This window comes from Paenibacillus planticolens (genome assembly GCF_013141725.1).
Classification (GTDB): Bacteria; Bacillota; Bacilli; order Paenibacillales; family NBRC-103111; genus Paenibacillus_E; species Paenibacillus_E planticolens.
The window spans coordinates 173014-221983 of sequence record NZ_WHNZ01000026.1 but is presented as its reverse complement, the minus strand read 5'-3'; the positions used below and the strand labels follow the sequence as shown (position 1 = coordinate 221983).

The 48970-nt window shown below is 49.2% G+C and carries 39 protein-coding genes (1 of these 39 cut by a window edge); 3 read left to right on the top strand and 36 right to left on the bottom strand.

The window, feature by feature from the left end; translation table 11 throughout:
• Nucleotides 1-276: 276 nt before the first annotated feature.
• The 13 genes from GC097_RS14230 to GC097_RS14170 all read right to left on the bottom strand — a co-directional run bounded on the left by GC097_RS14230 (nucleotide 277) and on the right by GC097_RS14170 (nucleotide 14275).
• Nucleotides 277-420, bottom strand: coding sequence for a hypothetical protein (locus GC097_RS14230; RefSeq protein ID WP_171683953.1), 144 nt, complete (start codon nucleotides 418-420; stop codon nucleotides 277-279).
• A gap of 81 nt (nucleotides 421-501) precedes the next feature.
• Nucleotides 502-1398 (bottom strand): formylglycine-generating enzyme family protein, encoded by an 897-nt coding sequence (locus GC097_RS14225; protein ID WP_246294243.1) that lies wholly within the window; start codon nucleotides 1396-1398, stop codon nucleotides 502-504.
• Nucleotides 1399-1603: 205 nt separating this feature from the next.
• A complete protein-coding gene (locus tag GC097_RS14220) occupies nucleotides 1604-2614 on the bottom strand; it encodes a LacI family DNA-binding transcriptional regulator (RefSeq protein WP_171683952.1) in 1011 nt (336 codons plus the stop codon).
• A gap of 92 nt (nucleotides 2615-2706) precedes the next feature.
• Entirely contained in the window at nucleotides 2707-3525 is an 819-nt protein-coding gene (gene iolB / locus GC097_RS14215; protein WP_171683951.1) for a 5-deoxy-glucuronate isomerase, read from the bottom strand.
• Nucleotides 3526-3546: 21 nt separating this feature from the next.
• Nucleotides 3547-4593, bottom strand: a complete 1047-nt coding sequence (gene iolG, locus GC097_RS14210; protein WP_171683950.1) for an inositol 2-dehydrogenase — start codon at nucleotides 4591-4593, stop codon at nucleotides 3547-3549.
• On the bottom strand, nucleotides 4593-5468 hold the full coding sequence (gene fba, locus GC097_RS14205; RefSeq protein WP_171683949.1) for a class II fructose-1,6-bisphosphate aldolase: 876 nt from the start codon (nucleotides 5466-5468) through the stop codon (nucleotides 4593-4595). Before fba ends, iolG begins: the two co-directional genes overlap by 1 nt.
• 43 nt (nucleotides 5469-5511) lie before the next feature.
• Nucleotides 5512-6957: a CoA-acylating methylmalonate-semialdehyde dehydrogenase gene (locus GC097_RS14200; protein ID WP_171683948.1), complete on the bottom strand. Its 1446-nt coding sequence runs from the start codon at nucleotides 6955-6957 to the stop codon at nucleotides 5512-5514.
• Nucleotides 6958-7000: 43 nt separating this feature from the next.
• Entirely contained in the window at nucleotides 7001-8011 is a 1011-nt protein-coding gene (iolC, locus tag GC097_RS14195) for a 5-dehydro-2-deoxygluconokinase (RefSeq protein ID WP_171683947.1), read from the bottom strand.
• 5 nt (nucleotides 8012-8016) lie between these two features.
• Nucleotides 8017-8925, bottom strand: coding sequence for a myo-inosose-2 dehydratase (iolE, locus tag GC097_RS14190; RefSeq protein ID WP_171683946.1), 909 nt, complete (start codon nucleotides 8923-8925; stop codon nucleotides 8017-8019).
• An 18-nt stretch (nucleotides 8926-8943) separates the two neighbouring features.
• Entirely contained in the window at nucleotides 8944-10809 is a 1866-nt protein-coding gene (gene iolD, locus GC097_RS14185) for a 3D-(3,5/4)-trihydroxycyclohexane-1,2-dione acylhydrolase (decyclizing) (RefSeq protein WP_171683945.1), read from the bottom strand.
• A gap of 286 nt (nucleotides 10810-11095) precedes the next feature.
• Nucleotides 11096-11242, bottom strand: a complete 147-nt coding sequence (locus GC097_RS14180) for an aspartyl-phosphate phosphatase Spo0E family protein (RefSeq protein WP_171683944.1) — start codon at nucleotides 11240-11242, stop codon at nucleotides 11096-11098.
• A 147-nt stretch (nucleotides 11243-11389) separates the two neighbouring features.
• Nucleotides 11390-13189: a PAS domain S-box protein gene (locus GC097_RS14175; RefSeq protein ID WP_171683943.1), complete on the bottom strand. Its 1800-nt coding sequence runs from the start codon at nucleotides 13187-13189 to the stop codon at nucleotides 11390-11392.
• 219 nt (nucleotides 13190-13408) lie between these two features.
• The gene (locus GC097_RS14170; RefSeq protein WP_171683942.1) at nucleotides 13409-14275 is read right to left on the bottom strand and encodes a phytanoyl-CoA dioxygenase family protein; all 867 of its coding nucleotides are present in this window, start codon (nucleotides 14273-14275) and stop codon (nucleotides 13409-13411) included.
• Nucleotides 14276-14446: 171 nt separating this feature from the next.
• On the opposite strand from GC097_RS14170, the gene GC097_RS14165 reads away from it, so the two are divergent.
• Nucleotides 14447-15307 (top strand): AraC family transcriptional regulator, encoded by an 861-nt coding sequence (locus tag GC097_RS14165; protein WP_171683941.1) that lies wholly within the window; start codon nucleotides 14447-14449, stop codon nucleotides 15305-15307.
• 84 nt (nucleotides 15308-15391) lie between these two features.
• Here the strand turns inward: GC097_RS14165 and GC097_RS14160 are convergent, their stop codons facing one another.
• On the bottom strand, nucleotides 15392-16654 hold the full coding sequence (locus GC097_RS14160; RefSeq protein ID WP_171683940.1) for an ATP-binding protein: 1263 nt from the start codon (nucleotides 16652-16654) through the stop codon (nucleotides 15392-15394).
• A 179-nt stretch (nucleotides 16655-16833) separates the two neighbouring features.
• Here GC097_RS14160 and GC097_RS14155 point away from each other — a divergent pair, with 179 nt between their 5' ends.
• Nucleotides 16834-17991 carry a glycosyltransferase family 4 protein gene (locus GC097_RS14155; protein ID WP_171683939.1) on the top strand — a complete coding sequence of 386 codons (1158 nt, stop codon included), beginning with the start codon at nucleotides 16834-16836 and terminating at the stop codon, nucleotides 17989-17991.
• A 13-nt stretch (nucleotides 17992-18004) separates the two neighbouring features.
• Nucleotides 18005-19324 carry a UDP-glucose dehydrogenase family protein gene (locus GC097_RS14150; RefSeq protein WP_171683938.1) on the top strand — a complete coding sequence of 440 codons (1320 nt, stop codon included), beginning with the start codon at nucleotides 18005-18007 and terminating at the stop codon, nucleotides 19322-19324.
• A gap of 366 nt (nucleotides 19325-19690) precedes the next feature.
• On the opposite strand, the gene GC097_RS14145 is transcribed toward GC097_RS14150, so the two are convergent.
• The 22 genes from GC097_RS14145 to GC097_RS14040 form a co-directional block, all read right to left on the bottom strand.
• A complete protein-coding gene (locus GC097_RS14145; protein WP_171683966.1) occupies nucleotides 19691-20368 on the bottom strand; it encodes an MgtC/SapB family protein in 678 nt (225 codons plus the stop codon).
• Between the two features lie 48 nt (nucleotides 20369-20416).
• Entirely contained in the window at nucleotides 20417-21550 is a 1134-nt protein-coding gene (ald, locus tag GC097_RS14140) for an alanine dehydrogenase (protein ID WP_171683937.1), read from the bottom strand.
• A 19-nt stretch (nucleotides 21551-21569) separates the two neighbouring features.
• The gene (gene phnW, locus GC097_RS14135) at nucleotides 21570-22670 is read right to left on the bottom strand and encodes a 2-aminoethylphosphonate--pyruvate transaminase (RefSeq protein ID WP_171683965.1); all 1101 of its coding nucleotides are present in this window, start codon (nucleotides 22668-22670) and stop codon (nucleotides 21570-21572) included.
• A 38-nt stretch (nucleotides 22671-22708) separates the two neighbouring features.
• Nucleotides 22709-23530, bottom strand: coding sequence for a phosphonoacetaldehyde hydrolase (gene phnX / locus GC097_RS14130; RefSeq protein ID WP_171683936.1), 822 nt, complete (start codon nucleotides 23528-23530; stop codon nucleotides 22709-22711).
• Between the two features lie 32 nt (nucleotides 23531-23562).
• On the bottom strand, nucleotides 23563-24348 hold the full coding sequence (locus GC097_RS14125) for a DeoR/GlpR family DNA-binding transcription regulator (protein WP_171683935.1): 786 nt from the start codon (nucleotides 24346-24348) through the stop codon (nucleotides 23563-23565).
• 47 nt (nucleotides 24349-24395) lie between these two features.
• A complete protein-coding gene (locus tag GC097_RS14120) occupies nucleotides 24396-26117 on the bottom strand; it encodes a putative 2-aminoethylphosphonate ABC transporter permease subunit (RefSeq protein ID WP_171683934.1) in 1722 nt (573 codons plus the stop codon).
• The gene (locus tag GC097_RS14115) at nucleotides 26117-27154 is read right to left on the bottom strand and encodes a putative 2-aminoethylphosphonate ABC transporter ATP-binding protein (protein WP_171683933.1); all 1038 of its coding nucleotides are present in this window, start codon (nucleotides 27152-27154) and stop codon (nucleotides 26117-26119) included. Before GC097_RS14115 ends, GC097_RS14120 begins: the two co-directional genes overlap by 1 nt.
• 82 nt (nucleotides 27155-27236) lie before the next feature.
• Nucleotides 27237-28325 carry a putative 2-aminoethylphosphonate ABC transporter substrate-binding protein gene (locus tag GC097_RS14110; protein ID WP_171683932.1) on the bottom strand — a complete coding sequence of 363 codons (1089 nt, stop codon included), beginning with the start codon at nucleotides 28323-28325 and terminating at the stop codon, nucleotides 27237-27239.
• 433 nt (nucleotides 28326-28758) lie between these two features.
• A complete protein-coding gene (locus GC097_RS14105; protein WP_246294242.1) occupies nucleotides 28759-31467 on the bottom strand; it encodes a glycosyl hydrolase 53 family protein in 2709 nt (902 codons plus the stop codon).
• Between the two features lie 314 nt (nucleotides 31468-31781).
• On the bottom strand, nucleotides 31782-32930 hold the full coding sequence (gene dgoD, locus GC097_RS14100) for a galactonate dehydratase (protein ID WP_171683930.1): 1149 nt from the start codon (nucleotides 32928-32930) through the stop codon (nucleotides 31782-31784).
• Nucleotides 32931-32933: 3 nt separating this feature from the next.
• Nucleotides 32934-33572 carry a bifunctional 4-hydroxy-2-oxoglutarate aldolase/2-dehydro-3-deoxy-phosphogluconate aldolase gene (locus GC097_RS14095; protein ID WP_171683929.1) on the bottom strand — a complete coding sequence of 213 codons (639 nt, stop codon included), beginning with the start codon at nucleotides 33570-33572 and terminating at the stop codon, nucleotides 32934-32936.
• Nucleotides 33573-33598: 26 nt separating this feature from the next.
• Nucleotides 33599-34501 (bottom strand): carbohydrate ABC transporter permease, encoded by a 903-nt coding sequence (locus tag GC097_RS14090; protein WP_171683928.1) that lies wholly within the window; start codon nucleotides 34499-34501, stop codon nucleotides 33599-33601.
• A complete protein-coding gene (locus GC097_RS14085; RefSeq protein WP_171683927.1) occupies nucleotides 34491-35372 on the bottom strand; it encodes a carbohydrate ABC transporter permease in 882 nt (293 codons plus the stop codon). Before GC097_RS14085 ends, GC097_RS14090 begins: the two co-directional genes overlap by 11 nt.
• A gap of 99 nt (nucleotides 35373-35471) precedes the next feature.
• Nucleotides 35472-36809, bottom strand: coding sequence for an ABC transporter substrate-binding protein (locus tag GC097_RS14080; protein WP_171683926.1), 1338 nt, complete (start codon nucleotides 36807-36809; stop codon nucleotides 35472-35474).
• 154 nt (nucleotides 36810-36963) lie between these two features.
• Nucleotides 36964-38154, bottom strand: coding sequence for a response regulator transcription factor (locus GC097_RS14075; protein WP_171683925.1), 1191 nt, complete (start codon nucleotides 38152-38154; stop codon nucleotides 36964-36966).
• Nucleotides 38136-39806, bottom strand: a complete 1671-nt coding sequence (locus tag GC097_RS14070; RefSeq protein WP_171683924.1) for a sensor histidine kinase — start codon at nucleotides 39804-39806, stop codon at nucleotides 38136-38138. The genes GC097_RS14075 and GC097_RS14070 overlap by 19 nt, the downstream gene beginning before the upstream one ends.
• A gap of 152 nt (nucleotides 39807-39958) precedes the next feature.
• Nucleotides 39959-42967: a glycoside hydrolase family 2 TIM barrel-domain containing protein gene (locus tag GC097_RS14065; protein WP_171683923.1), complete on the bottom strand. Its 3009-nt coding sequence runs from the start codon at nucleotides 42965-42967 to the stop codon at nucleotides 39959-39961.
• Nucleotides 42968-43176: 209 nt separating this feature from the next.
• Nucleotides 43177-44151, bottom strand: coding sequence for a substrate-binding domain-containing protein (locus GC097_RS14060; RefSeq protein ID WP_171683922.1), 975 nt, complete (start codon nucleotides 44149-44151; stop codon nucleotides 43177-43179).
• Nucleotides 44148-45911, bottom strand: coding sequence for a sensor histidine kinase (locus GC097_RS14055; protein ID WP_171683921.1), 1764 nt, complete (start codon nucleotides 45909-45911; stop codon nucleotides 44148-44150). The genes GC097_RS14060 and GC097_RS14055 overlap by 4 nt, the downstream gene beginning before the upstream one ends.
• The gene (locus GC097_RS14050; RefSeq protein WP_171683920.1) at nucleotides 45904-47517 is read right to left on the bottom strand and encodes a response regulator; all 1614 of its coding nucleotides are present in this window, start codon (nucleotides 47515-47517) and stop codon (nucleotides 45904-45906) included. Before GC097_RS14050 ends, GC097_RS14055 begins: the two co-directional genes overlap by 8 nt.
• A 153-nt stretch (nucleotides 47518-47670) precedes the next feature.
• Nucleotides 47671-48663, bottom strand: a complete 993-nt coding sequence (locus GC097_RS14045) for an ABC transporter substrate-binding protein (protein WP_171683964.1) — start codon at nucleotides 48661-48663, stop codon at nucleotides 47671-47673.
• Nucleotides 48664-48741: 78 nt separating this feature from the next.
• On the bottom strand, nucleotides 48742-48970 hold the end of the coding sequence (locus GC097_RS14040; protein WP_171683919.1) for an ABC transporter permease. The gene runs 770 nt beyond the window's last position; the window shows 229 of its 999 coding nt (coding positions 771-999); the start codon falls outside the window, past its right edge; the stop codon is at nucleotides 48742-48744.

The window sequence follows — 48970 nt, the reverse complement described above, 5'->3', positions numbered from 1 at the left end:
TTTTTCCAGCTAATAGGGGCGGATGCGGCAATAGTGGTGGTGGGGCGGCATCTGGTTAACGACCGTCATGCGACGCCACACTACTCGCTGGGAGCTGCGCGCGGTAGCATAGCAGCGGTGCTGGGAGCTGCACGCGGTAGCATAGCTGTGGTGCGGGGATCAACGGGGGGCAGCATATAGAAATCCCCTTGTCCGGCAATCCTGCGCGGCAAAGGGGACTAATTTCTTATTAGGATCTTGTCTATTAATGGATTAATGGATTAATGAATCCATGGCTTAATGCTTCATTTTTCGTCTGGCTTCCAATTCCTTCTTCAGGGCATGCTCAACAGATTCCGCGAGAATATCGAATTTTTCTGCAACCGAATAACCCAGCACTACTCCGCAGTGCGTACACTTATGCAGTTGCAGATCAGTCATGTTGGAACAATTTCTACACTTGATCACCGTAAACCAAACCTCCTAAAGAGAACCCATTGTAGACTGCACAGAAAATTCACGTTACTCGGCATCCGCCGCACAGCGAAATCCGATATTTCCAGTTGAGCTGTCCGGTGTGTTCTTGCTCCGAGCGGCCACCCGGTACCGGTTGCAGTACGATTTGTGGCACAAGTAGGACCCTCCGCGCATCACGCGAGCTTGGCCGGTCGGAGGTCCTGACGGATTCACTCGTTTGGCTTTGACATGATAATCCGGGCTGAACCAGTCCGAGCACCACTCCCAAACGTTGCCCGAAACGTTATACAAACCGTAGCCGTTAGGCTCGAACGCTCTAACCGGCGCGGTGCCCGCATATCCGTCGCTGGCGTTGTTTTTGACCGGGAATTTCCCCTGCCAAATATTACACTTATGCTGGCCGCCCGGCTTCAGCTCGTCCCCCCATGGGTAGCGCTTTTGCACCAAGCCGCCGCGAGCTGCGTACTCCCATTCGGCTTCTGTCGGAAGACGCTTACCAGACCATTTGCAGTAAGCCAGCGCATCCTGATAGGACACATGAATAACCGGGTGATCCCAGCGGTCTTCCACATTGGAATCCGGCCCTTCCGGATGCTGCCAATCCGCTCCTTCGACAACCCACCACCACGGGGTTTGCTGAACAGCGGATTTCACTTTCTGAGCTGTGGCTTCGGACACAAACAAGTGAAAAACAAAAGACCAGCCGAACGCTTCCGCTTCCGTCCGATACCCCGTTTGATCAACGAATTGCTTGAATTCCTCATTGGTTACCGTACACGGATCTATGTAAAACGGCTTGACCGTTACCTCTCGAACCGGCCCTTCGCCATCGGCAGGGAAACCTTCTTGGTCGTCCGTTCCCATAAGGAACGCGCCGCCGCTTAAATAGATCATGCCCGACTTGTCCAAGATTTGGCTGACGACAGGGCTATTCGCAGGCAGCGGAACCTGGGTCGCAGCCGGAGTACCCGACTGAACTTGTGCTGCCGAATCCCGACTTGCTGAACAACAGGATTTATTGGATTCCAAATAAAGCTCCCCCTCTTCATTTAGCAAAGAAATGACATCCTTTTCTATATAACAAGGATATCACCTTCCATGTCAACAAGAAAGGACCAGTCGACAACCATCGACTGATCCTTTCTTATCATCCGCTAATCGCAGCGGTGGACTTGCGTATCACAAGCTCCGGTTTAAGCACTTGCGCAAGCTTAGCCTCCGACGGATTCGCCAGCTGCGCGATCAAAAGATCAACAGCCAGCTTCCCCATCGCCTCAATCGGCTGAGCAATCGTTGTCAAAGGCGGATCTGTAACGGAGGCCAATATGGTATCGTCGAAGCCGACGATCGACACATCCTCCGGAACGCTCAGACCTAAAGCTTTGGCTGCCTGGAGTGCGCCGATGGCGAGCAGGTCGTTACAGCAAAAGAGCGCCGTAGGACGCTCTTCCTGCTGCAGCAGCTCCAGCGCTTGGCGCTTGCCGTCGCGAAGCAGATCGAAGCCGCCGGACTTTACCCAGGCTTCCGGAAGTTCAAGACCGGCGCCCGTTAACGCTTCGCGGAACCCGCGAATCCGTTCCCGGGAGGAACTGACTTTCAAATGCTCGGCAAGCACGGCAAGGCGGGTATGGCCGAGCTCCAGCAAATGCTGCGCTGCTAATTTGCCGCCTTCGAAGTCCCCGACATGCACGGTCTGCACATAGGGACTCGCCATCTCCCGGGCGATGGAAACGATCGGGATCGACTTGTTCGCCAGCGGAGTCAGCAGCTCTATATTGTCCATGCCGGTCCCGATGATCATGCCGTCCACGCTTTTTTGCTGCAGCAGCGTCAAGTACCGCTCAACCCGCTCATCCTCATTATGCGTAGAGCAGATGACGATGCTGTAGCCGAGCTTGTGTCCTTGATCTTCAACCGCATGCGCAATTTCCGCGAAAAAAGGATTGGAAATATCAGGGACGAGCAGCCCCAGCGTGTACGTTTTTTTGCCGGTCAAGGCTGCAGCAATAACGCTTGGCCGATAATTTAACCGTTCCATAACGTGGAAAATTTCATTGCGCCGCTCTTCGCTGATTTTCCCCTTTCCGTTAATGACCTGCGAAACAGCGGCTATCGAGACACCCGCTTCACGGGCTACATCATATATGGTTGCCTTCATGCGCTTCTCCTATCGTTGATTCTTCCACATTAGATCATTAGATTCTATTATGATCAGAAGGCGCCTAAGTTGCAACCCGCGGAGTGCAGCCCTTATTCGCGAGGCTTCGTCATCAGCCAGGCGTGATCGGGATCATTATGGAACTTCCACGTCCTCACAGGGCCGGCCATGACATTCAAATAGTAAACTTCGTACCCTGGCGGCGCGCACACGGGATGATAGCCTCTAGGCACCAATACGGTTTGACCGTCGCGCACAACAAGCGTCTCGTCCAGCGAACGGTCGTCCGTGTACACACGTTGAATGGCAAAGCCCTGCTCGGGTTGAACGTGGAAATAATACGTTTCCTCCAGCAGCGATTCATCGGGAAGCGAATCCCGGTCATGCTTATGCGGCGGGTAGCTGGACCAGTGCCCATTCGGTGTAAACACCTCCACGACCAGCAAGCTGTCAGCCGACTCCTGTTCAGGGAGTATATTATGAATTCTACGCTCGATATTCCCATACCCCCGAGACTCGACGCCGACCTGCGCAGGCGCGATCAATCTGGCCGGATAACGGCCAAAGCCGGGAGCAGCGCACACCGCCAGCTCTACCTCCGTCAGCGCTAGAACCTCGTAGAGATCGTCGTTCGGCACATAAACGGAATAGGGCGGAATCTGCTCAAAGACGCTCATCCGCTCGCCGATAGCTTGCCAGGATTGGAGCTTGGTGGCAACATCCGCTTTCCCGCTCAAAAGAACGAGGCAGATTTCATTGCTGCCCGTTTCACGGCGCAGAACTTGGCCTTGAGCAAGCTTGACAACCTGGAACCCTACATGCTCCCATCCGGCAGACTCTGGTGTGACGGTTAGGACGACACCTTCCTTATCCGCCTCATGCGCTTTTACGATCAGATTTGAATCCGCCATGTTATCCCTTGCCTCCCTGTCTTATGATTGAGCTACAGGCTGCTGCGACCGCAGCTCGCTGAGTTCACTGATTTTCACTGGACGCTTCAGTAGGCTGGAGAATTTAGCAGCCAGCGCGATGCGTTCGGCTTGCAATCCATCGTACCCTTCGACAGGCAGCGCGTGACCGTTCACTAAGCTGTCGATGAACATTTGAGTTTCGAGGGTATAAGCCGCATTATAACGCTCCAGGAAGAAATGCAGCGGTTTATCCCGCATGATGCCCTCGGCGGTGGAAATCTCCGCTGTATTCGGATGATCGTTGGTCACGGCAACACTGCCTTTGGAGCCGAATACTTCGACCCGCTGATCATAGCCGTACACAGCCTGACGGCTGTTATCGATGACGCCGAGCGCACCGTTTGCAAAGCGAAGCGTCACAATGGCCGTATCGACGTCGCCATGCTCCGCGAAGACCGGATTGATCAGCACATTCCCCTGTGCATACACTTCCTCCACTTCGCTGCCGGTAACGTACCTTGCCATATCAAAGTCGTGAATCATCATATCCATGAAAATACCGCCGGACACTTTAATATAATCCGGATGCGGAGGATTCGGGTCGCGCGATGTGATTTTCACAATATGCGGCTGTCCGATAGTACCGCTCTGCACATGTTCGCTCACCCGTATAAAGTTATGATCGAACCGGCGATTGAACCCGATTTGCAGCTGAACGCCTGCTTGACGCACAGCATCCAGCGCCTCTTCGGTCTGCGCAATGTCCATCGAAACCGGCTTTTCACAGAAAATGTGCTTGCCCGCCTTCGCCGCTTGCTTAATCAGCGGGACATGCGTATCTGTTGACGAACAAATAAACACAGCATCAATATCGGGATTGGCGATTAACGCCTGGCTGTCCTGAACGACCTGCTCGATGCCTCTTTCCGCTGCCCAGGCTTCCAATTCCGCTCCGGCAAATAAATCACTGACAGCAACAACTTCAACCTGCGGCAATCTCAATAAATTATCGGTATGAATTTTTCCGATGCGTCCCGCACCGATGATGCCAACTCTGATCTTCTTCATCATACATTCCCTCCCGCTTTGCCAGCACTGCCAAACAAACGTATTTTCGCTTTAACGGAAGCCTTAATCGCTTCCCGCGCGGGGATCATATAATTGCGCGGATCGTAAGCTTCCGGGTGTTCTTGTAAAAAGCTGCGAATAGCCGCTGTGCAAGCTGCTTGGTTATCTGTGTTGACATTGATTTTACAAGTCCCCAAAGCAATCGCCTGCCGAATTTCGCTCTCCGGCAATCCGCTGCCGCCATGCAGAACGAGCGGCAGACCGGTTAACCGCTGTATTTCTCCCATCCGGTCGAAGCCCAGCTTAGGCTGACCTCGATAAGGTCCGTGGACGGAACCTAGCGCAGGCGCTAAGCAGTCAATCCCCGTCTCATACACCAATTTCACGCAATCCTCCGTCACCGCGTACATTCCTTCGGCTTCATCCACGACCAAGTCGTCCTCTCGTCCGGTAATTCTGCCAAGCTCCGCTTCAACGCTTGCCCCAAGGACATGGGCCATTTGCGTGACCCGTTTGGTCACGTCGATGTTCTCATCCAGTGAAGCGTGCGAGGCGTCGATCATCACCGAAGTGAACCCTGCGTGAAGCGCCTTTACGCACACTTCATAGGTTGAGCCGTGATCCAAGTGCAGGGCGACGGGCACGGTAATGCCGTAATGCTCGATGAGCGTATTGACCATCCCCACAATGCAGGGGAGACCGCCCATATAGGGGATGTAGGGCTCGCTGACACCGAGAATGACAGGCGCCATTTCTTCCTGAGCCGCCTGCAGGATAGCCTGTGTGAACTCTAAGTTGTTCAAATTAAACTGCCCGACGGCATACTGCTCTTCAAGCGCCTCTTGCAGCATATCCTTCATCGAAACCAGCGCCATGCCTTCCACTCCTTCTAGATCTCTATCATGTCTTCAGCTTCAACTACCAGCGGGCTGTGACCATTTTCTTGCGTGTATAGAATTCGACGCCATCCGTGCCGTTCGCATGAAGATCGCCATAGAACGATTTCTTCCAGCCTGAGAACGGGAAGAACGCCATCGGAGCCGGTACGCCAAGGTTGACGCCAAGCATCCCGGCATCAATCGTATCCCGGAATTGTCTTACTGCGCTTCCGCTATCCGTGAAAATGCAAGCGCCATTCGCAAAATCCGAACGATTGGCCAAGTCAATCGCTTCTTCCAAGGAATCTACCCGTACGATGGACAGCACAGGCGCAAAAATTTCATCTTGCCAAATTTTCATATCACACTGCACTTGGTCAAAGATCGTTGGCCCCACGAAATAGCCTTCTCCGCTTGCAGCCGTATCCTTGCGTCCGTCGCGCAGCAGCAGCGCGCCTTCTTGCTCGCCGGTCTGAATGTATTGGAGCGTACGCTCTTTATGCGGTCCGCGAATGACAGGTCCTAGGAAGATGCCCTCTTCATTGCCGTTGCCGATCGTAATATGGTCCGCTGCTTCGACCAGCTTCTGAACGAGCTTATCGCCCACATCGCCAACGGCGACGACGACCGAGCACGCCATGCAGCGTTCGCCTGCGGAGCCGAAGGAAGCATTAATAATTTCTTTGACCGCCAGTTCCAGATTCGCATCCGGCAGGACGATGGAATGGTTTTTCGCGCCAGCCAGCGCCTGCACGCGTTTCCCGTGCGCAGAAGCGGTTTTGTACACATATTCAGCGACAGGCTGCGATCCTACGAAAGAAACCGCCTTAATGCCTGGATGTTCCAAAATGCCGTTCACCACATCATGTGCGCCATGAACGATATTCAGGACGCCATCCGGCAAGCCGGCTTCCATAAACAGCTCAGCCAATCGGTTGGCCAGCAGCGGCGTCCGCTCGGACGGCTTCAAAACAAACGTATTTCCGCAGGCAATCGCCAGCGGGAACATCCAACACGGCACCATCATCGGGAAGTTGAATGGCGTAATGCCGCCTACAACGCCGACGGGATAGCGATACATCCCGGACTCCAAGCCCGTTGCGATATCGGGAAGCTGCTTGCCCATCATCAGATTGGGCGCGCCCGCAGCGAATTCGACGCATTCAATTCCGCGAAGCACTTCACCATAAGCTTCCGTGTAGCTTTTGCCGTTTTCTTTGGTCACGAGGCGTGCCAGCTCTTCCCAATGCTCGACCAGCAGCTGCTGATACTTGAACAAAATGCGGGCTCTGCGCGGAACAGGTGTAGTGCTCCAAGTCTTAAAAGCGGCGCTTGCCGCTTGAACAGCATGATCCACGTCCGCTTTTGTCGAAAAAGGCACATACGCAATTATTTCTTCGGTTGCCGGATTCATTACGCCTTCGGTTTGGGTTGCGGTTGACTCTACCCATGCTCCGCCAATCAAGTTTTTCAATACTTGTGTCATCGTCGGTTTCCCCTTTCGTTGTTGCCCTGTTTTGGATGATCGTTTATGAAGCTGTGATTTCATTGCGGTTGCAGCGTTCAATATAGTCCTCTACCTGATGTACGGTTGGCATGGCGTCCGAGCAGCTGTGGCTGGAAATGACGATGCAGGCCGCTGCGCTTCCAAATTCCATGCTCTTCTCAAGCGTCCAGCCTTGCATCACGCCATATAGGAAGCCTGCGGCATAGGAGTCTCCCGCTCCGAACGTTTTGACAACTTTAGCCGGGAAGCTCTTCGCCCGGTGGCCTTGATCATCCTGCGTATAAGCAATGGAGCCTTCTTTCCCGTGCTTGATGATGACAATTTTAGCTGCATGGTCAAACCATTTGGAAGCCGTCGCTTTGTCATTGGAAGACGCGTTATTTTCGAAGCATTCCATCATATCGAATTCTTCGCGCGTTCCGAGGATGATATCGCATTTTTCAGCGGCAAGATTGTAATAAACGGCCGTCTCTTCCGGCGATGTCCATGTATAAGGGCGGTAATCCAGATCGAAGACGATGACGGCGCCATGCTTTTTGGCATAATTCAGCGCCTGGAAGACAGCTTCCCGTGATGGGCTTTTGGCAAGAGCCGTCCCCGAAATGAGCAATACCTTAGCTTGAGCGATGAGCTCTTCTTGAACTTCTTGCGGCGTCAGTTTGAGGTCCGCTGCATTGTCGCGGTACATCAGAATGCTGCAATCGGTTGGACTTTTAATTTCTGTAAAAGCAAGTCCCGTCACAGCACCGGTTGTATCGGTGATAACACCTGTCGTTTCGATCTGGTTGCGCTGCAGATAGTCCGTAATAAAACGGCCCATCTGATCGTTAGCGACTTTTCCGATAAAAGCTGTACGCAGGCCAAGTCTCGACATACCGATCGTGATGTTCGCAGGCGATCCGCCAACATATTTGGTGAAAGTCATCGTTTCTTCCATCGGCCGGTGAATTTCGTTCGCGTTCAAATCGATGCATAATCGCCCGATGGCTACAAAATCAAGCGGCTTATTCGTAGGAAAGGATACATAAGTCATAGCTTCTACCTGCTTTCTTGGGATATGAGCGTTTGGATGTAATCAAGCGATTTCTTCGCGTACTCGTATGCCGGATGTTCCGCGGGGTCCTGCTCCCCTTCGAGCATCGCCCACCCGCTATATCCACGGTCCAGCAGCTCTCGGAAAATCGGCGCGAAATCCAGGCAGCCATCGCCCGGTACGGTGAACACGCCTCGCCGGATGCATGTGACGAAATCGCTGTTCGGGGTACGCGCTTCATCGAGGACATCCTGACGGATATCCTTCAAATGAATATATGCGATTCGGTCGTAATGCTTACGCAAAACGTCAAGCGGGTCCGCACCGCCGTAATAAGCGTGTCCCGTGTCAAACAGCAGATGCACAAGGTTAGGGTCGGTCAGCTCCATTAAGCGGTCGATTTCTCCCGGCTGCTCCACAGCCGTTCCGCCGTGATGGTGGTACGTCAGCTTCAAGCCGTATTCCTGTGCAATGTCTCCAGCTGCATTCAGACCTTCGGCCAGCGAGCGCCAGGCGGCGTCATCAAAGCGCAGCACTTCCTTCTCGTTCGGCGTACGCCGGGGGTCAAAATGCAACGAGCCTCCGACCTCGCATGTGGAAATAACGGTGCTGCCCATTTCATGCAGGAACTGGGCATGCTTGCGATACGCCTGAAGTTCCTCTTCGCGGTAAGCCGGATCGGAGAACAGCACCGATTTCCATTGCGATGTTAGCCCAATGCCGCGCTTCGCAAGCTCAGCCTTCAGAACGGCCGGATCGTTCGGGTATTTGCGTCCCATCTCTGTACCGGTTAACCCTAAAGCCTGAATGTCGTCAACAATTTGCTCAAATGTGGTGTCAGCGCCGTGTTCCCTGACATCCTCGCCGACCCAGTTAATTGGATGAATGCCCAGCCTAAAAGGCAGTTTTTCCATGCATGGTTTCCCCTCTCGCTAAATAATGGTGACCGCCCCAATGCGGGCTTTCATGTTTTCGTGCGCTGTCACAACTTTGCTGGAAACGGATACCTCAGGGACGCCCACATTCCACCAGGACTCATACCCATCCGTATTCGTGCCGGGTACGACTTTAATTTCGATGAGCGTTGTCACGCTCTCCTTTTTGGCCTGGAGAAGCGCTTCCTTCAGCTCCTTTTCCGTACTTGCTGTATATGCCTTAGCTCCGAGACTGCGGGCATGAGCGGCAAAGTCAATGCTCATGTACTCCCCCGTTAAGCCGCCAGTAGCTTGTGAGCGGTAGCGGAATTCATTGCCGAAGCCGTCACTGCCTTGGCTTCTTTGAAGGTTATGGATGCATTGAAAGCCGTGATTGTCGAACAACAGCACGGTAATTTTGCATCCTTCTTGAAGGCTGGTAACCAGCTCCGAATGCATCATCAGGTAGCTGCCGTCGCCTACGATGGCATATACGTCGCGTTCCGGTTCTGCCAGGGCAGCGCCGAATGCTCCGGCGATTTCGTATCCCATGCAGGAGAAACCGTACTCCATGTGGTAGGTTTTGGGTTCTACCGGCCGCCATAACCGATGCAAATCGCCCGGCAGGCTGCCGGCGGCGCATACGATGACGGAGGATGGGGCGATGCCCTCGTTGATGATCCCCAGCGCCCTTGTTTGCGCAAGCCCTGCCTCATGCTGAAGGGCGTACAAGCGGTCAACTTCAGCGTTCCATTGCTGCTTAAGCCCGGCAATTTCACCGTTTTCGTAACCGGCTCTAAAGGCCGATTGTGCCAGCGCTTCGTGCAAGGCTGTGAGTCCTTCCCTTGCATCCGCGGTAATTCCTACGCCGTTTAGCTTCGCCGAATCAAATCCGCTGACGTTTATGTTTACAAACTGCACGTCAGGATGGGCAAAAGCCGACTTCGACGCCGTCGTAAAATCCGAGTATCGCGTGCCCACGCCGATAACGACGTCCGCCTCTTGCGCGAGACGGTTGGCGGCCAGCGACCCCGTTACGCCGATGGCGCCGACCTGCAGCGGATGGTTCCATGGCAAGGCGCTCTTGCCGGCTTGCGTCTCCGCCACCGGAATGCCGAAGGCTTCGGCAAACGCAGCAAGCGCTTGCGAAGCGGAAGCGTACAGCACGCCGCCGCCGGCGATAATAAGCGGCTTGCGCTTGCCTTTCAGCAGCTGTGCTGCGCGCTTCACCGCGCCGTCCGCAGCCGGACGGCGGTCTATGTAATGGACTTTCTTATCAAAGAAAGCTAATGGATAATCGTATGCCTCTGCCTGCACATCTTGCGGCAGGGCCAAGGTGACAGCTCCAGTTTCCGCCGGATCGGTCAGCACCCGAATAGCCTGCACGGCTGCCGTCATCAGCTGCTCCGGCCTTACGATCCGGTCCCAGTACCTGCTCACCGTTTTGAAAGCGTCGGTAGCCGAGATCGTGTAATCCTGAACGGATTCCAATTGCTGCAGTACGGGGTCTGGCTGTCTGGAGGCGAAATTGTCTCCTGGCAGCAGCAGCACCGGAATGCGGTTGACAGTAGCCGTCGCTGCCGCTGTGACCATGTTCAATGCCCCCGGGCCGATCGAGCTGGTGCAGGCATAAATTTGCTGCCGGTTCCGCTGCTTGGCGAAAGCGATTGCAGCGTGCACCATCCCTTGCTCATTTTTGCCCTGCTTATAAGTAAGGCTTCCAGCGCTTCGTTCCAATGCTTCTCCAATGCCGGTCACGTTGCCATGTCCAAAAATACCGAAAACACCTTCAACAAACTTTCGCTCCTCGCCGTCAACCGAAAGGTATTGGCTGTCCAAGAATCGCAGCAATGCCTGCGCCATCGTTAAGCGGATTGTGCTCATGCGTATCTCGATCTCCTTTGCTCACCCGAGGGATTAAGCGCTTAATCTCTCAATTATTAAGCACTTAAACTCCGAAGGGGTTAAGCGCTTAATTCGATCTTACTACAGGTTTTCAATTGCGACAACATTTTTTTTCAACGCCCCTTTTGACGATGATTTTTTCTCGCTCTTTTTGCGGGGATGCCAAATACGGCTGATGACGAATCGCGTCCGGTCAGCCGTATTTATACATACGATCGTTCATGCTGTTGTCGAAAACCTCAGGGTGATCCAAACCAATCTCTTATCATTCGAGCACATAATACCGAACAATATATTCATCTAATTGTTGGCTGATCGCAACGACTTTCTCATGGGTAAAACAGCCGTGTCTTTCGGCTTCTTCTTCCATTTTCATGCGCAATGCTTCAATTTTTTGCTGTAATAATTCCATGGCCGCAGTTCACACCAATTCTGTTCAGTTTCGATAGTCTCCTCATTATAAATCATGACTCCGCAAAAGTTTGTAAAAGTTTGTCGACACCATTCGAACAAATTGTGAAATTTTTTTTCAATATTTGCAACGTTGAAACCCTTGTATTTACAGCACACAGGGGAGTTCAATTTCAATGGCAGTCCCTTCTCCAACCTTGCTCTGAATCCGAATACTTCCTTGATGCGCTTCAATAATTCGGCAGCAAACCATGAGCCCGAGCCCTGTCCCCTCTTCTTTCGTCGTGAAAAAAGGATCTCCGAGTCTAGGTAATAACTCCTCGGCTACCCCTACGCCGTTGTCTTTGAGCCTAATCGATATTCTTCGTTTTCCAAGCCGCTGAAGAACAATGTCAATTTTCCCGCCGGTCGGCATGGCCTCAAGGGAATTTTTCAACAAATTAATAAATACCTGCTTCAACTGGCCTTCATCGCCTTTGACCCTGTACACGGTATCCTCGATACTTTCGAATTGAATCTCAACGTTATGAAGAAGGGCCTGAGGCTGCAGCAAAGAAACCACATTTGAGATAATATCGCTAATATTTTTGACTTCGATCTTACTGCTTTGCGGCTTCGAAATGAGCATAAATTCGTTGACGATACCGTTGATTCGGTTTAATTCAGCCAGCATAATATCAGCGTATTCCAGCCTCTTTTGGGGTGGCGCGCTCCTGATGAGCTGTAAAAAACCGACAAGCGAAGTCAACGGATTCCGAATCTCATGAGCGATACCCGCCGCCAATTGACCGACAACAGAAAGTTTTTCCGATTGTCGCAGCAGCTCTTCCGCCGTCTTGCGGTCGGAAATATCTCTTAGCACCGTTTGAATGACAGGTCGCTCCAAATAGTTATGGAGCACGACAGACGAGGCTTCAATAGCGATAGGATTGCCGTGCAAACCTAACAGCTTCAGTTCAATGAACGGAATATAATTATCCACTAAAGAAACGGCCTTTACCCTCTCTTTGATCGTTTCATGGAAATCGGAGTGTACGAATTCAAACATGTTTCTGCCTATAATTTCGCTCGGATCTTGTGCTCCCAGCAGCCTCAAACCGATATCGTTAATATAGCAAATGATACTTTCTTGATGGACTATGATCGGCTCCGGAAGCAGCTTTAACATGCGTCTGTACTCTTCATCCCGTTCGCGCACAATGCTTTCCATCACCTTTCTATGCGTAATATCCCTGCATAGCAATTGGATCGACGGCTTGCCGAAATATTCGACTGGGACGGCTCTGATTTCGACATTGATCAATTGATTGTCCATCCGCAGGATTCTCTTTTCAAAGATGTCGGAGGGCTTATTTTCTTTGAGAAGATGCGCGATCTGCGACTCAAACTCATTTCTCTCATCCGGATGAATAAATTCTAACGTAAGCTTCTCTAGAAGCCGATCATCACTTCTTGCTCCTACAAGCTTGAATGCTGCTTGGTTCGCATAAACAATCTTGGAATCACTGTATACAAAGATAGGTTCCGGTGAAAGTTCGACCAAAGTGCGATACCGTTCTTCGCTTTCTTTCAGCTTCACGACTTCCATTCTGCGATCGGAAATATCTTTAACGACTTCGACGAATGCAAAAATATGGCCTTCACTGTCCTTTAACGGGGAAACGGTCATACTTGCACAAAAGGAATCGCCGTTTTTTCGAAGTTTATGCGCCTCATAACTCTGTGCTTTATCATGAAGAATCACGTGAGAATGAATGTTTTTTACTCGCTCTACTTCGTGTGCCGGCACTGTCTTTAAACACTTTTCAAAAACTTCGTCATTCGTCCAGCCGAACATATTTTCATATGCTTTGTTCACGTGCACAATTTGATGATGAAGATCGATAACCGCAACGCTGGCATTCGTATGATTGAAACAGACTTCGAATAGTTGATTGATTTGCTGCATCCAATTTGTTGGTATTGGTTTACTCTCTATCAGTTCATCCATTTTGTTGTATCCTCACCCTATTCATAAACGCATGTTATTTACATAACAATTCTATGTTCCCATGCATTTTCCTTTCCGCAGCAGGGCATTTCCCCTTAATTCCAGTTTGCAAAATGCAAAAAAAGAGCGGCTTAGGGAAGCCCGCTCCTACTCTTGGGGGTTTGGCAGCACATTCATTTATGTGGTATGCTCCATCCGATTGTCCAGCCAATCCTTTAGCGTGGCAACACGCTCAGGATATTTATAGCTTCTGGCTAAGAAACCGGCTCCGTGACCCGGCATGGGGTCCTGATCCGTAGGCTGATAGCGCAAATCCACGCTCCAGCGAACCTCGTCGGATAAGTTTGGCGTCGACATATGCAGACAGCGGTCATTGAACAGAATCGCGCTCCCTGCCGGAACCGGGAGTACGACAGTCTCTGTCTTCCCAAGCTGGCTTTCGCGCAAAGCCGTGTACCCTGTTCCCGTCTCTGATTCCCGGTGCCATTTCAGTAAGCGCTTACGGTGCGTGCGCGGTTTAATATGCAGACAGCCGTTTATTTCATTTGCATCTACAAGCGGAATCCATACTGTGATCACGGGATTGGAATTGGCATCAGGCCAGTAGGATTTATCTTGGTGCCACGGCACAGCGCCTGCGGCAACCTTTGGAATTTTCGGCCTTGTATTGTACACCGGATTAGAGAACAGCTCTCCTCCGATTAGAGACTCTACCGCATCCAAAATTTTAGGATTGCTCATTAAATGAAAATATCCGGGAATGCGGTCTCTCCAGCTTCTTCCGTATTTCAGAAAGTGCTCCGACGTTAAATCTTTAAACAACTCCGCCAGACGATATTTAAAAGGCCGATCTTCTAATTTGTCATGGATAAGGCCTGCCTGCACCAGCTCATCTGCGATAGCCGATACCTTGCAGTTCATCGCTTCGATCGCCTGCGCGAGGTCCTCTTCTTGAAGCAGGTTAGGAATGACCAGATAGCCCTCCATGTTATAAAAATCGACTTGCTCCTTGCTCAAACTTCCGCCAATTTGACTTATGTTCATTGCTTCCACGCCTCCTTAGAGTTGGTGTACACTTATAAATTTAGCATCTTTGAGCAAAATCGTATTTATCCGGCTGTTCATCGATTGATCAATTCTTCCGGTCATTTCTTTTCTTCGCGAATATATTCGCTTACAATGAGAAGACAACCCGCGCAGAACGGAGGCTGTTCGATGCCGATTTTAACAGCGATAAATCCATCTATAAGAACCGCTCACCATTACCGCTTTCCTTCCGAAAAAAACAGCAGCGAATCGTTCCGGTTAGGTTACTGTTATGCTTTTCATCTCGTGACTGGCGGCAAAGGAGCTGTGACGCTTCCTTCGGGTACCTTTTCCGTTGCCAAAGGTGATTTACTCTATTTTCCGCCTACACTGCCGCATTCCTTTCATTCTGATGCTTCGCACGCTTTATCCACCTACAATATTTATTGCGACTTATGGGCTCCCCGCCCGGACGTCGGGACCAAGCATCTCGTTTGGAAAGAAGCCGACTTCGATCCTCACATCCTGACGGCAATCGAGCCCAATACAGACTTGGACGGCTTGCCTAATCTACTCCATTTTCAGCATCAGAGCGCTGTATTCGACCTGTTCGCCCTCGTGGTAGAGCAGCACCAGAATTCTGCGCCGTACTCAGACACGATTGCCAAGAACCTCCTACAAGCATTGCTGCTGACTATTGTGCAGCTCCATAGCTACACGCCATTCATTGATTTCCGCATCAAACCGCTGCTCGATAACATTCACAAAAAAGCATACGCCGGCTCCCGTTATGAAACATGGCTGGAACAAAGCAAGCTGAAGAAAACACAGTTTCACCAATTGTTCAAGCAAGCCACAGGGATATCCCCCAAGGCGTACTGGACCTCGGTCGTCATGAAGCAGGCCGCTGCCGCTTTAAAAGAGAGCACCCGCTCGGTCACTGACATCGCTGAGGATTTGGGCTATTCGTCCATTCATCATTTTAGCAAGCAGTTTACGCTCTATTATGGCATCTCGCCTTCAGAGTACCGGAATCGGCAGTGGTCGTGATCCGCAGGCAAACGAGCGGCTTTCCGCAAAATCCAAAAAGAGCTGTCCTCAAGCAGATAGTCTACTTAGGGGACAGCCCTCGATTTATAAAGCTTCCAACAAACGCGGGCGATCCGTTGAGCCCATCGCTAGATGAATGAGGTGAGCCATTAATTTCTTCTGTTCCGGATTTAACCTCGCGAATACTCTCGGCTCCAGCTGGCACAGCTCTCTGATGACAGATTCCAGTTCCGCTTTTTTTGCCGTGTCCTCCGGTTGATCCGTAAAGTCCGGAAACGCTTTTGCCTCCGTAAACTCTTGGATGACATGATCGGAGAGGATTTGTAAATAAGGCTTTCTTTTTTGCTTAATATAGGCGTTGATCTCTTCCAGCAAAAATTGAAAGGCGTCGCTTTTTCTGCTTACGCCAAAAGCCGCTTCCAGCTGCCCGCTTTGATCATCGCTCTCAAAATCAAAATAATCGAACAGTCTGCTCTGAATGTAGACGCTATGGTAAAAGGAGTCCCCTTTATTATTAAAGGTGGTTGGCTGCTTATACTTTTCCTCCAGATGGGAGTCGATAAAATACAGTTTGGAATACTCATGATTAATCCGGTCCTGCCAACGGACAAATTTAATATTGAACGTCGCCAGGCTGCCCGGGTGCACAATGTCAAAGCATTCTTTTTCGCCGATCAAATTCGAGTAATCCAGGGATTGACCGTCGATTCGAAGATCGAAGCCCTTCTCGGCATGAAGCTCCAGAAACCAGCCGAACTCCCGGCATAGGAAAGCAATTACATCCTCATGAATGAAATCTTTCGTGACATTATTGAAAGTTACTGTCGTCCCGGGCTCGCCATCCGTCAATTTGATTCTCGAAACCTCATAAGCATCCAAATGTTTGGAGTCAATCTCAATGGTATACGTATTCTTTAGCAAGCCTTCCACATACGTCGTTCGCCATATTGCGTCTGAAGCAAAGCGATGAAAGGTTAATCTGCCGATCCCATTTTTGCCATGCATAGCCGAGGTTGTTCTTGAGCGCCTGTCCGGGTCAATCTGCTTCTCAGATTCAAAGAATGGCGTAAACTTTCGCTCCAATTCGCGCCGGTCAATCCCATAACCGTTATCCGCAATCACAATGCGGTCGATACCGCCAAGAACATTCTGGTGAAGCTTCATCTCTACCAACGAGGCGCCTGCATCGAAACCGTTCCAAATATATTCGGAAATCGCCTGCAAATAATCAAATTTACGAAGCGTTTTTTCGATCCCTTTTGAGGATATTTGTATTTTGCCCAAAACGATCAGCCCCTTCAACGAGTTAACGCCGACTTCCTCTCTATCATATTCCAAATCTCTCATTTCGTATGTCGATTTCTGCAAGCTGCTCCTTATTGATTTTCGACAAAAAAAGAACACCCCGCCGGAATCTTGACCAGAGCCGCTTTCTCTGTTTTAAAAAAGAATTAACATACGGTTAACGTTCCTCGAATAATCGCATGCTACGCTAAACGTATCTAGGAACTACAGGAGGGATTCTTATGCGCCTCGCGTTGTTTACCGATACCTACGTTCCTCAAATGAATGGCGTTGCGCTCACGCTCGGACGGCTCACCGATTACTTGAACCGCCGTGGCGTCGAGCATCTTGTGTTTGCCCCGAAGTGTACGGATGAGCTGGCTTACTCCGAACTGATCCGTCCGATCCCCTCCATCCCTTTCTTTCTCTATCCCGAATGCCGGATTGCCCTGCCGAACTTGATTTCTCTCCGCGCTGAACTTGACCGATTCCGTCCTCATTTGCTCCATATGGCAACTCCGTTCAACATCGGCTTGTGCGGCCTTCACTACGCCCGCAAGCGCCGGATTTCGCATGTAGCCTCGTACCATACCCATTTCGATCGTTATCTGACCTACTACCGGATGAAAAAAGCCGCTCCCTTGTACTGGACGTATATGAAATGGTTCCATCAGTCCTGTGACGCTACTTTCGTACCCTCCATGGATACGATGCAGCACCTGCATGCCCAAGGCTTCGACCGGATGCTGCTGTGGTCAAGAGGAGTCGATTGCAGACTTTATACCCCCGAAAAAACCAACAGCTCAGTTCGTGAGCGGTATGGCATAACAGCACCCTTCCTTCTCCTTTATGTAGGACGCATCGCCCCGGAGAAAGACATCGATACGTTGTCCGCCATCATGCGCTCTTTGCCGGATACCCTGAAAGAACGTGTCCACTGGCTTATCGTAGGAGACGGACCGCAGCTCGGAGAACTGCGGGAGCAAGCTCCGGACAATGTCACGTTTGCCGGCTACAAGCAGGGCGAAGAGCTGGCAGAAATTTATGCCTCTTCGGATCTCTTCGTTTTTCCCTCCAGTACGGAAACGTTCGGCAATGTCGTCCAAGAAGCGATGGCTTCCGGGCTTCCCGTCATTGCCGCAAACAGCGGAGGCGTTCGAGACATGATCGTGCAAGGCCAGACCGGAGCGTTATGTGCGCCCCGCCAGCCCGAATCGTTTGTCAGGGCCATTGAAGCTTGGGTAAACGCCCCTGACGAGTGGGCGGGCTTCCGGGAAGAAGCACGGAAGTTCGCGCTTGGGCGATCGTGGGATGCTATATTCGATAGATTGCTGGATGACTACGAACAAATTATTGATGCGCGAAGGGTTGGACACAAACTGGGATTCTATTCCGCTTAAAGGGGGAACATCCATGCGATTAACATTAGTCGGGACGGGATATGTCGGGTTAGTAGCCGCTGTGTGCTTCGCAAAGCTCGGTCACGACGTGATTGCCGTTGACCGCGAACCTGTCATCCGCGGGCTGCTGGAGAATAAGTCAAAGGTATGGGAACCTCATCTGGAGCCGGAGCTGGCTGATGTAATGGCGAAGGGCAGATTGCGCTTTGAGACAAGTATTGTAAAATCTGCAGCGGATGCCGACTCCCTGATGATCGCTGTGGGCACGCCTACGCGTCCGGACGGACAGACGGAACTTGGGCATATTCATGAAGTGCTGGCACAATTGATGCAATCCGGCACTTGCCCGCCGCTCGTGATCATAAAAAGCACCGTCCCTGTCGGCACCTGCGATGAGCTGGAAGCGAGCCTGCTGGCAGCCGGTCTTCATACGGAAGTGGCGTTTAATCCCGAATTTTTGCGCCAGGGCAGCGCTTTGCACGACTTTACGGCACCCGACCGCATCGTACTCGGCTGCAAAACGTCCCAAGCGGAAACGATGCTTCGCGAGTTGTATGAGGGGATCGAGGCTCCCATTCATGTCTGTGACCGGCGCAGCGCCGAGCTTATTAAATATGCGTCCAATGCCTTCCTGGCGATGAAAATTTCATTCGCCAATATGATGTCGGACGTGTGTGAAGGCTATGGCGCAGATATTCGCCATGTAATGAACGGGGTCGGCGCTGACCGGCGCATCGGCCCTGAGTTCCTGTCGGCTGGCGTTGGCTACGGAGGCTCCTGCTTCTCCAAGGATTTGCAAGCGCTCCTAACAACCGGAAAGCTGATCGGCAGCAAGCTGCCACTCCTGGAGGCGACCGCCAAGGTCAATGATCAGCGCATTCCAAGGATGATCGCCAAGCTTATCTCCCTATGGGGCAACCCCTTAGGCAAACGTCTCTGCGTCTTGGGCATCGCGTTCAAGCCAAACACGAATGACGTTCGTGACGCGCCATTCTTGACGTTGTTGGCGCAATGCGAGCGTCATGGCATCGAGGTTCAAGCTTTCGATCCAGTCGTCGCGCACGTAGGGGCAAAAGCCGTTAAGGTGATGGACTCCCCTTATACCGCTGCGGCCAAAGCCGATGCCGTCCTGATTATGACGGAATGGCCGCAGTTCGCCGAACTGGATTGGCCGTACCTGCTTCACCTCATGCGCCAGCCTCTGGTACTCGACGGCCGCAACCTGCTGCCCGACAGCATGATTTCACAGATTGTGGCTGTGGATGATGCGGTCTATGTGCCGGTCGGAAGACCGATGGAGTGCAGCACATCCGTAAGGGAAGAACGTCCGTAAGGGCACGGGCTTGCACGAAGAGACTGACCCAAAAGGCTATCCCAGTCATTTCTATGACTTGTGGGATAGCCTTCAAGTGTAGTTATGCTTCTGTGGTCGAAATAAAGGGAAAATTTCCCTCTAATAGGACTGCAGATGCTTACCTTCTTCGTAATGCTCGGATTTGGAGATCCGCCTGATGTGATGGGAACTCCATTCCCTTATTTCGAAGAAAAGCGATATTTCGGGAGCCTAAGGGGAACTACAGGGTCTTATTTCCCCCCATTAATCGAGCAATCTGCTCGGCATGGTGAAATAGATGACCCTAGTTCCCTCCCCCTCTCCTATAGGACTATTTCTAGCCAAATAGCGCCCTGTAGTTCCCGTTTATCTGCTTTCAATCTCCACAAAAGTAACATGTTCAACGGATTTCAGCGAAGCATAGATGTCCGTTGCTTGCACTTTTTCATACGTTAACAGCTTCAGCTCCAATTGGTTCGAGTTCCCTTCCACATCTTTCACTTTGACGCGTTCCACATGCATGTTTAATTCTTTCAACTTTTTGAAAATGCGATTGGGATCCTGACTTTCATGAAAAACGATTCTCACTTCCAAATATCTTTGCTTGAGAGAACGGGGACCGATCAGCTTAATGATGACAGGAAACAAATTGACGGACAAAATGATAAAAATGACGGCTACAAATGCCTGAAAATAGTACCCTGCGCCTGTTGCAATGCCAAGTGCGGAGGCCGACCATACCATCGATGCTGTTGTCAGCCCGGAAATTTCATCATTGTTCTTTCTTATAATGACACCCGCGCCTAAGAAACCAACGCCGCTTACGATTTGCGCAGCCAGCCGCATCGGGTCCATATTGGTGTGGCCCGGAACGGAGAACTTGCTTACCGATTCGATCGAGACCATCGTAATTAAGCAGCTTGCAACGGCAATGACCATGTTCGTCTTCATGCCGACCGGCTTATGCTTTAATTGGCGGTCGATTCCGATTAACATACCAAGAAATAGAGCAATACCTAATTTGAGAACAAAGGGAGATATCAACACTGTGTTTCTCCTCTCATCTTGCATCTGTCTTGCACGCGAGGTGTGTTAGACGGAAACGGATTGATCGCTTAATACGGCTTCAATCTCAACATAAGGATAGCCATGCGCTTCAGCAACAGCTCTATAGGTAACTTTACCTTCGATCGTGTTAAATCCTTTGGCTAAATCTTTGTGCAGCAACCCAGCGTCGCGATAACCTTTATTCGCAATGTGCAAGGCATAGCCTACTGTGACATTTGTTAATGCGACTGTAGACGTCCGTGCGACCGCTCCCGGCATATTAGCAACCGCATAATGCACAACACCGTGTTTCACATATGTCGGGTCGCTATGTGTTGTAATCCGGTCGATGGTCTCGATCGAGCCGCCCTGATCAATAGCGACATCCACAATGACGGAACCCGGTTTCATCGTTTTGACGACGGCTTCTGTCACAAGTCGCGGGGCACGGCTGCCTGGAATGAGGACGGCGCCGATCAGCAGATCCGCTTTCTGAACGGCCTCCGCAATATTGCTGCCATGCGACATTAGCGTGCGCAGACGCCCCTGAAATTGGTCATCCAATTGGCGAAGCCGATCCGGATTCACATCCAGCAGTGTCACGCTTGCGCCTAGACCGACGGCCATTTTAGCCGCTTGCGTCCCCACTACGCCACCGCCAATAATAACGACTTCCGCCGGGGCCACGCCTGGAACGCCGCCAAGAAGAACCCCTTTACCGCCCTTGGACTTCTCCAGAAACTGAGCGCCGATTTGAATGGACATCCGGCCGGCTACTTCACTCATCGGTGTCAGAAGCGGCAGAGATCCATTGCTCAGTTGAATGGTTTCATAGGCGATGGCCACAACTCTCTTTTCCGTTAACGCATGGGTCAACTCGGGTTCTGCAGCAAGATGCAAGTAGGTGAACAGAATTAACCCTTCCCGAAAATACGCGTACTCCCCGGCAAGCGGCTCTTTTACTTTCAGAACCATTTCAGCCGACCAAGCATCCGCTGCGGCAGGTACGATTTTCGCCCCTGCTGCCAAATAATCCTCATCCGCGAAGCCGCTTCCCGCACCCGCGCCCGCTTCGACCCAAACCTCATGCCCGTAATGTTTAAAAGAAGCCACGCCCGCAGGCGTAATGCCAACTCGGTTTTCATTGTTTTTAATTTCTTTCGGTACTCCGATAATCATACTCATTCATCTCCTTTGACTACGTCCAAAACTTTTCTTGCTGTATCGCATCCACAAGACGAATCATATCGATGGTCTGCACTTCCCCGATATTGCCGATCCGGAACGTATTTGCATTCGTAATTTTCCCTGGATAAATAACGAAGCCTCTGCGCTTCAATTTCTCATATAACGTTTGGAACTGGAAAGCTTCGCATGCCGGATACAAGAACGATGTAATGATCGGCGATTGCAGATGCTCAGGCAGCAGCGTCTCGAAACCGAGTACTTTCATTCCTTTGACAAGTGCCCGCTGGTTTGTTTTGTAACGATTGTATCTGGCGATAACGCCACCCTCATCGGCCAGCTCTTTCAGCGCTTCATAGAAAGCACGGACGACATGGGTCGGAGATGTAAACCGCCATTTGCCGTTGTAGTTTTCCATTTTGTCCCATTGGTCGAACAAATCGAGGGAATGGGAACGGGCCCATCCGGTGCACTTTGTCATTTCGTCGATCTTCGCGATAATAAAACCGAAACCCGGAACACCCTGGATGCACTTGTTCGCGCTGGAGATTAGAAAATCAATCTGCAGCTCCGCAATATCCATCGGAATTCCACCAAAGGAGCTCATGGCATCCACAATATAAATTTTGTTATATTTTTTAGCGATGCGGCCAACCGCTTCTATCGGATTTAACATGCCTGTCGTCGTTTCACAATGCACAACGGCTACATGCGTAATATCCTTATCTTTTTGCAGCATGTATTCCAATTCTTCCAAATCCGGAGGAAGAATTTCTCCGTTATCCAAGAGGAGGAGCGGAATGTTCAGCATGCTTGCCATTTGAGCCATCCGCTTGCCATAAGCGCCGTTGGCCATAACGAGAATTTTGCCGTCCTTCGGGATAACACTTCCTATCACCGCTTCTACGCAAAATGACCCGCTGCCTTGCATAAGAACGGAGGAGTAAAGCAAAGTCTCCTTGGTTGCTAATTGTACAAGCCTTGTGCGAATATCTTGGACAATTCGATTATAGTCATCATCCCATGTACACCAGTCTTTCAACATGGCCGCTTTCACCCTTTTACTCGTCGAAAGCGGTCCGGGAGTTAAAAGCAAATAGGGGTTGTCTTCGATCAGCTCAATATTCATCGTCGTACTCTCCTTCGTTCTGTTCATCTGTTGCTCGCATCCAACATACGGGCGTTAATATCGTCAATGACATGCACAAGATCGCCTATCGTCGGGATCACGTAATGAGCTCCCGCTTGAAAGAAACGTTTCTCTACGACAGCCATTCTCGCTTCCAGTTCTTCAACAGGCAGCGTATTCACTTCCTCTTGTGTAAGTCCAAGCTCGCTTCCGCCTTTCACGACGCCAACGCTCCATGCGCCCGCATTGACGCCTTCTTGTATATCGCTGATCGTATCGCCGACTTTAACGATCGACTTAAACGGATAAACACCCAAGTTCATGGCATTGACATAGCACATCCATGGATACGGCCGCCCTGCTTTAACTTCGGAAGGGGTAACCAAGGAATCCGGCTCATATCCTTTTAATTTGGCTTCCCGGCTTACAATCTCCATCATTTCCGCCGTATAACCGGTCGTTGAGCCAATTTTCAACCCTCTTTCCCGCAGTTCCTTCACTAAGTCCAAGGCGCCAGGGATCGGGTCCGTATACCCCGGTAAAATTTCAAACAGCATCGGTTCGAAGTCCGCATACAAATCATCCACAGCTGCGTCCGTCGGCAGAGCGCCGAATTTATCTTTCCATAATTGTGCAATCCGCGGTATGCCGCATAACGTTTGTATATGATCCCATTTCAATAGCCCCATCGGGCCGCGGGCTTCTTCAGCCGTAATGGCAATGCCCCGCTTCTCAAAAATTCGGAGGAACACGTCCAGTGGCGCGAAGCATCCGTAATCAACCATTGTACCTGCCCAATCAAAAATAACGGCTTTAATTTGACTTTCCTTATTTGTCGACACCATAACCAATCCTCTCCCAGTCCGCAAAAATATCGCTATTCAGATACGATCCATTCAACGCGAATTTGCTCTAATTCATCTTCCCAATCTTCGGGTGCGGGAACACCGCTGACGATGACATCGATTTCCTGCAAATTCGCCATTTTATAAAATTGCACCATGCCTATTTTGGAATGATCGGTGACCACAATGTTCATTCTGGCATGTTCCATCATCTTTCTGGCCAACTGGCCGCGCTTTTCATCAAACGATGTGATTCCTTTGTCAATCATGATCCCGTCGATGGAGATAAACGCTTTGTCGGCATAAAATTGCTCCACCATTTTCTCGGCCAAAGTGCCGGCAACCCTGGATTGCAGCGAGCTTACTTTGCCTCCGATAAAAAATATTTCCCCGCAGTAAAGTTCTCTGTTCTTATAGTCAATTAGCGCATCCAGCGCGGGAATGGAATTCGTCAAGATCGTGAGATTTTGCTTATCAAGCAGATGTTCGATCAGTTGCAGCGTCGTCGAGCCGTCGTCGATAAAAATGACTTCATTATCCCCGGCGAGCGCCGCAGCCGCCTTCCCGATTTTTCGTTTTTCGTCCGCATGCAGCACTTCCCTGTTCAAATGGGAGGGCTCTTCCCGGGAACGATTAATTTTCACCGCTCCCCCATAAACCCGCTTCAGCTTGTTAGTCTCTTCAAGTTCCTCCAGATACCTGCGAACGGTTTCCGAAGAAACTTGGAGCACTTCCACGAGCTCATTCGTAATCACTTTGCCTTCCGAATGGATTTGATTCAGAATATACTCTTTACGCTCTTCACCGATGAGTGACAAGAACGGTTACCCCCTTGCGCAATTGCCTCATTGTTGGTTCGTGACACCTACTTACGGATTTGCCATGCCTCCGTTTTCTTTCTTACTTTGCCCGAAAGAAGCGTGTACAGCAGTCTTACGATAATATTCGTAATGACGATGAGCACCGCCATCGCTGCGGCTGCCGCAACATCGCCTGCATCCTCCATATTCACGAGTGCAACGGCAGCTAAGTTCAAATCCGCAGACCGCAGAAACACAACGGCAGAAACGGTAACCATCGAGTTGACAAAAAGGTACATGGCGATCTCTATGATTGCCGGCAGGCACATCGGAACCGTTACTTTCAGCAGCGTTTTGTAAAACGGCACGCGCATCGACTCCGAAACGAGCTCGAATTCTTTGTCCAGTTTCTTCAGTGCCGTCGTTGCTGTAATGAACGGCACGCCATAGAAATGGGTGATATTGGCCAGCACAAGGATAATCATCGTGCCGTAAATCCAGTTAAAAGGATTGTTCGGATTATTGAAGAAAAAGATGTAGGCCAAACCAATTACCATACCTGGCAGCGCAAGCGGCAGTACGGACAGAAAATAGCCAATCTGCCTAAGCCCGCTTAAATGACGCGATTTCTCGATCAGATAAGCAAATAAAAACGTAATGAACGTTCCGGCAATCGCTGTTAACAGCGACACCTGCAAGCTAGTCCAGAACGGGTCGAGTCCGGAGCCGGCTACGTGGGAAAAATCGTAATGCTTGAAACTGAAGCTTAAATTATAGGGCCAAACTTTAATCAATGATGCACAAGCAATCGTAAGTAATGGAATGAGAATTGCAGTAGAAATAATGATGCCAAATAGTTGATATAACGTATCGCGCGTCTTTCCGGCAGCAACCCGGTAAGGCGTCGATTTGGAGGAAAGCATGGAACGCTGCTTGCGTTCGACCATTCGGTCAACAGCGAAAGCGATAATGGCGGGAATCGTTAACAAAATGCCAACTGTAGCGCCCATTGACATATTTTGCTGTCCGATGACTTGCTTATAAATATCCGTAGCCAGGACGTTGAATTTGCCGCCGATCGCCTGAGGCGCCCCGAAATCCGTAAAGCAGGCCGTAAAACAAACGAAGATCGCACTGATGAGTCCATACTTGACCGATGGCAGGGTAACGGACAGAAACGTTCTGACCTTGCTTGCTCCCAATGTTTCTGCGGCTTCATACAGACGCTGATCCGTGATGGATAGGGCGGTAATGAATATTAGAAACGCTTGCGGGAATAAATAGATAACTTCGGAAATGACGATGCCCACAGGGCCGTAGATCTGGATGCTGATACCGCTTGGGAGCAGTCCGAACAAACCCGATGTCAGAATCCCTTGGTTCCCAAACAGATACGTTAAGGCAATACCGTGCATCATGGTCGGCTCAAAAAGCGGCAGCATGGCGACATAATGCAAATAGGCTTTGCCTCGAATGGCTGTCCGGCTAATTCCATACGCATACAGGAAGGCCAACGTGACGGCTATACCGGTAGAAAGCAACGAAACCCATACCGTATTCCATAACGATTGCGCCAAGGAAGGCGTCGTAAAATATTTGATGAAGTTCTGAATGCCGATGAATTCAGCTTTGGCATTGAAGAAAGCTTTACTGAATAATAAGCAGAGCGGCACTAACGTCGTTAATGACAACGTAATGACAAGTGCGACGATAAGCAAATTTTGCAAATTGAGGAGTTCTCCCCAGTTACGGCGAACTGGTGTTGTCCAAACAGGCTGCTTCTCCATCACGCGGTCACCACGGCATCCGGCGTAAAGGTAATGAGATTCTCCCCCGGAAACTCAACGGAAACTTCGGCAAACTTCATCAAGTTCAGCTTGTGGGCATGCAAGGAGGATACGTCCACCGAAAGCAATTGATTGCCGAGCAGATCTTTCAGCTCGCGAATCGGCTGCAAAAGCAATCTATAAAACGGACCTCTAAACTCCATATGCTTGACGACAGCTTGGAAGCCTGAACCCGGAGAAGAAATACGAATATGTTCGGGCCTGACAGCAAAATTAGAAAGCGGCAAGTTGCTTTTGTGAGGCCCATAGGCCAGGAAATTAATAGATCCTATAAAATCAGCTACAAAAGGCGATTCCGGTCGATCATACACTTGCTGCGGAGTTCCGACTTGCATAATTTCAGCATTATTCATAACGACAATCCGATCGGCCATGGTCAATGCCTCTTCCTGATCATGCGTGACCATAATTGTTGTGATGCCAAGTTTCTCTTGCAGTTTGCAAATTTCCTCTCGCAGTTTATTCCGGACTTTGGCATCTAACGCCGATAACGGTTCATCCAGCAGGAGAAAATCCGGCGACAGGACGAAAGCTCTGGCCAGTGCAATGCGCTGTTGTTGACCGCCCGAAAGCTGGGCGGGATAACGGTCTTTCAAGTGCAGCAAATCAACCAGCGACAGCGCCTCTCTTACTTTTTCGATGACTTCCTTCTGCGAAAGTTTTCTGTTTTGCAAGCCGTAAGCCACATTCTGACCGGCCGTTAAATTCGGAAATAACGCGTAGGATTGAAAAACCATGCCGAAGTTCCGTTTGGATGGCGGCAGGGCGGTAATGTCCCTGCCTCCGACCTTTATTCGCCCGCGAGTCGGCTTCTCAAGACCGGCGATAATACGCAGCAATGTGGTCTTGCCGCAGCCGCTTGGACCGAGCAAGCAAATGAATTCATTCTTTTTAATATCGATGTTGATTTCTCTAAGCGCTGTAAAGGAGTCAAATGTTTTGTTCACACCTTGAATGGATAAATATGCTTCTGGCATAAGATGCCTCCTTATACGTAGATTGAGAACGAAGCGGCTGCTCACTGCAACGGGTCCAAACAGCAGCCGCTCCATACTCGCTTCACTTTTTCGGTTCGCTCTTCGTGTTGTAACGTTTGTCCCATTCAGCCAATATACTTTCACGATTTTTCGCAGCTTCATTCAAATCGTTCTTGATTAATTGTTTGATCGGATCCACTTTGTAACCTTCAGGAAGTTTGGAAGCATCTGTTTTGATGGCCAAGATCGCATAGTTTTTGTTGTATTCTTGCATAGCTTCGTCCGTAATGGCCCAATCCAGGAACTGCTTGGATACTTCCTTAATCGTATTCTTCTTAACGAGCGCATTGGCTTCTACGTCCCACCCGGAGCCCTCTTTCGGGAATATGACTTCGACCGGAGATCCGTTCTTCTTCTCTTGCAGCCCGCAATATCCGAATGAAATACCGATTGGGTATTCACCCGTGCCGGCCAATTTAGCGGGTTTCGATCCGGAATGAACGTACATGGCGATATTGTCATGCAGTTTGTTCATATAGTCCCAAGCTTTGTCTTTGCCTTCCAATTGGACCAGTCCGGAAACGGTCAGGAAGCCGGTTCCCGAAGAAGACGGGTTCGGCATCGTAATGAGGCCTTTGTATTCCGGTTTTATTAAATCAGCGTAAGATTCCGGAATTGGCAGTTTACGCTTTTCCATCTCCGTTTTGTTGACAATAAACGCAGTTTCCCAAGCATCAATGCCAACCCAGTGCGCCGGTACATTTTTATCTTTAAATTCAGGAAGCACGCGTTCTACCCCCTGCGGTGCGTATGGCTCCAACTGTTTGTTCTGATCAAGCACGAGCAAACTTGTTGCCGCTAACCCCCAAACAACGTCTGCTTGCGGATTGTCTTTCTCGGCCAGCAACTTGGCCGTAATCACCCCTGTTGAATCTCGGACAATGTTAATTTTGATCTCTGGGTATTTCTTTTTGTAACCAGTCAGATAGTTCTTGATCGCATCATCTTCCAGTGCGGTATATACCGTCAATTCCTTGCTGGTTGAATCTATTCCTACGGAACCAGCCGCAGCTCCTGGTGATGACTCCGTGGTTGTTGCAGATTTGCCGCATGCCGCTAATACAAATACCAAAGTACCCATGACGACTAAACTTCTCGTTAATTTTTTCATTGTTCCGATTCCTCTCCTGGTTAGATTGGGTTCCTTCCGATACTACACACTCTTCTCTCTACATTAATTTTGTCGTGTCTGGGTGCAAACGTTGTTTTCGCCGATCGACCTGCGATCAAAAACCCCCTTCACATCGCTTATCATTCAATAATAAACATAAAAACAACTTGTTTAAATTGATTTTAATTGCTTTTGGTTGTTTTTATAATGTGATTATATGCTTTCCATCTCTTGCGTGTCAACCGTTTTAATGTCATTTTAGGTGACATCGACATGTTTTTTTCATCGAATACTTTTTCGTGTTATAAAACATAACATAAACATCTTTTTAATACAGAAAAAGACAACCTCCCGCAATAGCAGGAAATTGTCTTTTTCCGAACATTAACTCCCTATACAACTATCTTCATAATCCAGCAGTCTCACTTGCTGCTTATTGCAGAATCTCCCTTGCTACTTGGGAAAGATCTTCGATGTCGACTTTACCGTCACCGTTGATATCCGCAATTTTATACAGATCCCAATCCGGACTTGCCGATGTTTGACCGTAAGCCGCTGCAACAATAGCCAAATCCCCAATGCTGATCTTGCCATCTCCGTTGGTATCGGCCGAAGCACGGGAGACTACCGAGGCATTAAAGGCTTGAATAGCAGCATTCAATCCGCTTACAGCTTGATCGACATCCGTTTGCGTTGCTGCTGCGTTCGTGAACACGCTGTTCGCCTTATCGATAGCTGTCTGGAATATCGCTTTGGAACCCGCTTGGTATTGACCAGGCTTGCTGCCCTCGACGGCAGCGTCATGCGTACCTTGCGCGCTGGTAATCAAAGCACCTAGCGCCGCTTTATCGATGACGCCTATTTGTACACTATGCGAAGCGCCATTCAGGCTCGTTTCAACCCCATGTTCATCTGCAACGAGCACATTCGAAAGTTGAACAGTAGTGCTGCCTGGCGAATTCGCCAACGCTTTAAAGGTCAATTTCAGCCAATCGTTCTGGGCAGCATGATCGCTTCCCAAATTAGCCGTAATCAGGCGAACTTGCCCGCTTGTCGCCACTTTATCGACAATAACAAAACCGTCTCGAAGGGAACTGGCCCCAACGAATTCAACCTGTGCCGGGTCATATTTCACCGTAATATCTTGCGCATACACGTTCTGATCCACATGCTCGATCCCATAGGTTAAATCAAAATTTTGTCCGGCTGTCACCTTATTTGCGCCCCGCAGAACCGTCGTCGTCTCCTCAACAACGGATACTTTGGCCGTTACATTGCCATAAGCCGTCTTGCCTGTGACGGTAAACCCGCCAACACCCAAATAATCATTCGGGTTCACCGCATTCCAAGTCACAGGAACAGGAACAATACTGCCATCGCTCATCGTCAGCATGTTCACCTTGGCGGGCAAGGCAGGCGCTTTGGTCTTATTGGTGGTCACATACACATTTCCTTCGAGTACGTTCTTCGCAAAGGTCTTATTATAGACATCAATGGAAGCATACGGCTCGTAATAGTTGCTCATACCAGACACAGCCGCAAACATCGGCCGGTAGTTCTGAGGCTCCCATACCAACACGCCCCTCGACTTGTTGTTAATGACATCGTTGGAGGCTGTAATAACCGCTTTCATAAAATCAGCTTGCCCTTGAACCGTACAAGGAATGGTAGAGTCTCCCAAGCCATTCGGACAGCCGGAAGTCGGATAAGCCGTTTCCGCAATGTTCACATCATATTGCGGGTACGTCGTCGTATACGTGTGGAGATCTTCTTCCAGATTGGCGATCGTACCATGCCAGTCGGAGTAATAGGACATAGCCAATGTATTCACATCGGCGCCTTTGGCCTTGATGCGCGTGAGCAATTGATTCCAGAATTCCATCGTCTTAGGCAGCATATTCATCGGATCTGGATCTTTATTCACCGTCGTGTGCAGCTCCACTTTAATTGCTGGGGATACTTCACGCACCGCTTTTACGCCGGCGGCAACTAACGAACTCAGGCGATCCCATGAATCATTGTACTTTTGCTGTTCGACAGGGTCGGAGGATCTCCAATATTTCCATAGGATGGCGCCCCCTGGTTGGGACCAGTAGGTCAGCTTGCCTGTAGCGCTGGCCGCATAGGCAGGAGTCGTCGGTACAGGGCTCATCTCCGCCTGCTCGCTGCCCCACATAAAGCCATTAATAATTTCGTTGCCGATCGCGACGACGTCAGGAGTGGTGCCTTGATCCACTAACTGTTTGGTGTAGGTGTAGGTATAATCATGAACAGCTGTTACCAATTCATTGAAAGGTAACGTAGCCCATGCTTTTGGCTTAGGTTGATGCTGTGGATCGGCCCAAGAGTCGGCATAATGAAAGTCAATTCCGAGCTCGAGATTTCGAGCTTTGATTTGCTTGGCAACAGCCGCAGATCGGGTGGGACTTATGTAGTCCGGGCTGGACAAATTGCCGGTGCTCTCGCTTCTCGGTTCATTCCAAATGCGCAGGCGAACGAATTTCATGCCACGATCCTTGACCAGATCGAAGACATTCGGGCCTGGTCCTTTGTCAGCATCCTTAGGGTTCAAATAATAATTCCTGCTGCTGTATTGATCCGCATAGGACATATCAGCGCCGAGGATGGTGTCGTCGCGCAGATAGTTAAACGCTTTCATTTCTTTGATGCCCATTCGTGCGCCATCGCTTGCCCCCGTGAGGGTAATGCGCAGATAGCGTGTGCCTTTTTGATTAAACAAATCGGTAAAGCCTTCGGATACGACGGTGTTGTTGGTTCGATCCGCAAGGACGTACCAGTTCGTTCCATCGGCCGATCCTTCTATTTTATACTTATATACCGCATTATTGTCGGCAAAAACCACTTCTGTCTTACGCACATTATCATAAGAGCCGCCAAGGTCCAACTTCAGCCAATGACCCGCTTCATTATCGTCCGCCACCCATGCCGTATTCATATTCTCATCGGTAGCGAGTTTAGATGTAGCATTGCCGCTGTCGGACGATGGCGTCACCCAGAATTTTTTTGCGATATTGCTTTCAATTGGTGTAATCTCAGCTGTTCCGTTCATCGCAGAGGCGCCTACCGGCAGCATCCCCGCAATCGTGCTTAGAACCATTCCCGTACACAGTAATTTACGCATCTTTTTCACTTGCTTACCTCCCACGAATACTATTGACATTTACGTATCATCTCGGGGTGTGATTGCAATGATTGCGATTCTCATCTGTAGATTCTTCGGGGTTCCAGGGATGGGAGCCGATTGAACGTTTGCCTTGCAGATTCACCTCTTTCTGACGGGATATTCAATGCCGCTTCCAACATCTCCTTTGTTCATTATCGTAACAATAGAATGAAATAACAATTGAATATCCTCATCATTTCTATGAATTTTCGCTAGTCTTGCCTCTATTGACAGCCATGTGGGCTCAAATCAAATTCAATATGTGACTTCGCCTACCACTCAGCGATACTGCCATCTTTATGCCGCCAAACGGGATTCTGCCATTGATGCCCGATGGCCGCCATTTTCCTGACGTGCGCTTCGTTCACTTCAATTCCTAGACCAGGCCCTTGAGGGATTTGGACGAATCCATCCTTGTAGGCGAATACAGATCCATCCACGATATAATCCAGCAGATCACTGCCTTGATTATAGTGAATGCCCAGACTTTGTTCCTGAATGAACGCGTTATGCGCTGTTGCGTCCACCTGCAGGCAGGCCGCCAACGCAATGGGTCCAAGCGGACAATGCGGTGCTAGCGCAACATCGTATGCTTCCGCCATGGAAGCTATTTTCTTACACTCCGTAATGCCCCCAGCATGCGAAAGATCAGGCTGGATAATATCCACATACCCGTCCGCCAGCAGCGACTTGAAATCCCAACGGGAGAACATTCTCTCGCCCGTTGCGATCGGTATGGACGTATGCCGGGCAATTTCGCGTAATGCCTCATTATTTTCAGCTAGGACGGGTTCCTCGATAAACATCAGTTTGAAAGGTTCTAACTCCTTAGCGAGAATTTTCGCCATCGGTTTATGGACGCGACCATGAAAATCGACGCCAATGCCTACATATTTGCCGACAGATTCACGAATAGCCGCAACACGTTCCAAGACCTGATCGATCTTCTCATACGAATCAATGTATTGAAGTTCCTCTGTCCCATTCATTTTAACGGCAGTGAAGCCTGCATCGACAATCGATTTGGCTGCTTGACCCACATCGCTTGGACGGTCTCCACCGATCCAGGAATAGACACGAATCGAATCCCGGCATGCGCCTCCTAATAATTGATAGACGGGGGCATTATAATATTTGCCTTTGAGATCCCACAACGCCTGATCGATGCCGGCAATCGCGCTCATCAGAATTGGACCCCCGCGATAGAAACCTGCGCGGTACATCGTTTGCCAGTGATCCTCAATACGAAGCGCGTCTTTACCAATCAGATAAGTCATCATTTCATGAACAGCCGTTTCCACCGTAGCTGCCTTGCCTTCGATCACAGGCTCCCCCCAGCCTATCAAGCCTTCATCGGTTTCCAATTTGAGGAATAGCCACCTTGGAGGTACTTTGAATAGTTCATATCCGGTAATTTTCATAAATCATATCTCCTCTCTATGAGCCGCCCTAACGAATTGGGCTGCTTTGTCTGTTAATTGTTCTAAAGAATCGTAATCGATAGCCCACTTGGCAGGGACAAGGGAACCGCCAATCCCGAAGGCAGCAGCGCCAGCATCCGCATAAGCGCGAATATTGTGCAGATCGATGCCGCCTGTTGGCATTAACGGAATTTGCGGCAGAGGTCCCCGCAGGCTCTTGATAAATGACGGAGAAATCGCGTCAGCCGGGAAAATTTTCACAATATCGGCACCATGTTCATAAGCCGTCACGATTTCCGTAGGCGTATAAGCGCCCGGAATACTGACCGCACCATAACGTTTGGTCAAACGTATCGTTTCCACGTTCAAAGACGGCGAGAGGAGGAAAGAGGCCCCAGCGAGCAGCGCTGCCCGCGCCGACTCCGGATCGAGCACGGTCCCAGCCCCAATCGCCATGCTGTCCTCGAATTCGGCGCGCAGCAGACGGATGGCTTCCAGAGCGTCCGGCGTGTTCATCGTGACTTCAATCAGACGAATGCCTCCGGCATACAGCGCCTGGGCTACGGGCAGCATATGCTGCAGTTCCGTTCCCCGTACGATACTAATAATTTTGTGTTCGAGAATGTGTGACAAGATGGACATGCTGTTTCTGCTCCTTCCAGTTGCTGTTATCCTTTGACAGCCCCTTCGGTCAAGCCGGAAATTAATTGCTTTTGAAAAATGAGCACAATGATGATAAGAGGCAGCACGCTGATTACCGAGCCGGCCATAATCAAATGGTAAGGCGTATTGTTGCTGTCCTCCAGCGCTTTCAAAGCGACAGCGAGAGTCATATTTTCTTTGGATCTTAGAATAACAACGGGCCACATAAAGTTATTCCATTGTTTGACAAACAAAATGATGCCCAGCGCCGCAAAAGCGGATCGCAAATTAGGCAAAACTACTTTACGGAACAAGGTGAACTCGGAGCATCCGTCAATGCGCGCTGCTTCCATCATCTCATCAGGAATAGACCTGCAGTACTGGCGCATAAAGAAGATGCCGAACGCATTGGCCAAATCAGGAAGAATAACCCCCCAGAGATTATCGATCAAGTGAAATTTTTTATAAATAACAAATAGCGGAACCATCGTGGCCTCATGGGGAATCATCAGCGAAGCAAGCACGAAAACAAATAACACTTGTTTGCCTCTGAACTGATATTTCGCAAAAGCGAATCCTCCCAAACCGCATAGAAATAGGGTTGCTATCGTAAAAACGCTGGACAGCAGCAGGCTGTTCCAGGCCACTGTACCAAAGCCTCTATTGACAAAAAGCTCGGTGAAATTCCCCCATTGCCATACATGCGGAATCCAGGTCGGCGGATTGGTGAAAATTTCGCTAATGGACTTAACGGATGAACCGAACAGCCACAGCAGCGGAAAGATCATGAGGATAGAGACCAAGACCATCAGAATGAACATGACGATGGCTATCCAACTAGTCTTTCCCGTCTTTGATTTGGGCCTAACCGGCCGGTTCAAGCTGACCGTGCTTTGCAAAGTGATCTCTCCTTTGGTATTATTTTTCATCGAACAAACGCATCTGGATCAAAGAAATGACCATCATCAGAATAAAAAAGCATACCGCTATCGAAGAGGCGTAGCCGAAGTTAAAATTTTGGAAGCTTTCGTTAAACAGCATAAGAACCGGTGTTAATGTCGAGTTAAGCGGACCGCCTTTGGTCAGAATGAACGGCTCTGTAAACAAGGAAAAAGTTCCGATCGTCGACAATACCGTGCAAAAAAGTAAAATCTGCTTTACAAGAGGCACCGTAATCAGGAAAAAGCTTTTTATTTTGGTCGCGCCATCCACATAGGCCGCTTCATACAAGTCCTTGGGAATACTTTGCAGCCCGGTTAACACCAGCAGCATATTGTAGCCGAGCCAACGATACAGCACCATCATCGCGACGGATATCCGTGCCCACCAAGGCGACTCCAGCCAAGGGATCGGTTTACTGGTCCAATTCATGTTCGACAACAGCGTATTGATTAGTCCATCCTGCGTATTAAACAAAAGGACGAATACGAAGGACACGGCAACAACGGATACAAAATTGGGGACGAATAAAGCCATTCTGAAAAAACCTTTGCCTACCATCCAGTTGGCATTAAGCAAACTGGCAAAAATCAATGCCAAGAACAGCATGATCGGCACATAAAGCAGAAAAATAACAACACTGTTCCACAGGGAAAGCCAAAAGGCATGGTCGTTTAGCAGTACCGTATAGTTCTCCAAGCCGATAAAACGTTTTTCCTTGGAACCGTTCCAATCGGTAAAGCTAAGATAGAACGAATAAATAATCGGATACAGAGAAAATAGCAAGAATAGCAGAAAGTAGGGCGAAATGTATAAATAAGGGGCTAAGCGAAGCTGCAGCTTCCAGCCAGGACTTCTCATCGTTGTACCTCCTTAAAGGGTAAAAAGAAAAAAGGAGGCATCGCTCCGATCTACGGCTGCAGAGATGCGCGTTGATCGGGCAGGATGCCGAAAAGTGGTTTACTTCCTTTTTGTTTTTTGGCGAAGCTCGTCAGCCATTGCTTTCAGTGCTTGATCCGTTGGCACATTATTCAAGAAAATTTGCGCCCATACATCCGTCATCCGTTTATTGGCCATCGGGAAGTCCGATGTATAAGCGAGCGGATACGTTTGTTTTAAAGACTCCGCATACACCTGGCGGATAGGCTGGTTGTTAAAATAGGCCGATGGCTCATTAATCGCTTCATTGCTGTAAGCGGTCGATAAAGACGGGAATAGCCCTGCTTTTTTCATCATATTAATTTGCGACGTCTCTTTACCTAACATAAATTCGATGAATTTCCACGCTTCATCCGGATGCTTGGAATTTTTATTGATCGCTAAGTTCGATCCGCCTTGATTGGCGCCTGTATACTTATCGTCTTTGGACCATTTCGGCATCGTTGTTACGGACCATTTGCCTTTATCATCAGGCGCATATTGGCCTTCAATAATCGCATCATGCCAGGAACCGCCTACGACAGAGGCAACTTTGCCTTCTTTGATCGCATTGCCCCAAGGATCGGTATTCGCGCGCGCATCGTAGACGAGGCCTTCCTTCTGCATTTTGACCAAATAATCGGCAATTTCTTTGACTTCCGGTTTTTCCACCGATACATTGCCATCTTTGTCAAAATACCAGAGACCGCGCTGCCACATCATCGACTCAAAGACACGGTTGCTGGAATTCGTTTTGGAGTCGCCGAACATAAGAACACCGGTTTTTTCCTTAATTAGCTTGGCAGCTTGGTAGTAATCATCCCACGTTTGGATCTTCTGAGCGACTTCCTTCGGATCCGTTGGCAGGCCCGCTTTGGCGAAAATATCATTGCGGTAGAACATCACAACAGGACCGCTGTCCCAAGGCATTGCGTACACTTTATTATCTTTGGTCGCATCTTCCCATTTATAAGCGTTCATTTTATCCTTATACGGTTCAACACGCTTGGTAATATCCAAGAGCGAATCGATCTGCACCATCTGCGCCATATTCGTAGATTCCAGACCTACGATATCCGGCACCGCATCTTGCGTATTGGAGGAGATCAGATACTTCTGGTATAAATCCGTGGATTTCATGATCTGATATTCTACTTCAATATTTGGGTTTTCCTTTTGGAACGCTTCCATGTTGGCGTCCAAACCAGCTTTGGCCGATTCCCAGATCCATACCACCAACTTCACTTTCCCGGCAGAACTCGCTGGACTTGCAGCACCGCCAGCCGTATTCGTAGTGGATGAAGAATTGGAACAAGCTGTCCCTACCAAGCTGACGGACAAACAAGTTGCCAATACGAGTGACCAACTTTTTCTTTTCATGAAGAATGCCTCCCTGTATGTTTATAACCTTATGTTAAAATAAATGAAAAGGGTTTCATACCGACGGATGTTTGAAAAAAGTGCAATCTTTATCGAAAACCAAAAAATGCCCGAGTCCCTTCAGAGACAGGTGCATTTTTGTCTGGTATGCTCGTCATTTTGTTTGAAGCCGATACTGGCCCGGCGTCAGGGAAGCGCTCTTTTTAAACCATTTGGAGAAATATTTGGCGTCATTGATGCCCACTTTCTCGGCAATTTCATCAGCTCGAAACGAGGTGCTACGCAGCAGCGCTTTGGCCCTCTCTAATTTTCGGTCGGAGATGAAGGAGATGAGACTGGAACCGGTCGCTTCCTTAAAAATCGTGCTGAAATAACTGCGGCTTACGCCAATTTTGCTGGCAATTTCCGCCGCCCGAAGATCCTGGTGCAGGTGCAGATCAATATAATCGATCGCGTTAAGGATATCTTCCTTATGCGCGTCATTTGCCAGTTCGAGCTCCTGTTCAATATGCCTCAAACGGTGCAAGCGATGTACAGATGACATCCACTGATCGGGGCTCATGATGGGTCCTGCCTGCCGCCAACCGATGGAGCCGTTGTTGATCTTGCTTCGCAGCAGCTCCTCGCTGCAAGCCTGCAGACCTTGACTGCAGCAAATCAGGAAATAGTTCTCTTCCCCGCTTTGCAGCAGCAGCATATCCTGTTGGTCTGTCATGGGAAGGAACAATTCGCTTACTACTTCGGACCGTTTCGAAGGCGAATCCCCTTCTAGAAATATATGGAAAATGTAACCTTCGGAAGTCATCCATTTCCATTCCTTCTCCAACCGCTGCATGAACTGATTTCTGGCTGTCTGTTTCTTGTCAAGAAGCCACCCGGCCAGTTCGCTATGCTCCACGGTAGGCGGGTAGGGAACGGCATCCGCTCTTTTAGCCAACTGCTTGTCAATTTCTTGATGCAGAAGATCCAAACATTGATCGAGCTTCTGTTCATCCAGACTCGTCTTCACGATGTAATCCGTGATACCAATCTGTATCCCTTGTTTGGCATAGTCAAAATCCCTATGGCAGCTCAGAAATAAAATCTTGGTATCCGGCGCTTCCTTTCTCACCTTCTGGGCAAATTCAATACCGCCCATCTCCGGCATCACAATGTCCGTTATGACCACATGCGGCCGGTGTTCTAGAAACTTGTCCCAACCCACACAGCCATTGGGCGCGTCGTCAACGACGATCATCTGATGTTTGGTCCAATCCGTTGTCAAGCGCAGTCCTTTGCGGACCAATTGCTCATCATCGACAATAAGCACTTTAATGTAAGGTTCGTTTATAGTGTTTTCGGCCATTTTAACTTCACCTTTGTTCCTTTATTTCTTTCCGAATGGACAACTAATCCGTAGCGTTCGCCAAAATGATGTTTAAACCGTTCATCCACATTCCTCATTCCCAGACCGCCCTTTTTCCCTGGAATGACTTGACCTGCAGAAATAAATGCCATGTGCTCCGCCCGAATACCGATCCCGTCATCGACAATCTCGGCATGAATATGATTATCTTTAGAAATAATTGTAAATGCGATATGACCTTGACCATCTATAAATCCGTGAAAAAAGATATTCTCAAACAATGGCTGCAGCACCATCCGTGGAACCAGGCATTGCTCAAGCCCCGGTTCAATCTCTAAGGAATACGTAAACACTTCTCCATAGCGATACTGCTGCATCTGCAAATAATGATGAAGAATCTCCAACTCCGCATGCAGTGGCACCAGCACTTGCTTGACGTTAAAGCTGCCTTCCAGCACCACCACCAGATGCTCCAGCATCTTGAGAATGTCTTTCTGGCCGGCAAGCCGAGCCTTCCATTGAATACTGTTCAAGGTATTGAATAATAAATGCGGATTAATTTGATAGTGAAGCGCTTTTAATTCGGCTTCGCTTTTGAGCTTTTCCGTCATGCTGATTTCATCGATTAAATCCCTGATTTGCCCCGTCATCCGATTGAAGGTTTCGCCGAGATAACCAATTTCGTCCGAAGCATAAATCGGCGTCTGAATCGAAAGCTCGCCCTGCCCAAACCTGCGCATAGACTGAGCCATCTTCTTAATCGGCTTTGTAATCTGAAAAGAGAAGAAGCCGGCCATCACGATGCCTAGAACCAAGCTCATTACGGCAATAAATAACGAATATTTCAAGATAATACGGGAAGATTCGAAAAATAAAGAATATGGAATGCTGGCTTCCACGACCCAATTCACTGACTCCAACTGCTTCGACCATACAATGTCGTTCGCGTGCGAGACATTTGATGCTGACGTTTGCATCACGATGCCGCCATCCAAATCGCGAACTTGCAAATGGCTCTTCGTGTCATCTTCAAATGCCTTTAGCAAACTCATGATTGAATCCGCTTTCATGTCGATCAAAATTTTACTTTGCGCAGGCAAGCCGTAATGATCCTTTATGGGGAGAATGAAACTGATCACATCGCCGACAGACGCAGAAGAATAATAGTCCGGATGATGGATGAGAATGCGCTTACCCGGTTGCTGCGCCGCTTGCCGCCAAAAGGTAGAGCCCAGCAGCCGCTCCGTCGCGATTCCATCGTTGCCAATGAATCTTCCCTTCGGCGTTACCACATTCACGCTTAATATAGCGGTATTCTCGAAAGAGGACATGTACCGCTTGAATCCCTTTTCTTCCGTATACTCATTATAAGTTGCAGGCTCATGATCATCAATGACGATCGACGAGGAGATCAAATAGGTTAATATATTGCCTGAAATATTATCCATTTGCTTTAAGCTCGCATCCAGATGAAGCTTGAGCTGGTCAACTGCGTATAGTCCGTAATTGCCGAACTGCTTATTCACAATCTCGGATGACTTATTGGTTGAAAAATAACAGAGCGTAAGCAAGGGCAGGATCGCTACCGTCAAGAAAAAAACAAGCAATTTGGTGTTCACACTCTTCATCAACGGCATAAATTTGGATTTCATTCCTATCAGCCTTCTTCAACGTGGAGTAAGAATAATTATGTAATCCCTCTATTTTATCACATAAACTCTTGTTGAGGGTACAGATCATCGGGGTTATACAAACAAGTGTCCCCTTAGTCAGCAACTTCGGGGACACTTCCATACACATATGATTATTCGTCTTCTTTAAAAATCGGGATGATATGCAGCTCAAACTGGAATTCTCGCTCATCCAATCGATAGGGCTCCAGAAGCTCCGGTCCGCACGAATTTGACCCGACTCCGCTCATTTTGTAGTCCAGATGAACGATCGTTTCTTTCCGTTTCACCAGCTCAACGTCATGCGCAGCCAGCGTTAAGTCTTCAGGGCTATAGTGCGACGCATTGAAGCTGAATTCGCCATCGCTTGTAAAGCGCAAGCCCATCCCCTGCTCATTGGACACAATCGCCCATTCGGTGCCGTATCTGGCTCCGTTCTCTTGCGGCATAATATAATTCTCGAACATATCGTCTACGCGCAGCAGATATTTCCCTTTTCTTACACTTTGGCGTTTATCGATATAGCTTTCATGCGGCCCCAGTCCAAAATATTCCACTTCTTCCGTGCCGTCAGGCATCGTCAACTGCAAGCCAAAGCGGGGAAGGAACGTAAGTCCCTCTCTGACGTTCACGTTCACACGCAGGGAAATTGCCCCTGTACCGTCGATTCTCCAGATCGCTGTGCCACGAAGAAGAGGGATCTTAATATAACCGCCAAGTGAAAAATTAACCGTAATTTCCACATCCGTTGGCGACTGCTTGCTGATCTCCGCCTTGTACACATGCATAACCGTACGATCGTAATTGTCTTCCAGCCACAAGCGTTTGATTTTGCGGTCGTTATCCGTTGGCGCCCGCCAAATATTGAACTTCGGAGGAGCTTGAATCATATTTACGCCATGTTTGGTTATCCGCGTGAATGTACCGTCATGCAGATCAAACACATGGCAGAAATCAAATCCTTCTACAATCAAGCTGTGATCTTGCTGCTGCAGCTCGATCTTGGCATTAGATTCGATCACTGGCCGCTTCTCCATAGCAACCGGCAGTTCGAACTGTTCGAACGTGATCTCGTGACCGGCTGCAGCCCACTGGGTATCCCGGCGCAGCTTGAAGCTTACTGTAAGGAAATACCGGCTTGCTGACGAATCCGGCAGCTTATACGGTATAGTTACGGTTTGTGTCTGATGAGGAGCGGCATTGACCCCGTTCAACTCGCCCTGTTCAATGGTTCGTCCGTCCATCTCCACTTTCCAAGTCATGACAAGATGGGCAAGATCCTGAAAGTCATACAGGTTCGTCACGGCGATGACTCCGTTACGCAGGTCCGCGGCCTCTACCCGAATCGGCGCGATCACTTTTTTGAGTTCCAAGAGACCTGTATGCGGTTTGCGGTCGGGATCTACGAGCCCATCGATACAGAAGTTGCCGTCATTCGGTTGATCACCGAAATCGCCGCCATAAGCAAAGAATGGCGTGCCGTCAGAGGTACGCGTCTTGATGCCATGGTCAGACCATTCCCAGACACAACCGCCCATAAGTTTGGGATATTTATAGATGACATCCCAGTAATCTTTCAGATCGCCTGGCCCGTTCCCCATCGCATGGCTGTATTCGCATAAGAACATCGGCTTGGCGCTGTTTTCGTCACTGGCATAAGCTTCAATATAGGCAGGCGAAGAATACATGCGGCCTTCCACATCGATCACTTCCGTGTCAGCGCTGCCCTTATGCCGAGGATCGACGCCCTCATAATGGACCGGTCTGGAACGGTCTCTGTCCTTCGTCCAGGCCGCCATGGCCATATGGTTCCTGTCATAACCGGACTCGTTGCCCATGGACCACATCACAATGGAAGGATGATTCTTGTCCCTTTCCACCATCCGCTCCGCCCGGTCGACAAAAGCTCGCTGCCAAGCGGGATTCTTGGTCAACATGTGGTAGTCCCCTGCGTGGAACACGCCATGACATTCCAAATCGGCCTCATCGATAACATAGAACCCATATTCGTTACACAGATTCAAAAACCGAGGATCGTTCGGGTAATGAGACGTTCGAACCGTGTTAATGTTATGGTTCTTCATTAAGATTAAATCCTTGATCATATGATTCATCGGAATCGTTTGCCCCAGCTCGGGATGCGAGTCATGGCGGTTGACCCCTTTTAATTTGACCGGCATGCCGTTGATTAAAAACACACCGTCTTTAATCTCTATTTTTCTAAACCCCACTTGAAAAAACAGCACTTCATCACCTGCATAAACGTATAGCTTATACAAATAGGGCTGCTCTGCATTCCACAGTTTAGGCTCGTTTATTTGAAGTTCGATAGTTCCACAACTATCGATGATTGCATTTCCCTCTTGGATGAGTTGGTCTGCGGCATCTTTTAATACAACCCTTGTCGGTAAAGAGCCCGTTGTTGTAATCTCACAGCGAACGGTCGCTTGGCGCATATCTTCCGATAGCTCCTGGCGGTTGAACACGTCCCGAATGTGGCTCTTGCCGCGCGCAAGCAGGTAGACGTCCCTGAAAATTCCGGAAAATCTCCACAGATCCTGGTCCTCCAAATACGTCCCGTCACACCACTTCAACACCATGACCGCCATCCGATTCTTGCCAGCCTTCAGATAAGGTGAGATATCGAACTCTGCTGGAACCCGACTGCCTTGACTATAACCGACGAACGCGCCATTTACCCATAAATACATACAGGAGTTGACGCCTTCGAAGACCATATATGTCTCTTTGTCCGCCCACTGCTCGGAAATTTGGAAGTCCCTCACATACAATCCTGCAGGATTCTCATTCGGCACGTAAGGCGGATCACATGGGAAAGGATAGTTGACATTCGTGTAGTGATTCTGATCATATCCGTTCACCTGCCAGCAGGAGGGCACGATCATATCATCCCAGCCGTTCACATCGGCAGCGGCATGATAGAAACCATCCTGCACCTCTTTCACGCTGCGCACATATTGAAATTTCCAAAGTCCGTTCAACGTCTGATAATACGGGGATTTTCCTCTCCGCTGATGGAAGGCATCTCTCTCGTCCGCATAGGGGATATAATAAGCTCGCGGAGCAACTCTATTGATATGCAGAACATCTAAGTTTTCCCAATACTTCTCAATGTTTATCACTTTCGTCTGACTCCTCGCCGTATGTTTAGTAAACGATTACAACCTACTCTCTAATTTTAGTTGGAATGCGCCTATTTTCGCACAGACATCTGTTTGAAAATAGTGCATTCTTTTACGAAATACGCTATGAGGGCCGATCCAAATGTCCCTTATCGTATTTTTGTTCAATTTATTCGTCATTTTGTTTGTGTCGCATAAATAAAATCCCGCTAGGGACGCTTATCCAATATTGGAAAAAGCAGCTTTTGATTCGTTTTCGTGTAAATGTTCGTTTTCCAGATCACTTCCGAGCCAGTGTCGATCCTTCCTTCGACCTTCTGGCCATTGCTCAATTGAATGGCCGTCTTTAAGCCCACATAGCCCATATTAAAAGGCTTCTGGACGACAATCGCTTGCATGATCTCTTCTTCCAGGAATCCGATTTCCTCCATGGAACTGTCGAAGCCAATAAGCTTTATTTCGCCTGGCTTTTTCAAGTCGCGTACCGCCCTCGCTGCGCCAAGGGCCGAGGGCTCATTTAATCCGACAATGCCTTTCAAATCCGGATGATCCGTCAGGAGCTGCTTCGTAATGTCATACGCCCTATCCGGAGAGCCCTCGCTATAGTAGGTGTCCAGCAGGAGAAAGCCTTTATCCTTTTGCAGCGCTTCGCGCAGGCCGTTTTCTCTTTCAATCGATGTGGAAGATCCTTTAATAAAGTTAATAATGGCCACTAGGCCTTTATCCGGCAGTGACTCGATCAGCGCTTCTCCCGCTTTTTTGCCCGCTTCCACATTATCCGTGGCGATAAGCGACTTAGAAATGCCTCCTTTAAGACCGGAGTCCAAGGTAATTAACGGGATTCCCGCTTTTACAATTTCGTTGGCAATCGGCACGGTGCGCTCATAATCGAGCGCAGCGAGCACAATCGCCTTCGGCTTGCTAGCCATCACTTCACGCAAGAGCCGAATTTGACCATCGACATCTTTTTCCGTATCCGTGCCGACGACTTTGACCTCCGCCCCCATTTCTGCGGCAGCGGCATTGACCCCTTGCTCGACGACCTGCCAAAACTCGATCCGCTTATCCGTCGTCTTGGGGACAAACACGATGGACGGGTTACTTTTACCGGAAACTTTCAAGCCATATATACAAACAAAAATTAACAGAATGACAATTACGACAAAAAATAACCAGCGCTTCATGCCCCCTTCACCTCCAACGCCGAGCTTGGAATCCGCAGTGTTACCGTCGTTCCTTCTTCCGGTTCACTTTCGAAAGATAAGCCATACGCTGCGCCATAAAACAATTGAACGCGGTGATGCACATTCCAAACGCCAAGCCCCTGATCCTTAGAAGGTCCCAACAACGCTTGCACCTTGTCCCTTGTCATCCCCAGGCCGTTATCGCTCACCTTAATTTCAATGACTCCGCCAGCCATCTGGCCGTTAATACGGATATGACCGTGTTCTTCCATTCGCCTTATCCCATGATAGATCGCATTCTCGACCAGCGGCTGCAAAACGATCCTTAGAATCCGGCAGGCATGCAGTTCCGGTTCAACCTCGATCTCATACGAAAATTTATTCGTATAGCGCATCGACTGAACCATGAGATAGTTGGATAAATGCTCCATCTCCATGGATATGGGAACTTCTTGTTCCCCTTTTCCGATGCTGTAGCGCAGCATTTTGGAAAGCGCCATGGTCATATTGACGACTTCTCTCATTTTGTTCGTTTCCGCCATCCAAATAATGGACTCCAGCGTGTTGTACAAAAAGTGCGGATTGATTTGGGATTGCAGCGCTTTGATTTCACTCGTCCGAAGCAGCGCTTCTTCCTGAACGATTTGCTTCATCAAATCTTTTATTTTCACAATCATGACATTAAAGGTTCGTGCTAATTTGCCAATTTCATCGGCTTGCGTAATATCGGCACGGATGTCGAAATCGCCTTGCTCCACCTGCTTCATATGCGCTTCCAGTTTTTTAATCGGCCTGCTGAGCGTAAAAGACAGCACAATGGAAATGCCCAGCGCGATAATCAAACAAATGCTGCCCCACAAAACCGTCGACAGCTGTATTTTCTTCTTGTTGCCAACGAGCTCTTCGGGATAGGTGACACCGACAATTTTCCAACCGAAATTCGTCGTTCGGATCGATAAGATTTTCTTATGCTGATTTTCCTCCAAAGAAAGCTGTCCGTCTTCCGAGGCTAAAATGGCTTCGATAGGTTCACTTTTCAAATTCGTGTGTATGATCTGCTGTTGAGGGTGATAGACGAGGTCTCCTTCGGAATTGACAATGAACACGTAGCCTCTCTTCCCCAATTGAATATGGCTGCAGAGATCATTAATGATATTGTAGTTCAGATCGACGAGCAGTACGCCGGTCTTGTCCCAACGATCATTGCTCCGAAATTGTTGACTCATGGAGATAACCCATGGATATTCGTTGCGATACACATGTTCAACTTCCGAAGAGGAGATATGGATGGAGCCGTTCTTCGCTTTCGAATACCAATCTTGAGCAATTAATTCATCGTAGCTTTTCACCGCGACTTGCTCCCTGTCGGAGATTACGGCACCGTTGGAGCCTACAAACAGAATGGCGCTAATGTCATTTCTGGACTGAACGATGACGCGCAGGGAGTTTTCAATCGCTTCAACCAGTGTTTGGCCCACGGCAGAATGAGGGTCCGACATTGTCAAATACTGCTCAATTTGTCCGTTGTTATATAAAAGGGAGGAAATGCTTTTCATATTGTCGATATACGTCTCGATGGTCGTTCCAACCTGATTAATGAGTTCATTCGTGTACTGCACGGAGTTTTCCGTAACAGAATCCGACGACTGCCGGTACGTGTTATAACTCAAAATAAGCGTAGTGCCGATGATCAAGCAAGAAAATGCGACGGCGATGCTCGTATGAATGCTTTTAAATCTGAAAAACCGCCTCTTAATCAAGAGAGATCCCCTCTCTGCTTAAGGCCCTGTATTCTTTGGGCGTCATCCCATGATGGCGCTTGAAAATAACGCTGAAATATTGCGGATCGCCATATCCCACTTTCGAGGCAATTTCGTAAGCTTTCAAATTCGTCTCTGACAGCAGCTCCTTCGCTTTCGTAAGCCGTATCCGGGTGACAAACTCGATAAAGGACTGGCCTTTCTTTTGTTTGAACAGTCCGCTGAAATAATTCATACTCATATAGACATGCTGGGCAACGTCGCCAAGAGATAAGTTTTCATTGGCATAGTTTTCTAAAATGTACACTTCGGATCGTGTCAACAAAGAGTCCACATCCTGCTCCATTTTCAGAATTACCTGTTCAAACAGCTGCAGACACAACGATTCCAACCACACCTTCACTTCATCCAGTGTTGTATAAGCGCGAACTTGGCCCAAAATATCCGCCGCTTCCATGGCGTCATGACCGGAATCCTCGAATAGTTGAATGATCGAAACCAGGAACCTTTGCACATAAATATAGCAGCGGTCCACGGACGATTGCGAAGCGCGCAGCTCATTGATCCAGTCGCCAAGCAGTTTGGCGAAGAGCTCTTTGTTCCCCGTTTTCAACGCGGCGATCAGCTTGCGTTCCCATTCTGCATGATGCACCTGCAGCTGGCCTTTGCCATGTACGATATCTTCGATGGAGATAATCTTATTCTTGCCGACCAAAAACCGGTAGTCGAGCGCGGACACCGCTTCGGAATACGACTTCGTCAACTCCCCCACCGTCGGATAGGGCCTGCCAATCCCAATAGACACGCGTACCTTCACATACTTTTCTATGCACTGAGCCGCTTGCTCCGCATATTTCTGGACGGCTAATGAAAGAGAGGACAGCTCCCCGGAAAAGATAATGCCGATCTTCTCGTCCTTTGTTCGAAAAACAATGCCGCCTTGCTCAAGCTCAAAAATTTCATGAACGATATTATAAACGGCAAACCGCAGCAATTCGGTTTCCGAGCTGATTTTCGCTTCGAAATGATACAAAAACTCTTCCACATCCAGCGTTAACGCCACATAGTACGGTCCGGAAAGCGATAAATGAAACAGTGCAAATTTATTCCGGATCTCCTCTTTCTTCACTTCACTTGAAACTAACCGTTCCAAGAATTGCTCCCGCAGCAAAGGCAAGCTCATGTTCAATTGGCTTTGCAATCGGGATACATCTTCATTTCTTAAACGCCTTTCATCCAATTCTTTTTTCAAATGATGCAAAATGCCTGTAAATTCTTGATGACTAACGGGTTTCATCACGTAATCGTAAACCTTGAGCTTGACGGCCTGCTTGGCGTATTCGAACTCACCGAACCCGGTCATGATGATGACCGTAATGTCCCGGTAATGATCGGCAACGGCGGCGGCTAGAGCAAGCCCATCCATATGAGGCATCGAAATATCCGTAATAATGACATCAGGCAGCCTGGTCTCGAGGGAATCCCACGCTTCTCGGCCATCGCCGTAGGAGCCGATCAGCTCAAAACCGTGGCTCTCCCAATTCATTTTATTACGAATGCTTTCGCGTACCGCTTCTTCGTCGTCAACAATGATGAGGGTATACATCCTACCACCTCTGAATCAACAAATTCATTTTGAACATCACACAGTTATTCGAGAATAACGCTTACATTTCCTGTACGTCCGCCTTAACTTTTTTTCGACAAAAAGGCTGCCCGCAGGAGCAGCCTTTCCAATGTCCGGGGCAGCCTCATCACCTTAGTTATACAGCAGCGCCTTGATCTCAGCCGAATCTATATTATTTTTATCATACCAGTGGAAGCCGGTATCAATCATTTTCTCTACTTTTTCGCCTTTGCTTGCCATGACTGCCGCTTTGACGGACCAGTAGCCGATGCCGATCGGATCCTGTGTAATGGCTCCAGCCATTTTACCGCTCTTAATCGCATCGATTTGCGCTTTGCCGGAGTCATAGCCGATAATGACCAGCTGATCTTTTTTGAGCTCCGTTACCGCGTTGACGACACCGATTGCCGAGCCTTCATTAGCCCCGAAAATACCTTTCAGGTTCGGATGCCCTTGAATAATCGCCTTAGCCAAATCGGTTGATTTCAATTGGTCGCCGCCACCGTATTGAATGTCAACGATTTTGATGTTGGGATGCTTCGCTTTGATCTGCTCCACGAAGCCGTCTCTGCGGTCAACGCCGGTGCGGCTCGTTTGGTCGTGTACGACAAGGGCAACTTCGCCGGCATCGCCGATTTTTTCCGCCATTTTGTCAGCGGCGAGCGCTGCGGCTTTCTTATTATCCGTAGCTGCCGTGGTGACAGGAATGTCGCTGTCGACGCCGGAATCGAAGCCGATAACCGGAATATTCGACGATTTGGCTTTCTGCAGGAGCGAGACGGACGCTTTGCTGTCCAGCGCTGCGAAAGCGATGGCAGTAGGCTTTTTATCTAAAGCGGCTTGCAACATTTCAATCTGTTTGTCGACTTGCGCTTCGGTTTCCGGCCCCTCGAACGTAATGGTGACGTCAAATTCCTTCGCCGCCTTTTCCGCTCCTTGCTTCACCGCTTGCCAGAACTGATGCTGAAAGCCTTTGGAGATCACAGGAATATAAGGCTTGCCACTGTTTGAAGAAGCTGTTTTTGCCGTTGATGACGGTGTGCCGGATGTTGAACTTGAGCCGCAAGCGGCCAGAAGAGATGCAGAAAGCGTAAGCGCAGCGGTGACCATCACCAGTTTACCCATTTTGTTTTTCATTTTGTCGTCTCCCTTTTACATGAATTTGGTATATTAATTCTTATAAAGAATGAATACCGAATGCCGTTATCCCGCTTTGCGCCGGCGCAAGATGTCTGCATACACTGCGAGTAAAACCACGATACCTACGATAACCGTTTGCCATTCTTGAGGAACGGATAAGATTCTTAACCCATTCGTCATCACACTCATAATCAAAGCCCCGATCACCGTTCCCAAAATAGACCCCTGTCCACCGCTTAACGAAGTGCCTCCGATGACGACCGCCGCGATGGCTTCTAATTCATACCCCATG

Coding starts and splice junctions, on each gene's coding strand:
- GC097_RS14115 (WP_171683933.1), bottom strand. CDS start 27,154: ATGCCAGAAGCATATTTATCCATTCAAGGTGTGAACAAAACATTTGAC.
- GC097_RS14165 (WP_171683941.1), top strand. CDS start 14,447: ATGCCGATTTTAACAGCGATAAATCCATCTATAAGAACCGCTCACCAT.
- iolB (WP_171683951.1), bottom strand. CDS start 3,525: ATGGCGGATTCAAATCTGATCGTAAAAGCGCATGAGGCGGATAAGGAA.
- iolD (WP_171683945.1), bottom strand. CDS start 10,809: ATGAGCACAATCCGCTTAACGATGGCGCAGGCATTGCTGCGATTCTTG.
- GC097_RS14045 (WP_171683964.1), bottom strand. CDS start 48,663: ATGGGTAAACTGGTGATGGTCACCGCTGCGCTTACGCTTTCTGCATCT.
- GC097_RS14150 (WP_171683938.1), top strand. CDS start 18,005: ATGCGATTAACATTAGTCGGGACGGGATATGTCGGGTTAGTAGCCGCT.
- GC097_RS14170 (WP_171683942.1), bottom strand. CDS start 14,275: ATGAACATAAGTCAAATTGGCGGAAGTTTGAGCAAGGAGCAAGTCGAT.
- GC097_RS14095 (WP_171683929.1), bottom strand. CDS start 33,572: ATGTCCATCTTGTCACACATTCTCGAACACAAAATTATTAGTATCGTA.
- dgoD (WP_171683930.1), bottom strand. CDS start 32,930: ATGAAAATTACCGGATATGAACTATTCAAAGTACCTCCAAGGTGGCTA.
- fba (WP_171683949.1), bottom strand. CDS start 5,468: ATGGCGCTGGTTTCGATGAAGGATATGCTGCAAGAGGCGCTTGAAGAG.
- GC097_RS14120 (WP_171683934.1), bottom strand. CDS start 26,117: ATGGAGAAGCAGCCTGTTTGGACAACACCAGTTCGCCGTAACTGGGGA.
- iolG (WP_171683950.1), bottom strand. CDS start 4,593: ATGAAGAAGATCAGAGTTGGCATCATCGGTGCGGGACGCATCGGAAAA.
- GC097_RS14080 (WP_171683926.1), bottom strand. CDS start 36,809: ATGAAAAGAAAAAGTTGGTCACTCGTATTGGCAACTTGTTTGTCCGTC.
- GC097_RS14230 (WP_171683953.1), bottom strand. CDS start 420: ATGACTGATCTGCAACTGCATAAGTGTACGCACTGCGGAGTAGTGCTG.
- GC097_RS14155 (WP_171683939.1), top strand. CDS start 16,834: ATGCGCCTCGCGTTGTTTACCGATACCTACGTTCCTCAAATGAATGGC.
- GC097_RS14110 (WP_171683932.1), bottom strand. CDS start 28,325: ATGAAAAAATTAACGAGAAGTTTAGTCGTCATGGGTACTTTGGTATTT.
- GC097_RS14175 (WP_171683943.1), bottom strand. CDS start 13,189: ATGCAGCAAATCAATCAACTATTCGAAGTCTGTTTCAATCATACGAAT.
- phnX (WP_171683936.1), bottom strand. CDS start 23,530: ATGGTGTCGACAAATAAGGAAAGTCAAATTAAAGCCGTTATTTTTGAT.
- GC097_RS14180 (WP_171683944.1), bottom strand. CDS start 11,242: ATGGAATTATTACAGCAAAAAATTGAAGCATTGCGCATGAAAATGGAA.
- GC097_RS14075 (WP_171683925.1), bottom strand. CDS start 38,154: ATGGCCGAAAACACTATAAACGAACCTTACATTAAAGTGCTTATTGTC.
- GC097_RS14220 (WP_171683952.1), bottom strand. CDS start 2,614: ATGAAGGCAACCATATATGATGTAGCCCGTGAAGCGGGTGTCTCGATA.
- ald (WP_171683937.1), bottom strand. CDS start 21,550: ATGATTATCGGAGTACCGAAAGAAATTAAAAACAATGAAAACCGAGTT.
- GC097_RS14050 (WP_171683920.1), bottom strand. CDS start 47,517: ATGTATACCCTCATCATTGTTGACGACGAAGAAGCGGTACGCGAAAGC.
- GC097_RS14090 (WP_171683928.1), bottom strand. CDS start 34,501: ATGAAAAATAATACCAAAGGAGAGATCACTTTGCAAAGCACGGTCAGC.
- GC097_RS14070 (WP_171683924.1), bottom strand. CDS start 39,806: ATGAAATCCAAATTTATGCCGTTGATGAAGAGTGTGAACACCAAATTG.
- iolE (WP_171683946.1), bottom strand. CDS start 8,925: ATGGAAAAACTGCCTTTTAGGCTGGGCATTCATCCAATTAACTGGGTC.
- GC097_RS14160 (WP_171683940.1), bottom strand. CDS start 16,654: ATGAGAGATTTGGAATATGATAGAGAGGAAGTCGGCGTTAACTCGTTG.
- GC097_RS14200 (WP_171683948.1), bottom strand. CDS start 6,957: ATGACACAAGTATTGAAAAACTTGATTGGCGGAGCATGGGTAGAGTCA.
- GC097_RS14105 (WP_246294242.1), bottom strand. CDS start 31,467: ATGCGTAAATTACTGTGTACGGGAATGGTTCTAAGCACGATTGCGGGG.
- GC097_RS14060 (WP_171683922.1), bottom strand. CDS start 44,151: ATGAAGCGCTGGTTATTTTTTGTCGTAATTGTCATTCTGTTAATTTTT.
- GC097_RS14085 (WP_171683927.1), bottom strand. CDS start 35,372: ATGAGAAGTCCTGGCTGGAAGCTGCAGCTTCGCTTAGCCCCTTATTTA.
- iolC (WP_171683947.1), bottom strand. CDS start 8,011: ATGACTTATGTATCCTTTCCTACGAATAAGCCGCTTGATTTTGTAGCC.